This is a genomic window from Nocardia sp. NPDC019323 (genome assembly GCF_044389845.1).
Lineage (GTDB): Bacteria > Actinomycetota > Actinomycetes > Mycobacteriales > Mycobacteriaceae > Nocardia > Nocardia implantans.
The window spans coordinates 343123-399236 of sequence record NZ_JBIRYN010000004.1 but is presented as its reverse complement, the minus strand read 5'-3'; the positions used below and the strand labels follow the sequence as shown (position 1 = coordinate 399236).

Below are 56114 nucleotides of genomic sequence, written 5' to 3'. Positions count from 1 at the left end.
AATGAGTGCTGTCGGTCGAATGGAACGCGGAGAATCTTCGGTGCTCGTACCGTAGCGCCGTCCGGCGCGCGTCACCCCCACTCCGGGCGCGGACACGCCGCCACGTCCTGCCCGCGCCCAGCGCGGCGTTCGAGCGCGGATCGGCCCGTCGCGGCCGAGCGTCCGAAGGCCGCGGCAGCGAATCACCCGGTCGATCACAAGGGCTGATTCCTGCCAGCGAGGCAGGGCGGCGGTGGCGATGATCGTGCGCATGACAGCTGATGTGATGAGCACCCTGAGGGCCTTCTACGCGGCGGAGGCGGCGTATCTCAGCGACGAGTCCGGGGTCGTGGTCTACAGCAAGGGTCGTCTGCGTGCGCGCCGCACCGGTCGGATACTGGAAACCTCGCTCCTGCAATGGATCAGCTTCCGGGACGGCCTGATCACCGAGTTCCGGCCCTACTACCACGACACTGCGGCGGTGCTGGCCGTTCTGGCCGAAGGTCCGGCTCACCGACCGTGCCCACCCGGCGCGTCGAGCGATCGACGTCACCGCTTCGGCTCGGCCGCCGGCGGCGGCGCATCGAACCGGGACGGTAGCGCAGCGTCACTCGTGACTCTGCGACGATGGACCCGGAAATCCGTCGCTGCGACGGGAGCTGTCGCACAGAAACGTAGGTGACTGCCAATGCCGAAGATCGTGTTGTTCGGCGCCACCGGGTACACCGGCCGCCTGACCGCGGAAGCCCTCATCGCCCGTGGCGCGGCGCCCGTGCTGGCCGCCCGCGACGCGACCGCCGTCGAGAAGTTGGCCGCCGACCTCGGTGGCGCGCAGACCGCGGTGGCGGACGTGACCGACCCCGGATCGGTACGGGCACTGCTGGGGAGGGGCGACGTGCTGGTGACGACGGTCGGCCCGTTCCTGCGTTACGGCGGGCCCGCACTGGCGGCGGCCTTGGCGGCGGGCGCGCACTACTTCGATTCCACGGGCGAGGGCCCGTTCATTCGCGGTGTGTTCGACCGCGACGAGCAGGCGCGCGAAGCCGGAGTGGGCCTGCTGTCCGCGTTCGGGTTCGATTACGTGCCGGGCAATCTCGCCGCCGCGCTCGCCTTGCGTGAAGCGCCGGAGGCCGTTCGTGCGGACATCGGCTACTTCATGGCCAGCCCGGGCACCAGCGGCGGCACCCGCGCCTCCATGGCCGGAATGCTGTTCGAACCTGGTTTCGCCCTCCGCGGTGGCCGTGTCGTGCCCGAGCGGGCCGGCGCGCGGATTCGCACCTTCCGCGTCGCGGGCCGCCCGCGGACCGGAGTGTCGATTCCGGCCTCGGAACACCTAGCCCTCAACCGTTCCCACCCGCGGCTGCGGGAGGCCGACGTCTTCCTCGGCCTGCCCTCGGCGGCGGCTCGCGGCCTGCAGGCCGGTTCGGTGCTCACCGGCGCCGTAGCACGAGTCGAGCCGGTGAAACGGCTGGCCGAGGGCCTGCTCGAACGCGTCGTGCAGGGCTCGACCGGCGGCCCGACGCCGCGGTCGCGGGCGCGCACCCGCTCGTGGGCGGTCGCCGAGGCATTCGACGACACCGGGCGCGTCCTGGCGTCGGTGACGCTGACCGGAGGCGACCCCTACGACTTCACCGCCGCGATCCTCACCTGGGGCGCGCAGACCGCGCTGGACGGCGGCCTGCTGGCCACCGGTGCGCTCGGCCCGGTCGACGCGTTCGGCCTCGACGCGCTCACCGCGGGCGCGGCCGACGCGGGGTTCAGCCGGTAACCGGCCTCTCCCGCGACCGATCCACATTCCGGTGCGGCGGGACTCGGAAGCGACAGACGGGAGCTAGTCGACGACGGGTTGCCCGCGTTTCACCCGGCGATGGAGGGTCAGCAGGAGATGGTCGAAGCGGGTGCGTTGCTGAACGAGCGCGCCACCCATCGCGACGACATCGGCGACGAGCTGCTCGGACAGCGTGCGGATCTTGATGTTGGTTTCCTGCGAGCGCCAGCGCAGCACCCGGAACGCCTGATCGGCGTTGACGCCGTAGACGAACATCACCACGCCCTTGGCCTGTTCGATCACCGCGCGGGCGTCGATCACGTCCGGTAGCAGATCGTCCAGGGCTTCCTGCCGGTTGTCTTCGAGCGTCTCGGTGACATCGATGAGGTAACCGGCGGAACCCGCTACGGCGCCATCCTCGTCGAACAGCTGGTCGCCGATGACGATGACGTCGTGCGTCTCGTTCTCGGTGTCGATGATCCGGTGGCGGGTGCAGAACGGCGATGCGGTCTCGACGGCGTCGGCGAGCGCCTGGGCTACCCGCTCGCGGTCGTCGGGGTGCAGGTGGCGCTGCAGCAGTTCGGCGGACGGCTCGGCCTCTCCTGGTGCGTACCCGTAGATCGCGGCGGCGTCGTCGGACCATTCCCAGCGTTGGTCGGCGAACCAGAATCGGAAGCTGCCGATATCCGGGCAACCACCGAGCATCTTGCGCGCAGTGTCCTGCGCGCACTGTCCCATCTCTGTCACCGGTCCAGTATGGCGCGGAAACAAGCCCAGGTCAGGCGGGAGGATGGCGCTGAGCGCCCGACCGGCGACGCCACATCGCCCTGATCCGGGACAAAAGTGAAACGGGAATCGTCGCGAACTCCATGTCTTCGGTGGCGAGCGAGCCATGTAGGTGGTGCGGCAGCCGCGTCGGCCGAAGGCGAATTCATCGACGATCTGATGCCGGGAACCGGTCGTTCGCAGTGGAGCCCCGTGGTCGCGGAGGGCTAGCGTCGACAGTGTCGCAGCTGACGATCCGGGCGCTCGCGGTCGACTTCCTCCCGCGCCTCGGAGCAGGGCGACACGACTCGAAAGCCCGCACGTGGCCGTGCGGGTTCCCGACGACGGAGAACAGAACCATGTCGAAGATCCTTTTCGTGATGACCGGAGCCGACCACTGGACGCTGGCCGACGGAACCGAGCACCCGACCGGCTTCTGGGCCGAGGAATTCGTGGTGCCGTTCGAGAAACTGAAGGGGGCGGGACACCAGATCGTGGTGGCCACGCCCGGCGGCGTCGTGCCGAGCGTGGACAAGGGCAGCCTCGCGCCCGAGGTGAACGACGGCCAGGAGACCGCCGACCATCGAGCGCGGGTGATCGCCACGAGCACCGAATTGAACAACCCCGTCGAACTGGCGAAGGTGGATCTCGCCGACTACGCGGCGGTGTTCTACCCCGGCGGGCACGGACCGATGGAAGATCTCGCGGTCGACGCCGACTCCGGTCGGCTGCTCGCCGCCATCCTGGCATCCGGCAAGCCGCTGGCGGTGGTGTGCCACGGGCCCGCGGCGCTGCTCGCCGTCGAGGGGGAGGGCGGCGCGAACCCGTTCGGGAGCTATACCCTGACCGGCTTCACCAATGCCGAAGAGACCCAGGCGGGTCTCGCGGACAAGGCCCCGTGGTTGTTGCAGGATCGGCTGGTCGAGATCGGCGCCGACTTCCGGGAGGCCGATCCGTGGACCCCCAACGTAGTGGTGGACCGCACGCTGATCACCGGCCAGAACCCGGCCTCTTCCGCGGGTGTGGCCGACGAACTGCTGAAAACGCTGGGTTGACCACGGGCACCCGTCCGCCCGATCGCTGCCGGTGAAGCGCTGATCGCCTCGCCGCGTTCGTCGGCGGCTCGGGCGAGGGTGGAACAGATCCGCGCCGTCGTCCTCGGGTCGGCGGCACTCCACCGTGTTGACACGCGAAGCCACGCTTCCTAGTATCTTCCTCAACGAAGAAACATCTTCTAAGAAGAAACATCTTCGATGTAGATGATGCTGAGGGAGAGGCTTTCGTGATGACATCGGCCAGTACCGGGACCGAACCGACCGTGTCCCCCGGAACGCGGCGGCGCACCGTCGCCCGAGTCGTGGGGGTCGCCGCGCTGGCGGCCGCGGTCGGCGTCGGCGGTGGTTACTTGTGGCTGGATCGGACCTCGGATGTCCGCGATGCCGGAGTCGCGGCGTGCGTGGACGTCGTCGCCGACGGCGGCAGCGCCGATGACCTGCGGGCCGTCTGCGCGACCATCGCCACCATGACCGCGGCCTGGGACCGCAACGACGCCGACGCGTTCGGCGCGAGCTTCACCGAAAACGCCACCTACACCACGTTTCTCGGCACCCACTACGCGGGCCGCCGGGATCTGACCGAGGCGCACCGCGCCCTGTTCTCGGGATTCCTGAAGGGCACCGAACTCGCCGACTCCTTCCTCGGGGTGCGCTTCTTCGGCGCCGACGTCGCGATCGTCACCAGCCGGGGTGATCGCTACGAAGGCGATCGCCCGGCGAAGTTGGCCAAGACGCAGACCTACACGGTGGTGCGGGAGACCGACGGTCGCTGGCGGATCGCCAGTTTCCACAACACCAAGCGGCAGCCGGTCATGGAGCGCATCTCGTTCCTGTTCGACCCGGCCACCGAGCCGGAGGCCGAACGGTGAGAGCGCTGGTGACCGGCGCCGGCGCGGGGATCGGACGTGCCTTCGCGACATCTCTCGCGGCACAGGGCTATTCGGTGACGGCCGTAGCGCGTGGCGCCGACGGTCTGGACGCGCTGATCGCCGAACTCGGTGACGGACACGACCGCATCGCCGCCGATCTCGGCACCGAAGACGGCCTGTCGGCAGTCGCGGAACGGCTGCGCGGCGGCGGCTACACGCTGCTGGTCAACAATGCCGGGATCGCCGCGCACGGTGATTTCACCGCGGTCGGGCTCGAAGCGTCGATCGCCACCTTGGACGTGAATTGCCGGGCGGTGGTCGTGCTGGCCCACGCTTTCCTCGGCGCGGCCACCGCAGGCAGCGTCCTGGTGAACGTGTCCTCCACCCTCGGGCACACACCGAAACCCGGCCTTGCCGTCTACAGCGCTACCAAATCGTTCGTCACGTCCTTGTCCGAAACGCTGTGGCACGAGCAGCGGACGCGGGGCGTGCGGGTGCTTGCCCTGTGCCCCGGCGTCACCGCCACCGCCTCGCAGACCGCCACCGACGTGCCGCCCTGGCTGGTCCAAACCCCCGAGCAGGTGGTGGACCGTGCGCGCAAAGCGCTGTCGGGCAGAACTGGCGCCGTCGTGTTCACCAGCCCGCACAATCGGGCGCTCGTCGCCGCATCGCGGTTGCTTCCCCGCCGGGCCACCTTGGCCCTGCTGGCCGAATAGAAGGAGACCGAAATGACCACCACCACCGACATCGACGCCATCCGCGCCCTCATCGAGCGCAGCACGCAGGCATGGGACAGCGGCGACGGCGCCGCCTACGGCGCCTGCTTCACCGCCGACGCCACCGACATCACCTATGTCGGCACGGTCTACCACGGCGGCGAGGAGATCGGCCGCGCGCACCAGGCGCTGTTCGACAGCTTCCTGAAGGGCACGCGCCTGACCGTCGAGATCCTCGACATCCGCCGCTACGGCACGGATACCGCCGTCGTCGTGACGCGCGGCGAATCCTCGAAGCGGCAGCCGCGCAAGCTCGGAAAGCTCGCCACCTACACCGTCGTCCGCGCCACCGACGGACAGTGGCGCATCGCGGCCGTGCAGAAAACCCGGCGCAAGCCGCTGATGGAGGCGGTGTCCTTCCTGTCCCAGCCCGCCACCCGGCCGGCCGCGCACTGATGGCCGCCATCGCGGTCCTAGGCGCGACCGGACGCACCGGGCGCATGGTCGTCGACCGGGCGCTGGCCCGAGGACATCACGTCACCGCGATCGTCCGCCCGGCCACCACCGCGGCGCTCGCGCACGGCCCCACCGTGGTCACGGCCGATCCATGCGTACCAGGAGCGTTGACCGGACTGTTCGATGACCACGACGCGGTGATCTCCGCGCTCGGTGCGACCGGGCGCGGTCCCACCACGGTGTATTCCGCCGCCACCGCCCAGATCGTCGCCGCCATGCGTCCGGGCGGACGAGTTCTCGTGATCTCCTCCGCGGCGCTGGATGTCCCGGCCGACGCGGGAACGGGCGCCAGGATGCTCGCCGCCGTCCTGCGCGGGGCCATGCGGCACGTCTACTCGGACATGGCGCGCATGGAAGATCTGCTCGCACACAGTGGTCTGCGCTGGACCGCGGTCCGGCCCTCGGGACTGACCGATGCGCCTGCCTGCGGCAGTCCCCGTATCTCGCCGGGGGCGAACAGCAAGGTCGGCCCGCGCACGTCACGTGCCGACCTCGCCGACTATCTCCTCGACGCCGTCGACGACCCGCACACCTACCGGTCCGTCGTCGCCGTCTCGTCCTGATCGCCTCCTCGGGATCCCTTCCGCGTCGCAAGGGCGCACCGGGTGACCGCTCGGTCGGCACCGACGTGCTGGAGGTGTCCCGCCGTGGGTGGGTGCACGGCGCTCGCAGCGTCACCCGGCCATCGCGAGAGGGCGCCCCGCTATTCGATCGCCTTGGTGACGATGTCGTCGGCGAGGGGAGCGACCGCTGCGATGATCTCGGCCGTTACCGCGGGGTGGGCACCGGCGGCACGGAGAGCCTCGGTCAAGTGTTCGGCGACGCGATCGAAGTGGTGGCGGGTTATCCCACGACCTTGGTGGATCTGCTTCATTCCCGGCCCCCGGTACGGCGCGGGTCCGCCCAACGCGGCGGCGAAGAACTCGACTTGGCGACCCTGCACTCGCGGCAGGTTGACGCCGGTGAAGAACGGCGCCAGTTCATCGTCGGCCATGATGCGGGCATAGAGGTCCGCTACGACGACCTCGAGCGCGGCGTGGCCTCCGACTCGCTCGTACAGGGTGCCGTCGCAGGGCGTTACCGATGTTGTTTCCACGGGGGCTCCTCGAATCGCGGGCATTCGCCCCACTGAGGATACGAGATCTTTCAGCAACTTCAGTAACTATTTCACCACTTCATCGTATTGCAGGGCCTAAGAATATTCAGTCACATAGTTGCCCGAAGGCGGCACGCCGCCCGCGGCGTCGTGATCCGAAACCGAGCCCGAATCGGCGCGGACACGCCCGAACGGTTCGGTGTACCGGGCGGTTTCGTGGCTTCTGGTGGAGTGGCGGGTTGACCCGGCCCGCGCGGGCGGGCATGGTGGCCCGGTGGGTCAGGAAGAGGTTCGCCACGGGGTGGCGATGTCCAACCTCGAGCAGCCGCTGTTCGACGGGGCAGAGGCGACCAAGCGCGACCTGGTGGACTATCTCGAGGCGGTCGGGGAGCGGCTGGTGCCGGCAGTGCGGGGCCGGCCGATGTCGGTCGTGCGGATCCGGCCGGGGCAAGACGCCTTCATGCAGAAGAACTTGCCGAAATACACGCCGGAGTGGGTTCGGCGGGTGACGGTGTGGGCCGAGAGCTCGCGGCGGGAGATCTCCTACGCCTTGTGCGACGACGTGCGCACCCTTCTGTGGTTCGGTAATCAGCGTGCCGTGGAGTACCACCCCACGCTTCTGCTCGCCGACCACACGCTCGGTCCGACGCATCTGGTGCTCGACCTCGATCCGTCACCGGGGCAGACGTTCGGGCACGCCGCGCAGGCCGCGGAACTGATCCGCGCGGCACTGGCGAACGACGGATTGGCGGGCGCGGTGAAGACCAGTGGGGCCAAGGGCGTGCACGTTTTCGTGCCGGTGGAGCCGGGCACACCCGTGGACGACGCGGCCGCCGCCACCCGCGCGATCGCGGCCAGGGCCGAACGCCTCGATCCTGGCCTCGGGACCACGGCGTTCATCAAGGAAGACCGCGAGGGCAAAGTCTTCCTCGACTCGACGCGCGCGGGTGGCGCGACCGTGGTCGCGGCTTACAGTCCGCGGATCCGTCCCGGCACCCCGGTCTCCTTCCCCCTCGCGTGGTCGGAGCTCCACGACGTGACGCCGACCGATTTCACCCTGCGCACGGCGCTCGACCGGCTGGCGGACCGGGATCCTTGGCGGACCGAAATGCCCGCACCGCAACGGCTTCCGGACGACCTGATCGCCGAAGGGCACACCATCCCGGTAGCCCGGGTGCAAGCGATGCACGAGGGCAAGCGGCGCGCCCGCGCCCGCCGCGCGGCCGAGACGCCGCCGAACAGCTGACGCGCATCGATCACCTCACCTGCGTCCTCCGCAGCGCCCTCGCGTGCTCATCACACGGATCGGCAGCTGTCCTGTCGAGATATCGATCTCAGCGCGCTGAACCTGATCGGGATGTCGGGACCGCTCACCCCGGGGCAGTTGGCGGACCGGCTCGGGGTCGGTCGCGGCGGCGCTGTCACCACGGTGGTCGACCGACTGGAGCAGGCGGGGTACGTGCGGCGGCGTCGCGATGTGGAAGACCGGCGGCGGGTGCGGGTGGAACTCGTCGCGGTACGGGCGGAGGTGGCGGTGGCTCCGCTGTCCGGGGAACTCGCCGCGCTCGGCGCGGATCTGCCGCAGGACGACGCGGCACTGCTGACACTGCTGACTTTCGTGCGCGGCGTCAATGCCGCGCTGGTTCGCGCGACGAGCCGGGTCGCCGACGCGCACGCTGTCTGAACCGCCGTCGAATTGACACTTCCGGAAATGAGAATGATATTCTCATGTTGGTGCTGCCATGACAGGAGAAGAGGGCCGACATGCTGTTCGAGTTCGACGCCGACCAGCGACTATTGCGCGAGACGGCGCGTGAGGTCACCGCGAAGCAGTGCCCACCCGCTCTGATCCGTGACCTCGTGGACAAGGACCTCGAACCCGGCCCGCTGTGGCAGACGTACGTGGACATCGGCTGGACGGAACTGACGGACCCGGCCCTGAGCGTCGAATTGGCCATCGTGCTCGAAGAACTGGGACGCGCCGCCGACCCGACTCCTTTCCTGGCGTCGATGTCCCAATTCGCGCCCCTCGTTCCGGGGACGGCTCGGATCGAACAACCCTGTGCGGCAGTGTATTCCGGCGTCATGGCCAGACGTGACGGCACGGGTTGGCGGTTGGACGGCACCGCGCGCGACGTGCTCGACGGCGACCGTGCGGAGCGGCTGGCCGTGGTGACCGATGCCGGTGTGTTCGTCGTCGCGGCCGCGGCGGTGACCGCGCGCCGCACGCCGGTCTTCGATCCGGTGCTGCACGTCGCGGAGGTCGGCTTCGCCGATGTGCGAGTCACCGACGCCGACCGCAGCGAGATCGATCCGGCGCGCGCGCGTCAGCACGCGCTCACCGGGCTCGCGCTCACCACCGTCGGCGCCTGCCAGCGCATCCTCGATCTGGCCCTCGACCATGTGCGCGGCCGCCGCCAATTCGGCACGACCATCGGATCGTTCCAAGCGGTGCAGCACAAGGCGGCCGATATGCACATCGCGATCGAGCGCGCCCGCGCACTGGGATTCTTCGCCGCGCTGTGCCTGGCCGCCGACGACCCGCGGCGGCGGATGGCGGCGTCCATGGCCAAGGCCGCCGCGGGGGAGTGTCAGGCGCTGGTCTTCCGTCACGGTCTCCAACTGTTCGGCGCCATGGGCTTCACCTGGGAGAACGACCTACAGTTCGCGCTCAAGCGGGCCAAGGCGGGCGAGCTGATGCTCGGCGGCGCGGCCGAGCACCGGGCGCTGATCGCCGAGGAGTACCGTGCGGCTCACCTTTGATCCCGACGTCGAGGCGTTCCGCGCCGAGTTCGTCGCCTTTCTCACCGAACACCTCCCGAGCGAAGCCGAGGCCGCGGAGCGCTCCCGCTCCAGCGCGCACGTGCCGCACTGGGCGCGCCGCTGGCAACGTCTGCTGTTCGACAACGGCTGGCTGCTCCCGGCGAATCCGCCGGAGTTCGGTGGGCGCAATGCCACCGTGCTGCAGCAGTACGTGCATCTGGAGGAGTTGTCCAAGCGGCGGATCTACCACAGTTTCAATCCGCAGGGGGTCGGGATCGTCGCGGCCTCGCTGCTGTCGTTCGGCACCGAGGAACAGAAGCGCCGCTGGGCGGTGCCGATCCTGCGGGCCGAGATCACCGCCGCGCTCGGCATGAGCGAGCCGAACGCGGGATCCGACCTCGCCTCGCTGCGTACCAAGGCGGTACGCGAGGGGGACGAATTCGTCGTCGACGGCCAGAAGGTGTGGACCTCCGGCGCGCACGACGCCGACGTCCTGCTCACCTTCGTCCGCACCGATCCGGCGGCCCCTAAACATCGGGGAATCAGTGTGCTGCTGATCCCGACCGACGCACCGGGAGTGACGCGGCGACCGTTCCCGTCGGTGTGCTCGCCGGAGGATCTGGATTTCAACGAGGTCTACTTCGAAGGCGTCCGCGTGCCCGCGCGGAATCTGGTCGGCGCGCTGAACCAGGGCTGGTCGGTGGCCACCGGCTCGCTCGGCCACGAGCGCACGCTGTTGTGGCTGGGCTACGCCGATCGGCTGGAGGACCTGCTCGGCGACTTCCGCCCCAGGACGGTGCTCGACCGCGACGCCTACGCGAGACTCGTGATGGACACGCACGCGCTGCGATTGCTCGGATCGGCCGCCCTGGCGCGGGAGGCGCGCGGCGAGCAGGACGTGCCCGCCCTCTCGATTCTCAAGGTGCTCGGTTCGGAAGCGGTGCAATCGGCGTCGGAGCATGCGCTCGATGCCGCCGGAGTGGACGGGCTCGCCCACCCCGCGATGAGTTCGCGCCCGAATCCCTTGAATCTCGACCACTTCTCCTCGGGCTGGTTCGAGCGCTACATCCGCAGCTTCGCGGGCACCATCGCCGGTGGCACCTCGGAGATCCAGCGCACGATCATCGCCGAGCGGGTGCTCGGCCTGCCGCGCGGCTGAAGCGCGAAGACACCGCCGCCCCGAGGCTTCCGGCCGCGGAGGCGCCGGGGCGGCGGCGAGTCAGTGTTCGACCTGCACGCCGAAAGTGTTGAAGGCCATCGCCAGCGTCGTGTAACCGCCGACCGTGAACACCAGGTCCATGCGTTGCCGTTCGTCGAGACGTTCACCCAGGGCGGTCCAGGTCGCTTCGGACAGCGCCGACTTCTCCCCGAGTTCGTCCACGGCCCGTAGCAGCAGGCGGTCGAAATCGTCGTCGGCGCTCCGCTCGCCCCTCGCCGCGGCGATGTCGTCGTCGGTGAGCCCGGCCTCGGCGCCCATGCGGACATGGTGATGCCATTCGTACGCGCAGCCCCGCTGGTGGGCCACCCGGAGAATCGCGAGTTCGCGCAGTCGTGGCGCCAGCGTGGAGCCGAAGAGCAGATGGACGTTGAAGCCGAGGAAGGCCTTGGTCAGGGGCGGATGGCGCACCATCGTCGCGAGCGCGTTGCCGGCGGCCTGCGGATTTCGGCGGTGCGCGGGCAGCATCCGCGACAGCGCGGCGTCCACCGCGTCGTCCCACTGGTCCTCCGGAAGTGGGGTCACAGTCATCGGCCTTCTCCTGTTAGTTGAAAACGTCCTTCTCTATTTTGATCACTACATTTCCAAACCGGTCGGTGGTAGTCAATGCGCCAGGTAAGCGGTGGCGCCGCCCCGAAAGCGGCGGTAGCGGTCGGCGATGTTCACATCGGGCATCACCTCCCGTGGAGACAGGGTCCGATCTGTGGCAAGTATTGATTCTCACTGTTGGAGAAGATACGTTTCATTTTTGCGAGAGTGTGTTACCAAAGGGGTCGGTCACTCCCACGCGGTCATTGCCCCGCCGCTCGAGATCGGCCGACGGGCCCAGCGCAGGAGGGTGAGCATGCGATCCGGCGCACTCGGTCGCCGGGTGGCGCGCCCACGCGCGCAAGCATCTGCTGCGGTACCGGCTCGCGGTGGTCGCCGCCACCGCCGTCGACGTGGTGCGGTACGCGGGCGGCTGGCTGTGCGACCGGACGATGGCGGGCTGGGAGGTGACCGTGCTGCTCGCCGACTGCTCCGGCGCGCGGTCGCTGCAGATCCTGGGCGCCACCGTGCTCGATCTCGAGCGGTCGCTGGCCACGCCGGTGCACGACACCTGGCCGCATGCCGTCGCGGTGGCCCCGGAGTTGTTCGCGGCCGACGCCAGGGTCCGGCAGGGCGTGCTGGACTGCCTGGATCACGGCCTGATCGAAGTCGCGCTGTGGGGCGAAGAACTGCCGGAGGAGCTCGACCGCAGGCTCGATCCGGTACATCACCGGCTCAGTGTGGCCGCGCGGGCGTTCAAGGGCTGTGCGCTGACGGCGGCGGGTGCGCCGGCCTCGAACGTCGGCGCCGCGGAGGCGTTCCGCAGCGGTGAACTGCTGCTGACCGGATTGTGGGGCGGCACCGACCTCGTCGCGGTGGGCTGAACGCGAACACCGCGGGGCGGTCGAGAAGTCCGCTCATCGCGACCGATTCGGACGGGCTACGGGCCGCACCGGCGCGGAACCGGTCTCACCACCTGTGGTGACGCGGCCGCCGATCAACCCAAATTGGCCGTCAGCGGGGGCAGGTCGAGGGTGGTGCGGATGCCGGGCGGCGCGGCACACAGGTATGTGACCGCGTTGACGGCCCGGTTGGCCGCGTACCGCGGCGACGTGACGCTGAGCCCGCCCGGGTCGCCGGGATGACGCAGATCCATCTCGATCGGGGTCTCGCCGCCGATCGCCACATGCCATCCGGTCTCGCGGACCGGCCAGGCCGGCCGGAGTGCGGTCGTGCAGTACCAGGTGGACCGCAAGCGCAGCGGGACGCGGCCGCCGCCCCGTCCCGAGATGGTGATGCGTTGCGCGGCAACGGTTCCGGCCGCCAGCGTGGTGCACCCCAGCGGTACGTCGTGTTCCGCGACAGCCACCTCGCCCGCCACGTCGAACGCGTCCAAGGGCAACCGGACGGCATCGGCCACCAGTCGCAACGACGGACCGAAGGTCTGGGCGGCGTGGGCGAGCCGCTGCCGGTCGAACGGCGCCGCGGCTGCGCCGAAACCCATTGTCTCCAGGAGCAATCGCGACGTTCCCGGGTGGGTGAGGTCGACGCTCTCCTCGATCGACATGCGGTCGATCCTGCGCTGGATCGAGCTGAGCGCGACGGGAAGGGTCTCGGTGACGAAGCCGGGCGCGAAGCCGGTGCTCAGAATCGACGCCCCGCCGAACCAGCACGCGGCCTCGACGCGCGCGCACACCGCGGGGTCCACGGTGCCGGGGTGCCGCAGATCGCCGTGGGTGGTGACCACGTTGACGCCGGCCACCAGCAGGCGGCATACGTCCTCGACGTCGAACAGGCGGGGCAGGTACAGCACGCAGTCGGCGCCGAGCGCCAGGATCTCGTCGACCTCCGTGGTCGCGGCGACTCCGGTGACGCCGCCCCACCCGCACAACGCGCCCGCGTCGACGCCCGCCTTGGCCGGATCGTGCACCCGCACACCGGCGAGCACGAGGTCGGGATGATCGAGTACGGCCCGCAACGCGTGCACCCCGACGCCGCCCGTCCCCCACTGGACGACCCGGTAGCGGCCGTCTGTCCCGTTGTCACCGTGTGACTGTGGGTTCTGGTCCATCGCTGGCGTCCATTCCGTGGGTCGGGGAGGGGGCAGAAGGCTGGTCACGGCCGGAACCGGAGCAGACCGTCGTGGGCGAACGAGGCGACGAGCGCGCCGTCGGGCGTGTGAATGTCGCTCCTGCCGAAGGAGCGGCCGTGTGCGACGAGCGGGCTGTGGTGGCCCAACAGCAAGTGGGTCGAGCGCCGCCTAGACCGGGTCGAACGCTGAGATGCGCCACGTGCCGTCGGCTTTGCGCAGGGTCACCAGGACGCTGCTGGCGGCGAGGGCGGGGTCGGGTTTCTCCGCGCTCGTGGTGGTCTGGTTGATGAACACCAGGACCACGGCCTCGTCCGTCCGTAGGTCCGACACGGCCGCCCGGACGACGGTCGCGCTCGTGCGGACCGACTTCTGTTTCGCCGCAGGCACCACCACCTGCTGGGTGAACTGGCTGTAGTACGCCAGGAAGTCGCCGGTCAGAAAGGACTTCGCGGCATCGAGATCGTGGTCGATGGTCTCCGGTGCGTAGGACAACAGCGCCACCGTGCCGCGCGATGCGGCATCGAGCGCCGCCGCGGCGTCGCCATCGGTACGGTTGTCCGGCCGGTACTGCACGAAGAACAAGCAGGCGGCGGCGACAACCGACGCGACGACGAGGACGGCGAGCGCGGGCAAGGCGTATTCGGTCCGCAACACCCGGGAGAGGCGCCGCGCCTTCGGCTTCCGGCCGCCGGCTTCCGTCGTTTCGGAGGGCGGCGTATCCGGCGGCTCGGGAACGTCCTGCTTCGATTCGGCGACCGCCGCGCTGTCGGCGCTCACGGTACGAACTCGACTTTCGACATCTTGAGTTGATCTCCGTCCCGCGTCACGGTCACGCTCAGCCGCCAGGCGCGCGGCTCTTGCCGCGCCCCGGCCGAATTGGTGACCTGTGAAGTGGCGGCGACGAGAACGACCGCGGAGTTCTCGGTCATCGACTCGAGCGCGGTGGCGTTCACCTTGCCCTCGGTGGCGACCCGCGACTGCTGGATCACGGTCGTGAAATCCGCGGCACGAGTTTGGAAGTCGCCGCGAAAGGATCCGGTGGAGTTGTCCAGGACGCGCTGCACGTCCTCGTTCGCCCGGTTGAAGTCGAGCGTCGTCAAGGCGACCACCCCTTGTCGCGCGGCGGCGGTGAATTCGGCTGCGCGGCGGTCGTTCTGGGTGACGTCGCGATGGTGCTCGACCATGTATCCACTGCTCGCCAGCGCGACGGCGATCACGGCCATGGCGCCGACGGCCGGTGTGGTGCGCCCGCGAAGACGCCGGGTGAGTGTGACCTTCTGGGGCGGGAAACCGGTAACCGCGACCTTTTCGGCGGTTCCGGTCCCCGCCGAAGTGCGTGCTCGACGGCGCGACTCGGCCGCGCGCACGCGGGCGCGAGCCGCTTCGGCGCGTGCCTCGGCTGCCAGCGCCTCCGCCTCGGCTGCCTCGGCGGCCAGCGCGAGTTCCTCGGCTCGGCCGTGCGGGTCGCTTCCCTCGGCTTGGTCGTCGCCGTCCTGGACGGGTGGCGATTTCAGGGTGTGTCCGGCGCTCGGGCTCATCACCACCTCCGCGGTAGCGCAACGGAACGAGTCGGCAGAGCTGGGGCGTCGCCGGGTCTGTTGCGTCGACTGTGACGAGAATGACGTTATCACAGAAGGAAGGGTCCACTCGGAAAATGCATCTTCTTCACGGTCTGGAAACGCTATCTAACAGCATAAATATTGTTCTCCGCCTGGATGAAGGGTGTTGTAGGGGTGCGGCGGTTGCGGGGTTTCCGCAGTCGATCGGTGTCCGCCGACCGGACGCGGCGGCGCGGCACGAACCGAATCAGTCGCCCAGTGCTCGTCGCGCGGCGAGTATCGCGTGGACGGCGGAAGCGTCCGCGCCCAGCGTGGAGGCGCGGGGGCGTGGGCCGGGTGGTGGCGTCGGCGGGACAGCGGCGTGGCGGGCGTCCGCCGGGCCCGGTGGCGTCGCCGCGTACGTCGCGGCGACGGCGGCCAGCGACAACTCGATCAGCTCCCCACCGCCGCGTGCCATCGACTCGGCGACCATGCGCGCGGCTTCCAGTCCGGTGAGCGGATCGGCGAGCGCGTCGGCGCAGAAGACGGGTTCCGTTCCGCTGCCGCCGACCAGTCCGCCCGCCACCGCGGCGTCGTCGCCGAACCCGGGGCGATGGGCGTTCGCGGCGTCGGCGCCGTGCGCGGTCACCCGCAACCAGACGCGGCCGGGGCGGCTCGCGATCCGATCCGGGCCGAGCCCCCGGCGGGTCAGCGCGGCCGGGCGCGAACCTTCCAGCACCACGTCCGCGGCCGTCAGCAGCTCTCGCAATGCCGCGGCGTCGAAATCCGCGGCGTAAGAGAGCTTTCCCGCGTTCATCCAGTCGAAGAACGCGGGGGAGCCCGCTCGCGGGCCGTCGGGTCGCCGCGGGTGCTCGACCTTGACCACCGTGGCGCCGGCCGCGGCGAGCAACCGGCCGCACAGCGGACCCGCCCACATCGAGGTGAGGTCGGCCACGAGGCATCCGGCCATCGGGCGCGGACGTCCCCTGGGGCCGAGCGGGCGGACCCGCGGTGGCGCGGCATGGGCTTCGCCGAGTATGGCGGCCGGGATGTCCAGCAGCCTCGCGCGCTCGGTCACCGTGGTCGCGGGGTGACGTGCGGCCCATCGCGTCACCGCGTCCCATGGGTCCTCCGGTGGCGCCGCCGTCTCCAGCAGCGCCGGGACGGCTTCGAGATCGGCGGGGCGAGACAAAGTGAGCGCGCACCAGCCGTCCCGGGTGGCGAGCAGGCGGCTCGCCCCACCTACGGAAACGCGGCCGCGCCGGGTCGCGCCCGACAACGCGGCGCGCCCGCTCAGTTCGAGAGGAACGTCGATCCGGATCCCGGTGTGCGCGGTGAAGTCCGCGGCGACGGCCTGCGCCCTGGACAGGATTGCGGCGCGGGTGAAATCGGGCTCGCCGTCCGGCATTCCGGTCAGCCAGGCCAATCCGCCTGCGGCCCAGGCGGCCTCGGGGGACGTCCTCGTCGGCACGATCACCGAGTCCGCCCACGGGGTGCGATGGCATCGACGAGGCCCCAGACGAGCGCGGTCGACGCCGGGATGGTGCGGCCGCTGAGCACCAGATACCCCGTTCGCCAGCGGCCGATCCTGCGGGTGACGCTGACGGTGCCGCCTGCGCCGGGGATGAGCCCGAGGTCCAGTTCGGGCAGGCCGAATTCCGCACCGGGGTCGGCCACGACGGCGCCGCAGGCCGCGGCCATCTCCACTCCGCTGCCCAGTACTCGCCCGTGGACCACGGCGCGACAGGCGCGGCCGAGACGTGCGGTCACTTCGTGCAGCGCGAGCGCCGGGCTGTGGCGGGTGCGCGCCAGATGCGCGGCGGCCACGTCGGTGAAGGCGCCGAACTCGGCGAGATCGCCGCCGCTGCAGAACGAGGGGCCGTTGCCGCAGAGTTCCACGGCCAGCACCGACGGATCGAGCCGGGCGATCGCGAGTGCGTCGAGCAGGGCGGCGCGGGTGCGGTTGTCGAACGCGTTGTGCCGATGCGGCCGATCGAAGCGGATGGTCAGGGTGTGGCCGGTGCGCACGACTTCCAGCGGCTCGGCTTCCTCCGGCGGGATCGCCGCCGGTCCGCGCTCCCGCAGCCAGGCGCCGAACTCGGGCCCGCCTTGCAGCGTGGAGTACGCGAAAGACTCCGTGAGCAGACCGGTCCGCACGTCCGAGGCCTGCGCGGCGCGCAAGACGTCGTCGCAGATGGTGGCGGCCGTTGGGTGGCGCTCGAAGCGCTCGCGCAGCGCCGCGACGGACCCGTCGACGGCGGCGACGGTGACGACCCGCGGATCATCGCTGTGCGCTTCGGTCAGGGTGAAGCTGGCGTGTTCGAGCCAGTGTTCGGCCGCGGGGCCGATGGGACCGGTGGCGACCGCCACGACGACGCCGTGCGGCGCCGCGTCGGTTGCCGCATCCGGCGCCGCGGTCACCTCGATCACCCGGAACATCGGTTTCCGACCTTCCTGCGCATCGCTTTCCCTGCGGCTGAATATGTTATTCTCCGATCGAGAGAATGACAATATCGTGCGTTCGAGGACGATGGCGGAAAGGGTGCGGAATGAGCGTTTCGCTCTTGCTGGACATGGCCGCCGCGGTCAACCCGGACCGGCTCGCGGTGGTATGCGACGAGGTGCGCTGGACCGCGTCCGAACTGAGCGCGCGCGCCAGGGGCGGCGCCGCGGTGATCGCGAACTCCGGCGCTAGGAGCGTGGCTTACGTGGGCACCGGCGGCCATCTGCTTCCGCTGCTGATCTTCGCTTCGGCGGGCGCGGCGATCCCGTTCACGCCGTTGAACTATCGTCTGGCCGCCGATTCCCTGGGTGAACTGATCGCTCGGCTGGATGATCCGCTGGTGGTCTGCGACGACGAGTACCACGACATCGTGGCCGCGTTCGGCGGCAGGATCATGCGCGCGACGGCATTCGCGGAGGCGGCGGCCACCACCGATCCCCGCGCCGGCATCGAGTCGCCCGATCCGGACGAGGTGGCGGTGGTGCTGTTCACTTCCGGAACGACAGCCAAGCCGAAAGCGGTCGAGCTCTCGCACAACAATCTGGTCGGCTACATCACCGGGACCGTCGACTTCGATTCGGCCGAGCCCGCCGACGCCGCGCTGATCTGCGTGCCGCCCTACCACATCGCCGGGATCAGCGCGGCCCTGTCCAACCTGTACGCCGGGCGAACCATGGTGTATCTGCGCAACTTCGACGCCGCGCGGTGGGTGGAGCTGGCGGGCAGCGCGTCGGTCACCACCGCGACCGTGGTGCCGACCATGCTGGATCGCATCCTGACCGAACTGCAGCGCTGCGGGGCGAAACTGCCCGCTCTGCGCAATCTCGCCTACGGCGGAGCCAAGGTCGCGCTCCCGCTGGTCCGCAAGGCGCTCGACCTGCTGCCCGAGGTCGGTTTCGTGAACGCCTACGGCCTGACCGAGACCAGTTCCACCATCGCGGTTCTGGGACCGGCCGATCACCGGACGGCGCACCGGTCCGGCGACCCTGCGGTGGCGCGGCGGCTCGGTTCGGTCGGGCGTCCGGTGCCTGGCATCGAGGTGCAGATCCGCGACGACGACGGGCGGGTGCTGCCCGCCGGTGCGACGGGCGAGTTGTTCGTCCGCGGGCCGCAGGTCTCCGGGCGGTACACCGGGATCGGGTCGGTGCTGGACGAGGAAGGGTGGTTTCCCACCAAAGACGTGGCGATGCTCGACGCCGACGGCTACCTGTTCATCGGTGGCCGCGCCGACGACACGATCATTCGCGGCGGGGAGAACATCGCGCCGGCCGAGATCGAGGATGTGCTGGTCGAGCACCCCACGGTGCGCGAGGTGGCGGTCGTCGGCGTGGAGGACGCGCAGTGGGGCCAGATCATCGTGGCGGTGGTGGTGCCCGCGAACGGCGCGACACCGGACCCCGCCGCGCTGCGCGACTACGTCCGCGCCCGCCTGCGCGGCTCGCGGACGCCCGATCGGATCGTCTTCCGTGACTCGCTGCCGACGACCCCGACCGGCAAGGTGCTGCGCCGCGAACTCGCCGACGAGTACGGCCCGCAGCCGGTCGCCGAAACGTAGTCACCGTCAGGAAAGGACGACAATGGTCAAGAACGGCACTCGCCTGCGCAGCCAGGTATGCGACACCGAGGTGATCGTGGTGAAGGCCGCCGACAGTCTCGACGACCTGCGCGCAGGGGGTCTTCCGATGATCCCCATCGGAGCGGAGCGGACTCCGGGCGCCGAGCCGGTCGCGGACTACGCCGGCGGCAATCTGATGGGTAAGCGCTATGTGGACGACTCCGGCGCCGAAATCCTCGTCACCAAGGCCGGTGCCGGCACGCTCAGCGTCGGCAGCACACCGTTGGCGCTGAAGGAAGCCCAGCCGCTCCCGGCCAGCGACTGACCCTGATGCCGGACGAAATCAGAACTCGCACGAACACAAGCCCTGGCGCAGGGGCCGGGTATGGAGCGGAAGGACGCGAAACGTGACGGAATCGAAGATGCTGGTGTTCTCCAACGCCGTGGCGGGACAGGACGACGCCTTCAACGAGTGGTACGACACCCGGCATCTGGCCGAAGTGGTCCAGGTGCCCGGCGTGACGAGCGGGCAGCGGTTCGAGCTCGTTCCCGCCGCACTGCCCGGCGGCAATGCCGAAGCGCCCGCGCACCGGTATCTGGCGGTGTACGAACTGAGCGACGACCCGGACACGGTCGTGCGAGCGTTTCTGGAGCGGGCGGGCAACGGACAGATCCAACTCGACAAGGCGCTGGACGTCTCGACGCTCGCCGTGTCGGTGTGGCGCGCTCGCGGCAAAGGGCACGCTGCGGCAGAGTGTGCATGTGGGTCGCGCCGCGCCCGGTGATCGAGCAGGTCTACGAGCTTCTCCGGACACTCCGACGGACGGTGGCGTCGATACCCCGGCGGCGATCTCCCTCAGGTGGGGGCATGGCCGGCAGTGATCCCGTGGGCGCAGAAGCTCCAAACCTCTTCTGGCGTGAGCGGTTTCGCGCCGGGGTCCGCGTTGGCGGGCTGCGAGGTGAACATCACGGTGTGCATGATCATCGCGGCGAGGCGGCGGGGGTTGGCGGTGGCGGTCAGCCTGCCCGCCGTCTGCGCCTCCGTCATCAACTCGGTGAACAGCCCGAACAGCGACGCGTGCGCCATGCGGACCTGCGCGGGATGCGAACCGAGCAGCCGGCGGGAGAACTCGGTGAACAGCGGTCGGCGCGCGTCCGGATCCGGCCGGCACAGATGGAACAGCAGCTCGACCGCGGTCCGCAGCCGGTCCAGCGGTTCGCCGCTGTTGACCGTGGCCGCGCGGATCTGCTCGACGGTGCGGCCGAGCGCGTCCTCGTACAAGGCGAGCAGGAGTTCGTGTTTGCCGTCGAACTGCAGGTAGAAGCTGCGCAGCGATTGCCGTGACCGGTCGACGACCTCCTGCACCGTGAAGTCCGTACTGCCCTTCTCGGTGATGATCGCCTGCGCCGCGTCCAGGAACCGTTGCACGCGCTGGCCCGCGCGCAGCTTCGCTGTGCGTAGCGACCGCTCCACGGCGCGCTGCTTCCAGGCGGGCTCGCCCCGCCCATCGACATCGGTCATGGCCGCCGCGTCCCGCGTGCCGACGCGCACGCCCTCGGCCGCGCCCGGTCCGTCCATGCCCGGTACTCGCTCGGAACCATCGTTTTTCCTCTACCCGTGTGGCATCGTCGCGGTGAAACTAATATTATCGTTGAAGAAGAATCATATTCTCAAAGTGGTGAGATGGAAGTATTTCCGGCGGTAGTCGATGCGGGCGGCCGGATGTTGCTGGAGCATCGCGCGACGATCGCGAAGGAGTACCGTGCAACTGAGTTTCGACGACGACGTGGAAGCGTTCCGCGCCGAGTTCGCCGAGTTCCTCGACCGGCACCTGCCGCCGGAATCCGCTGCGGGCGAACGCCCTCGGTCGACCTCGCACATTCCCGAATGGGCGCGCCGGTGGCAGCGGCTGCTGTTCGACAACGGCTGGCTGGTGCCAGGCCATCCGCCGGAGTTCGGCGGCCGCAACGCCGGGATCCTGCAGCAGTATGTGCACCGCGAGGAACTGGCCGGGCGCGGAATCTACGAGAACTTCAATCCGCAGGGCGTCGGCATCGTCGCCGCGTCGCTGATCACGTTCGGGACGCCCGAGCAGCAGCGGCGCTGGGCGGTGCCCATCCTGCGTGGAGACCGCACCGCATCACTCGGGATGAGCGAGCCGGAAGCCGGTTCGGATCTGGCCGGTCTGCGCACCAGGGCGGTCCTGCGCGACGACCGTTTCGTGGTGGACGGGCACAAGATCTGGACCTCGGGCGCGCACGATGCCGACGTCCTGCTCGCGTTCGTGCGGACCGATCCGGACGCGCCGAAGCACCGCGGCATCTCGGCCCTGCTCATCCCGACCGATCTGCCCGGAGTGCGTCGCAGGCCGTTCGCCTCGGTCTGCGCTCCGGACGACCTCGACTTCAACGAAGTGTTCCTCACCGAGGTGGAAGTACCGGCCGAAAACCTGGTCGGCGAGCTGAACAAGGGCTGGCAGGTGGCCAACGGATCGCTCGGGCACGAGCGCACACTGCTGTGGCTCGGCTTCGCCGACCGGCTGGACGGCCTGCTGGCCGACTTCCGGCCGGAAACTGCTGTGGCCGCCGATCGCTACGCCAGTCTCGTCCTCGACGCGCACGCGCTGCGCCTGCTCGGATCGAGCGCGCTGGCCAAGGCCGCGCGCGGCGAGGACGCCGGTCCCGGACTCTCGGTGCTGAAACTGCTCGGCTCCGAAGCGGTGCAACGCGGAGCCGAACACGCGTTGGCGGCGGCGGGGTCGAGGGGACTGACGCACCCGGACGTCACCGCACGCCACAGCGCGTTCACCCTGGAGCAGACCGCGCCGGGCTGGTTCGAGCGCTTCGTGCGCAGTTTCGCGGGCACCATCGCGGGCGGCACGTCGGAGATCCAGCGCAACATCATCGCCGAGCGCAATTTGGGACTGCCCCGGCGGTGACGGCGCCGCCGATGTTCCGGGGATCGACCGGCGATCGCGTTGCGCGCCTGGTCTGTTCGTCCCGGCACGGCCGGTGGACGCAGGCCGCCCGCCCGGATCACTCGCTGAGCGAGATGGCCGCGCGCGGGCATTGCGCCACCGCGTCCCGCACGCGCGCTTCGACCTCCGGGGTCGCTTCCGGCCGCAGGACGTGCAGTTCGTCCTGGTCGTCGAGGTCGAACACCTCGGGAACGATGCCCGTGCAGATGCCGTTGCTCTCGCAGGCCTGATAGTCGATTTCGATTCTCATCGCGCCGCCTTCGTCTGTCGGTGTGCCCGGCCCGCCGTGGGAGCTACGGATGTGGTGGGCGACGTGGCGCCGCCGCGGATCGGCAGCGCGGTACACGTTCATCGAGGCGGCTCCTGCTGCGCCGAGGTGTCCGCCGAAGACGCCGACGCAGTGCCGGATTCGGGCTCCGGCATGGCGATGATGGCGTGCGCGGGGCAATCCAGCAGGGCGCGCGACACCGCGTCCTGATCGGCGGCCGCCACGACGCCGGTACCCTCCAGCGACGCGTAACCCCAGTCGTCGAGCGAGAAATGCGCGGGCGCGTGTGCGGCGCACAGGCCGAATCCGTCGCACAGCGTCCGGTCGAGCCGAATCCTCATGAGGCGGACGCCGCTTCCACGCCGAAGGGCCGCTCGGCCGGGTGGACGCCGCGGGCGCAGGTGGGGCACCGGCCTTCCAGATGCGCGGTCACCTCCGCGGTGAACCGCGCCAGCAGAGTGGCGGTGGCGTTGGCCGCGCCGTCCAGCGTTGCGCAGGCGCCGCGGCCGCGCAGCACCACCGACCATCGCCGCAACCGGTCGACGTCGGCGGCGGTGGCCGTCCCGTCGCGCAGCGCGGTGGCCGCGGCCGCCATCGCGGCGGTGCCGTTGAAGCAGGATCCGCACTGGCCGGCGTTCTCACGGTCGAAGTAGCTCAGTACCGCCGCGGCGACCGCGACGGGGCATTCGGCGGTGATCAGCGATATCGCGCCGCAGCCGAGCCCGCTGCCGAGCGCGCGCAGCGATTCGTGGTCCAGGGTGGCCGTCAGCACCGAGCGGTCCACCATGCCCGCGAAATAGCCGCCCGTCATGGCACCGCGCACCTGGTCCGGCGCGACGCCGTGCAGGGCGAGCAGGTCGGCGAATCTCGTGCCGTGCGGCAGCTCGTAGAGCGCGGGCGGCCGCCCGGCGCCGGTGACGGTGGCCAGGAAGGTCCCTGGGGAATGCGCCGTGCCCACACTGCGGAACGCCGCACCGCCGTGCCGTTGGACGAACGGCAGATGCGCCAAGGTCTCCACGTTGCCGACCATCGTCGGCAGCCCGTCCACACCCTGCTGGAACGGGCGCGGCGGCTTGTCGGACGGCTTCGCCGGGCCGCCGTTGATCGCCCGGATCGCCGCCGTCTCCTCTCCGGCGACATATGCCGGGTCCACGGTGACCAATTCGACGGCGATCTCTGCGATCCCGGCCCGGTCGAGTTCGGCCAGAGCGGCGTCGACGCGGCGCGCGGATGCCGGATCCGAGACGTAGACATAGGCGCGCCGCGCGCCGACGATCCCGGCCGCGAGGCGCAACCCGTCCAGCACCAGGTGTGGGCGGTGGCGCATCAGCCATTTGTCCTTGATCGAGGCGGGCTCGCCTTCCTCGCCGTTGGCCACGACGACGGTTTCGCGCCCGCGTAGACCGGCGTCGCGCACCCCGGCGAGCTTGACGGCGATGGGGAACGCCGCGCCGCCGCGGCCGAGCAGCCCGCTGCGGCGCACTTCCGCCAGCACCGCGTCCGCGGAATGCAGCCGCCGATAGCCCCCGGCTTCCCGATAGGCGGCCAGATCCTCGCCGCCGTCGCTCATCCGCAGCAGGCGCGGCACGCAGCCGGGCGCCGCGGCCACGGTGAGCCCCGGGACCGGCTCGACAATTTCTTGCATGGCAACCTCTTCCGGCTGAATCTCGAGCGAGGGACGCGACGTCGTCGCATGGCGGCGGTTAGGCTTTCCGCCATGAGGACCGCGGTGCTGCGTATCAATGTCGACCCGGACGGGCAGCTCACCGCGGCACAGCTGGCGGACGGGACGACCCGGTTGCGCGCACAGGCCGCCTCGATCGCGGCGCAGCTTCCGGACGACGATCTGGCGGCGAAACCCGCGCGACGGCGGGAAGTCCAGTTGCTGGTCGAGACCGACGATTCCGCCGCCGTGATGGACGCGGCGATCCGGGTGTGTGCCGCGGCGTTCGGCACCGCGCCTGCGCCCGGTGTGGTGACCTTCGTCAGCCGCGGGACCGATGACGACGCACGCGGCGTGCTCGCCGGTTTCGGCGTGACCGGCGAGATCACCCGCTCGCTGGACGCCGACGGTTTCGACGTGGTGTCGGTGACGCTGCGCGCGTCCGATCTGGAGCGGGTGCCAGAGAGCCGGATCCACACCGCGCTGGAGGCGTCGCTGAACTGCGAGGTCCGGATTCACACCCGCTGAGCGACGCGGGCGCAGCCCTGGCATCGATCGCGCGGGCATCAGCCGTCCAGGAACTTCAGGATCGCAGGGGCCGCAAGCACCCAGGTGTCGAACATGTTGTAGTGCGTCGCTCTTCCGCTCGCGCGGTCCTCCATCGCGCGTTCCCAGGCGTCCTCCGGCCAGGGCGGATCGATCAGCGTCGAGCCCTCGATCAGGCAGCTCACCTCGAGCGAGGTGCGCTTGGGATGGTCCAGATCGCCTGCGCCGCCACGGATGATCAACGTGGGGACCCGGATGCGATCGAACATCTCGTCGTCCACCCCGGGGATCGTCTGTCCCGGTTTCGGGACGTAGGCGCCGAGCCAGCGCAACGACAACTTGACGAACTCGTCGCGATCCAGGCCCAGCAGGCGCCGTTCGTTGGCGGGGTTCTTGGCGATGCGTTCGCGCCACTCCCGCAGCAGCGGCAGGCCCGCGACCCCGCTGCTGCGCACCACCTGCAAGCTGGGCAGCACGTAATAGGCTCCCAGATTGAACATTCCGTAGACGCCGCCCACGATGTTCCACAGCGCCAGTTTGGCGACCCGCTCGGGGTAGAGCATCGCGGTGAGCATCGAGTCGCGCGCGCCGCCGGAGCCACCCGCGAGCACGCAGGGACCCGCGCCCAGCGCGGCGAGCAAGCCGCCGAGCGTCGCCGCTCGCATGTGCGATTCCGTCTGCCCGTAGAACTGCACGTCGGAGGCGCCGCAGTTGGGGCGGTCCCACAGCAGCACCGACCGGCCGCCCGCGACGAGCGCTTCGGCCAGCGGACGCAAGCCGGGCACGTCCATGCCGAACCGGCCACCCGGGGTCAGGACGACGAGTTCGCCGCCGTCGCCGAGGATCTCGTACACCACCTTGCCGCCGTTGATCTCCACCGAGGACACCCGGCCCGCGCCGGTCCCGCTGCTCACGCGGCCCGCCTCAAGCCATGACCACGACGTCGTCGCCGACGACACGGACGGGGTAGGTACGGATGCTCCATTCGGGTTTCACCGCTGTGGTGCCGGTCGCGAGTTCGAAACCCCATTGGTGCCACGGGCAGTAGATGAATTCCTTGTCCCGCACCATCACCGCGTCCCCGGGGACGGACTCGTCGACGACGGTGCGCCCGCGGGCGCGGCCGGCGCAGAGCGGGCCGCCCTCGTGCGGGCAGTAGTTGGCGATGGCGTAGAAGGTTCCGCCGACGTTGTAGACGCCGACACCGTGCCGGCCGATCGGCACCACCTTGGACGATCCCGGCGGGATCTCGTCCACGGTGGCGACGACGTGCTCGCGCCCTTGGGCCAGCCGTGGCGGCTGGGATTCCTCCGGCATTCAGAACACCCGCCTCTGGCCGTCGATGGCGGGCACCGTCTCGGGGAGGTGATAGGTCTCGATGCCGTTGCGGTACATCACGCGGTCGCGTGCGTACCCGGGAAGATGCTTGACCAGCCAGCGGGGATCGTCGAAGGTCCAGTGCGGGTAGTCCGAAGAGTACAGCAGGATCCTGTCGGCCTCCATCCATTCGAACGCCCTGGTGAGTTCGGTCTTGTCCTCCGGATAGTCCAGCGGCTGGGTGGTGAACTTGATGTGCTCCTTGACGTAGTCCGACGGCTTGCGCCGGATCCCTGTCCACGACTTGCGCGCTGCGTAGATCGCGTCCATCCGCCACATCAAGGGCAGGATCCAGGTGAAGGCGTGCTCGACGAACACGATCCGCAATGCCGGGAAGCGGTCGAACACCCCGTCGAAGATCAGGCTCATGATCTGGTTGGCCGCCAACAGCGAGTACGTGACCATGAAATCGTGGTTGTAGCTGGGGAAACCGACCGGCGGCATGGGCATCGTCTCGTACGCGCCACGGCCGAGATGGCAACTGACCACCAGGTCGTGCTTTGTCGCGGCCGCCCAGATCGGGTCGTATTTCGGGTCGCCCCAGGCCGGTCGAGGTTCGGCCTTGATGAGGATCTGCGCCATATACGGGTGCCCGGCCCAGTGCTCGATCTCGCGGACCGCGCCCGGCGGGTCGTCGATCGCCGCGCAGATCGAACCGCGCCAGCGCTGGTGCCAGTTGTTCTTCGAGTCCAGCCAGTGCTCGGCCAGCCAGTGGTTGACGCCCGTGGCCAGCGCCTGCGTGGCCTCGGGCAGGCGCGCGGCCTTGACCGTCGGCTCCAGGATCGCGATGTCCGAACCGGCTTCGACGATCAACTGCCGGAAGGCCAGCTCCGGGTCGCTGCCGGCGAATTCGCCGTCGGCGGGGAAGGTGTCCACCCGCATCGCGTAGGAATGCGCGTAATCGGGGGCGTCGTAGACGATCGTCTCGCCGACCCGGTGACTGAGGAAATAGGAGCTGCGGTACGGCTCGGGGATGTGCTCGACGAGTTCGCCGCGGCGTGGCACGGGGTGCACGTCCGAGTCGACGACCCGGACGGCGACCTGCTCGGGCGCCGGGGCGCGGTGCTGCTGGTGGGCCAGCCTCATGGTCGTCTCCCTCGTTCGCGACTACTCGGTGACCAGCTCGGCGGGCATGTCGATGCCGTAGAGCTGGGATGCGTTGCGCCACAGCAGCTTCTCGCGCTGCTGGGCGGTGAGCGTGGACGGCAGCCCGTCGATGTCGCCGCAATGCCAGTGCGGATAACTGGAGCCGAACAGCACCATGTCCTCCTTGCCGGTGAAACCGAGCCACTCGGAGGCGAATGCGGTGTCGCCGGGCCCGTCGAGGCTGCCGTGGACGAAGAACACGTGACCGGGCAGGTACTCGCTCGGCATCCGTGGCGCCCACGGCGTCTGCTCCAGGTGCGGTCTGCCGAAGGTGTCCATCCGCCAGGAGAACGGGGTGAGCAGGTCGGCGGCGCCGTCGGCCCAGACGAACCGCAGGCGCGGCAGCCGCTCGAACACGCCCTCGGCGATCATGTTCATCAGGTGGTAGACGTAGTTCAGCGCCATGAACCCGAGGTACTGCTCATAGGTCCTGGTGTGCCCGGACGGCGTGGGCGGGAAGCCGATGCTCTCGCCGGTCTCGATGTGCGCGGCCACCGGCAGCCCGGCCTCGGCCGCCGCCTCCCACAGCGGCCAGAACTGCGGCTTGCCGTAGAGCTCTCGCGACTGCAACGGGACACCGACCTGGACGACCCGGGGATGTTGCGCCCACTTGCGGATCTCGCGCAGCGCGCCCTGGATGTCCTCCGGATTCACCCGAATGGTGCCGCGGTACCTGGACGCGTACGCGCCGGAATCCAGCCAGCGCGACACCATCATCTCGTTGTGCGCGGCCAGCACCGCCGTGGTCAGATGCCGGTCCGGCAGGATGCCCCTGGTCATGGGATGCAGAATCGCGACGTCGACGCCACGCATTCCGAACAGCTGCTCGCCGACGACATCCGGGTCCGACGCCGGATACCCGCGGTCGGGCCCGCGCGTCCCCTTGGCGTACTCCCCGCCGGGGGCGCCGTACCAATCCATCTCGGCGTCCGGAATGCCACGGCTCTTGAACGGCTCGCGCAGGAAGCCGCGCATGTCGTCGTTCGAGGCGAAGAAGATGTGCACGCCGGCGTCGATGACGGGTGTGCTCGTGCCGTCGGAAAGCGTTCTCATGCAATGTCTCCCGGAAAGGATCAATCGATCCGCGCGATGTCGGGGCGCTCGGTCACCGGCGCCGCCAATCGCTGTTCGTCGCAGATCCGCTGCAATTTCGCCAAGGTCTGCTCCAGCCCGGGGCCGCGGCGCGGTCCCGGAGTGAAGGTGGCGGGCAGCTGCCGCATGCCCTGGATGACGCCGATGGTCTCGTAGTGCACGGTCCCCTCGGGATCGCAGCGGTAGTCGGGCATCCGGTCGAGTACGGCCGTGAGCATGGACTTGAACACCGTGCGCGCGACGTTCGACCCGATGCAGCGATGCACGCCGAGCCCGAAGCTGAAGTGGCGATTGCCCCTGCGGTCCAGGACGACCTCGTTCGGATCGGGAAAGATCGCCGGATCCCGGTTGGCCATCGCCCAGGACAGCCACAGGCGCTCACCCTCGCGGAATCGGGTGTCCTCGACGACGAAATCGGCGGCGATGGTGCGCCCGTCGCCCGGGGCGGGCGTGAAGTAGCGCAGGAACTCCTCGGTGGCCGAGTCGAGCAGGGTGTCGCGCTCCCGGCTGAGCAGATCACGCTGGTCGGGGTGCTCCGAGAGCCACTCCAGGGCGTGCGCGGTGAGCGCGGTGGTGGTGTCGAATCCGCCGCCGATGATCAGGCCGAGCATGCCGAGCAGTTCGAGATCCGGCGCGGGTGCGCCGTCGATGCGCAACTCGGTCAGCGCGTGCACCAGTCCGGGCCGTGGGTTCTGCTTGATCTCGGCCAGGTTGGTCAGGAGATCGATGCCCATCGCCCGGTGCATCTCGGCCACGCGCGCCGCGTCGGGGGAGTCCTCCGGCGTGTACACCGAGGCGTGCACCGGCTCGCTGTAGACCGACCACTGCCGCAACGGGATGCCGAGCATGGCCAGGGTCAGCACGGCCGGGACGACGTTGGCGAGGTCGTCGACGAAATCTATGCGGCCGCTCTCGATCTTCTCGTCCAGCGCGGCGCGCACGATCTCGGCGATGACCGGCTCCCAGCGCCGGACCGCCGCGGGGGAGAGGTAGGGGTTGAGCACCTGACGGTAGAGGCGGTGCTCGGGATCGTCCATCTCGAGCATCCCCCCGCGCACCACCTGCGCGCGCCGGGCGGGCGGAATCGATATTCCCTGATAGCCCTTGCGTTCTCCGTGCAGATCGTGGTCGTTGGAGACGTGCGGGCAGCGGGCGAGTTCGAACACCGCGTTGCCGCCGCTGGCCACCCAGTGACCGTCGTAGGTGTCGCTCCAGGCGATCGGGCACTTCGCGTGCAGTTCGTCGGTGATCTCCTGGAACCGGTGGCGGTATTCCGGCGTGTGCCGGTCGAAGTGATACCGGTTCTTCTTGCGGTCCTCGTCGGCGACCACGTCGTCAATGCTCACAATGGTGTTCCTCTGCTGCTCACGGGATCCGGTGTGCCCGCACGGCGACTGGAGCACGCTTCGTTCCTTCGCGGCCGCCGCGGGTCCGGCGCGTCGATCGGATGCGGTGGTCGCGCCACCTCAGGTAGCCGGTGTGCAGCCGCAGGCCGGTGACGTATCGGGCCTGCGGCTGCGTCCCGGTCCGCGTGCGGCGATGAACGCGACCCCGTCCCCTCGGCACGTCCCACAGCTGAACCTTCCGTTCTCTTCGGCGGCCGCCCGGTGACGACGGATCGCGCGTCTGCCGGACCGCAGGTGGCGCGGTGCGCCGGAAACGGCATGCGGTCCGTCTGCCGGGAACTTGCCGAGGTCGGCGCGGCCGGGCTGATGCCGGGCGCACACTCGGCCAAGTGGGCTCGCCCGTCGTCTCACCTACAAGAATGATACTTACTTTTAATGAGAACGGTACTCTACGCAAAGTTGGACCGCAAGGTGGGCTCTGACCGGCGTGACTCGCTCCCTGTGGCCGCGGATAACGGCTGCTTCCCGGGCGGATCGGATCCCCTGTGGAAGCTTCCGGGCGATTGAAGCGGCACTACTCTCTTGGCGGAAGTGCAAAACATCTCGTGCGGGCGGGATTGCCACATCTTCGTTTTGAGAATAACATTCTTCTCATATGTAAATGGAAGTCTCCCTGCTTCCACGCGCCCGTCGCGTTCGGCTCGGCCGAGTGGAACCGGCACGGCGCAGGCCAACTTCCGTTCACGCGAGAGGAATCCGCGCAGTGGCTTCGCAGCAGCAACGATCCGAGCCTGCGCCGGACGCCGAGGTCGACGTCGTGGTCCTCGGCAGCGGCGCCGCCGGCCTGACCGCGGCGCTCACCGCGGCGGTGCACGGTGCGTCGGTGGCGGTCTTGGAGAAGGCGGCGACCGTCGGAGGGACCAGCGCGGTGTCGGGCGGCATCGCGTGGATTCCCGCCCACGACCGCTGCGCCGACGGGCCGCTGAGCGTGGCCGACGCGCTGAGCTACCTGCACGCCCAGTCGCTGGACTCGATGGACGACGAACTGGTCGAGGTCTTCGTGCGCACCGGCGCCGCGATGGTCGACTTCGTCGAGGCGCACAGCGGTGTGCGCTTCGAGATCGCCGAAGGATTTCCCGACTACAAGCCGGAACTGCCCGGCGGCAGGCCGGGCGGCGGCCGGTCGCTGAGCCCGGCCGCCTTCGATCCGGCCCGCCTCGGAGTGTGGCGCGACCGCATCACCTCCTTCCCCGCGGACTGGAGCAACGTCGGATTCGACGCCGAGACCAGGGCCAGGCTGCACGCGGCCGCCGGTGCCGAATCGGCCGATCTCTGCGTGGCCGGAACCGCCCTCGTCGCCGGCTTGCTCGCGGGCGTGCTCGACGCCGGAGTGGTGCCGCGCACCGGGACGAGGGCCACCGAGCTGATCGCCGCGAACGGCGCCGTCACCGGAGTCAGGATCGCCACGGCCGCCGGTGAATCCACAGTGCGGGCGCGCAACGGTGTCATCCTGGCGACCGGCGGGTTCGAGTGGGATCCGCAGCTGGTGCGGTCCTATCTGCGCGGCCCGATGCGCGGCGCGGTGTCCCCGCCGAACAACACCGGAGACGGGCTGCGCATGGCCATGGCGCACGGCGCGGAACTCGGCACGATGAGCGAGGCCTGGTGGGTGCCGATCGTGCGGATTCCGGGCGACACCATCGACGGCAAGCCGCGCAGCCGCAGCGTGCGCCTGGAGCGGACGCGCCCGCGCAGCATCATGGTCAACCGGGCCGGCAAGCGGTTCGTCAACGAGGCCTCGGAGTACAACTCCATGGCGGGCGCCTTCCACTATCTCGATCCAAGGGGCGGCTACGTCAACGATCCGGGCTGGATCGTCTTCGATGCCGTCCATTTGCGGCGGTACGGCTTCCTCGGTGTCGCACCCGGCGATCCGGTGCCCGAATGGTTCTGCGAATCACCGGATCTGGCCGCGCTCGGCGCGAAGACCGGCATCGATCCGGCCGGTCTCGCCGCGACCGTCGCCGCATGGAACCGCGCGGTCGCCGACGAGATCGATCCCGAGTTCGGGCGTGGCTCGAGCGCCTACGACGGGTGGTGGGGTGACGAGCGCGCCGCCACCGTCGCCGGTCGCACGCTCGGCCCGATCGACACCGCTCCGTACTACGCGGTGCCGGTCACCGTCGGGGCGATGGGCACGAAAGGCGGCCCGCGCACCGACCGGGACGGGCGCGTGCGGCACGTCGGCGGGGCGGTCGTTCCCGGGCTGTTCGCCGCGGGCAACGCGATGGCCGGCGTGACCGGCCGAGCCTACGGCGGCGCGGGCGGAACCATCGGCCCCGCGATGGTGTGGGGCTTCCGGGCCGGATACGCCGCTGCCACCGGCAAATCGGCCGAGATCTGAGCACGGAGGTAACGAGTTGCCGGAATTCGAGAGCATCTGGAGCGATCTGCAAGGCGTCCCCTTCACCCAGGGATACCTGGACGCCGGCGGCGTCCGAACCCGCTACCTGCACGCGGGGGATCCGGCCGACCCGGCTCTGGTTCTGCTGCACGGGTCCGGTGGGCATGCCGAAGCCTATGTGCGCAATCTGGAGTCGCACGCCGCGCACTTCTCCACCTGGGCGATCGACATGCTGGGACACGGCTACACCGACAAGCCGGGGCATCCGCTGGAGATCGCGCACTACGTCGAGCACGTCATCGGTTTCCTCGACGCCGTGGGCGTGCGCCGCGCCCGCCTCAGCGGGGAATCGCTGGGCGGCTGGGTGGCCGCCCGCCTCGCGATCGATCATCCGGATCGCGTCGACCGCTTGGTGCTCAACACCGCCGGCGGATCGCAGGCGGATCCGGAGGTGATGCGGCGCATCGTCACGCTGTCGATGGCGGCCGCCGCCGATCCCACCTGGGAGACGGTGCGGGCCAGGATCAAGTGGCTGATGGCCGACAAGTCGAAGGACTACGACGATGTGGTGGCCAGCAGGCAGCGCATCTACCGGCAACCCGGCTTCGTCGCCGCCATGCGCGACATCATGGCGTTGCAGGATCCGCAGATCCGGCGGCGAAACCTGTTGGGGCCGCAGGACTACGGCAGGATCACCGCGCCGACCCTCGTGCTGTGGACCAGTGACGACCCCACCGCCGACGTCGGCGAGGGCAGGCGGATCGCGTCGATGATCCCCGGCGCGCGCTTCGAGGTTCTGCCGGACTGCGGGCACTGGCCGCAGTACGAGGACGCCAAAGCCTTCGACGCCCTGCACCTCGACTTCCTGCTGGGCGGCTGACCGTGTCCGAACACCGTGACTCCGCCGCGCCGGGCGCCACCGACGTCGACGTGCTCGTCGTCGGCGCGGGCCCGGTGGGTCTCACGCTGGCGAACATGCTCGGCATGTACGGGGTGCGCACCCTGGTGGTCGAGGAACGTCCGACCCTCATCGACTACCCGCGCGGCGTGGGCCTGGACGACGAATCACTGCGGACGTTCCAGGCGATCGGGCTGGTCGATCGCATCCTGCCGCACACCACCCCGAACCAGATCATGCGTTTCGTCGACGCGCGGCGCAGGCTGCTGGCCGAGATCGCGCCCACCGACGAGCAATTCGGCTGGCCGAAACGCAATGGATTCGTCCAGCCGCTGGTCGACGCCGAACTGCTCGCGGGACTGGACCGGTATCCGCAGGTGGAGGTGGCCTGGGGGACAGCTATGACCTCCTGCGCCGACTCCGGCGATCGGGTGACGGCGGCACTCGACGGCGGCGCCGGGCCGTCCACCGTGACCGCCCGGTACCTGGTGGGTTGCGACGGCGGGCGCAGCGCGACGCGCCGGGAGATGGGCGTCTCCTTCGACGGCACCACCTCGCCGACCCGCTGGCTGGTGGTCGACCTCGCCTCGGATCCGCTGGGACACCCCAATATCGAGGTCGCCGCCGATCCGGCCCGGCCGAACGTGTCGGTATCGATCGCGCACGGAATCCGGCGCTTCGAGTTCATGATCCACGACGACGAGCCCGACGAACTGGCCGAGGACCCGGCCTTCGTGGCGAAGATGGTGGCGCCGTTCGTGCCGTATCCCGAGCGGCTGGAGGTCATCCGACGCCGGGTCTACACCCATCATTCCCGCATCGCGGGCGCTTTCCGGCGCGGGCGGCTGCTACTGGCTGGCGACGCCGCGCATTTGATGCCGGTGTGGCAGGGGCAGGGCTACAACAGCGGCATCAGGGACGCGGCGAACCTCGGCTGGAAACTCGCCGCGGTCGTCCGGGGGCAGGCGGGCGAAGCCCTGCTCGACAGCTACGACTCCGAACGGCGCAAGCACGCCAGGGCCATGATCGATCTGTCGACGCTGGTCGGCCGGGTGATCTCGCCGACCGATCGCAAGGTCGCGGCGGCGCGTGACGCGCTGGTGCGCGCGGCGGCCGCGATTGCGCCGGTTCGAAAGTACGTGCTGGGCATGCGGTTCAAGCCGATGCCGCGCTACGAGCGCGGGGCGGTGGTGCACGACTGGTCCCGGTCGCCGAAGTCGGCGGTCGGCACGCTGTTCGTGCAGCCGCGGGTGGATACCAGGGAACGCGCCGACGTCCTGCTCGACGAGGTGCTCGGGCCGTGGTTCGCCGTGCTGTGCTGGAACAACCGCCCTCGCGCCGTCCTCGGTGCGACGGCGTTCGATCGGTGGAAATCTCTGGGCGCCAAGTTCTTCGAACTCCGTCCCTCCGCACAGATGCACTGGACCGGCCACGACGACCCCGACGTCGTCGTGATCGGCGACCGCACCGGCGCGCTGAAACGCTGGTTCGACGCCCAGCGCGACTCGGTGCTGTTCCTGCGGCCCGATCGCTGCGTCGCGGGCGCGTCCATCGCGCAATCGGCGCCGGAACTGAGCGCGGACCTGCTCGACACCCTCTATTCGCCGCAGGGAGGAAACGATGCCGCTGGCCGTGTGCTGCGTCTCGCACAGCCCCCTTCTTGATCTTCCCGGACCCGATCCGGAGGTGCTCGCGGACATCGAGTCGGCGCTCGACGAGGCGGCGCGGTTCGTGCGGGCCTTCGATCCCGAAGTGGTCGTGGTGTTCGCGCCCGACCACTACAACGGGTTCTTCTACAAGCTCATGCCGCCGTTCTGCATCGCAGCGGCGGCTGCCGGGGTCGGTGACTACGGCACGCACGCCGGGCCGCTCGACGTGCCGGCCGGACTGGCGACCGAACTCGCCGAGGCGGTTCTCGCGGCCGGTGTCGATGTCGCCGTCTCGCTCGCGATGGACGTCGATCACGGGACGGTGCAGCCCTTGCAGCGGTTGCTCGGGTCAGCGACGGCGCGCCCGGTGGTTCCGATCTTCGTCAATTCGGTAGCCGTTCCGCTCGGCCCGCTGCGCCGCGCCAGGGCGCTGGGCGCGGCCGTCGGCGGTCACTTGTCGACCCTGGGCAAGCGGGTGCTGATGATCGGTTCCGGCGGGTTGTCCCACGACCCGCCGGTGCCGGCCTTGGCCACGGCCACCGGGCCCGTGCGGGAGCGGATCGTGCACGGCGGGCGCATGACCGCCGAGCAGCGAAACGCGCGGCAGCAGAGGGTGATCGAAGCGGCGCGCGAGTTCGCCGCCGGGCGCGGCGGGCTCCAGCCGCTCAATCCCGAATGGGATCGGCGGTTCCTGCGAATCCTCGACGACGGACGGCTCGAGGAGTTCGACGACTGGACCAACGCGCGGATCACCGCCGCGGCGGGCAACTCCGCGCACGAGGTGCGCACCTGGGTCGCCGCGTTCGCGGCGCTCGCGGGGCAGGGCCCGTACCGGACCACGGTGCGCTACTACCGGTCCGCGCCCGCTCTGATCGCCGGATTCGCCGTGCGCGCCGCCGTCGCGGACCAGGACAACGATTCGACCGCCAGGAGGCGAGCGTGACATCCGAACCGATCGGCGTGCCCTCCGGAGCAGGCGATGTCGACCATACCGTCGACGTTCTGGTCGTCGGCTCCGGCGGCGGCGGGCTGACCGCCGCCCTCGCCGCCGAGGCCGCAGGACTGTCGGTCCTCGTGGTCGAGAAAGCGGCCCACTACGGCGGCTCCACCGCGCTGTCGGGCGGCGGCATCTGGGTGCCCGGCGCTCCGGCGCAGAAGCGCGACGGCTACGCGCCGGATCCGGAGGGCGTGGTCGAGTACCTGCGCGCGATCACCGAGGGCTTGGTCGGCGACGCGCGCCTGCGGGCCTACGTCGCGACGGCGCCGCGGATGATGGAATTCCTCGAGCAACGCAGCGCCTGGCTGCGCTTCGTGTGGAAGCCGGGTTACGCCGACTACTACCCGGAACTGCCCGGTGGTTCGGCGCAGGGCAGCACCATCAACGTGCCGCCGATCGACCTGCGCAGACTCGGCGACGAAGAGCAGAACCTGCTGCGTCCGCTGGCCCTGGCCCCGAAGGGGATCTGGCTGGGACCCAAGGATTTACGGCTGTTCTACCAGGTACGTCAATCCTGGCGCGGCAAAGCCGTGCTGGTGAAGCTGGTGTGGCGGATGTTCCGCGCCAGGGTGTTCGGCGACCGGATCGCCGCCATCGGTCAGTCGCTGGTGGCCCGGCTGCGCCTCGCCCTGCGCGAGCGCGACATTCCGCTGTGGCTGAACGCGCCGATGACCTCCTTGCTCACCGGAGCCGACGGCGCCGTGGTCGGCGCGGTGGTGGAGCGCGACGGACAGCCGCTGCGCATCAGGGCCGAGCGCGGCGTGATCCTGGCGACCGGCGGCTTCGACCACGACATGGCCTGGCGCAAGGAACATCAGCCGGTCGTCGAGCAGGACTGGAGTTTCGGCAACCCGGCCTCCATGGGCGACGGCATCCGCGCCGGACAGCAGGTCGGCGCGGCCACCGACCTGCTGGACGAGGCGTGGTGGTTCCCCGCCATCCACTGGCCCGACGGACGCCTGCAATTCATGCTCAACGAGCGCATGATGCCGGCCCAGTTCATCGTCAACGGCGCGGGCGAGCGGTACATCAACGAGGCCGCGCCGTACATGGATTTCGGTCACGCGATGATCGAGGGACAGAAATCGGGGATCACGCACATCCCGAGCTGGCTGATCACCGACGAGCGCTCCTGGCGGCGGTACGTCGTCGCCGGACATCTACCGCTGCCGAAGATCCCGTTCGCCCCGGTGCCGACCGGGCGGAAGATCCCGCGGGCCTGGCTGGACTCGGGTGTCGTCGTGGCCGCGAACTCGTGGACGGAACTGGCCGCGAAGATCGGCGTGCCCGAGGACCGGCTGCGCGCCACCGCGAAGCGCTTCGACGAACTCGCGCGCACCGGCCACGACGACGACTTCCAGCGCGGCGACAGCGTGTACGACAACTACTACGGCGATCCCACGCTGCCCAACCCCAACCTGCGTCCGCTGGGCAAGCCGCCGTACTACGCGTTCCGGATCATCCTCGGCGATCTGGGCACCTCCGGCGGCCTGCGCACCGACGAGCACGCCAGGGTGCTCCGGTCCGACGGCACCGTCATCGGTGGTCTGTACGCCGTGGGCAACACCTCCGCGGCGCTCATGGGCCGCAGCTACGCCGGAGCGGGCGCGACGATCGGGCCCGCGATGACGTTCGGCTACATCGCGGTCGAGCACCTGGCCGCGAGTGCCGCGGCGGCGCAGCACACCGAATCGGCCCGCAACGGCTCGACGTTCGATTCCATCGGAGGAAGTAAATGAAGATATCCCTGTTCTACGAATTCGCGCTGCCGCGGCCGTGGGTCCCCGACGACGAGCGACTGCTGTTCCAGGAGGGTCTGGCGGAGGTGGAGGCCGCCGACAAGGCCGGGTTCTCCACCGTCTGGCTGACCGAGCACCATTTCCTCGAGGAGTACTGCCATTCGACGGCGCCGGAGATCTTCCTCGCCGCCGCCAGCCAGCGGACCGAGAACATCCGGCTCGGTTTCGGCGTCATGCACCTGCCTCCGGCGATCAATCATCCCGCGCGCGTCGCCGAACGTGTCGCCACCCTCGACCTCATCTCCGACGGGCGCGTGGAATTCGGCACCGGTGAGTCGTCGTCGGTGGGCGAACTCGGCGGGTTCGGCATCGATCCGGCCGACAAGCGCGCGCAGTGGGAAGAGGCGCTGGAGGTGTCCATCCGCTGCATGATCGAGGAGCCGTTCACCGGTTTCCAAGGCCAACACATCCAGATGCCCGCGCGCAACGTGATACCCAAGCCGCACCAGCGCGCGCATCCCCCGGTGTGGGTGGCGTGTACCCGGCCTTCGTCGGTTCAGATGGCGGCGCGGCTGGGCGCGGGCGCGTTGAGCTTCGCCTACACGGGCCCGGGTCCGCTGGCGGATCGGGTGCGCGGGTACTACCAGGAATTCGCGGACAAGGCCGAGCCCTGGCTGCCGGTGCTCAATCCGAACATCCTGGCCATCGGCGGCGACCTGTCGATGATGGTCGCGCCCACCGACGAACAGGCTTTGCAGCGCCTCGGGCTCGGCGGCGGATTCTTCTCCTTCGGGATCATGCACTACTACATGACCGGCCAGCACACCCCGGGCCGCACCGGCGTGTGGGAGCGCTACCTCGAGGCCGTCAAGGAGGACGAGACGCTGGCCTACGGTCCGGGTCGCGGCGCCATCGGATCGCCGGGCACCGTGCGCGAATTCCTGCGCGGCTACGAGGAAAGCGGCGTCGACGAGATCATTCTGCTGCTGAATCCGCGCAGCCACGAGGCGACCATGGAGTCGATCGAACTGATGGGCGAGCAGGTGCTGCCGGAGTTCATCGAGCGCGACGAGAAGGCGGTCGCCGCGAAGGCTCGGCGGCTCGAGCCGGTCATCGAGAAGGTCCAGGCACGGCGCAAGCCGTTGCCCTCGCTCGCGTTCGACGAGAACTACGCGTTCGGCGGCCTGCCAACGGGCCGGGGCGGCAGCTTCACCGCGAGCGAGATTCCCGAAGCGATGGCCGAGATCAACGAGGGCCGGGTGCAGGCCGCGCAGCGCGCCAAGGAAGAAGCGCAGTGATCCCCGGCCCGTGCGGTCGCGCCGCGCGCCGCGACCGCACGGGCGGAGTCGGACGAGATGGGAGACGGACCAGATGCCCGAAGTCGGACGAGCCGATGAGCTGTGGCGTTACGACGGCAAACGGGTCGTGGTGACCGGTTGCTCCTCCGGGATCGGCGCCTGCGTGGCCCGCCAGGTCACCGAACTCGGCGGGCGGGTGGCCGGGCTCGATCTGGTGGAGCCCGCCGCCGATGTCGCGGAGTTCCACCGGGTGGACATGGCCGACGCCGCGTCGATCGACCGGGCCGTCGCCGCCCTCGGCGGACCCGTCGACGCGCTGTTCAACGTCGCGGGCGTCTCCTCGGGCATCGGCGACCCGATCCGCGTGGTCACGATCAATTTCCTCGGCCTGCGGCAGTTCACCGCGGCGCTCGCGCGCACGATGCGGCCCGGCGCCACGATCGCCAGCGTGTCCTCGCTGGCGGCGGCCGGATATCTCGAGCACCGCGAACAAGTCGGCGGCCTGCTGGACACCGCGGACATGGCGGCCGGAATCGCCTGGTGCGAGGCGCATCCCGACGCTCTGGCCGACGGCGGATACCGGCTGTCGAAGGAAGCGATCATCTACTACACGATGCGCAACGCCGTCGCACTCGGTGCGCGCGGCATCCGGATCAACTGCACCGGTCCCGGCGTCACGCGGACACCCATCCTGGAGCAACTGCGCTCGGCGTACGGCCCGGACTATCTCGACACCATCCCCAAGCCGCTGGGCCGGGTCGCCGAACCGGCCGAACAGGCGGCCGCCTTGCTGTTCCTCAACAGTCGGGCGGCGAGTTACGTGACCGGCCAGGTGCTGTGGGTCGACGGCGGGAACGTGGGCGCCCGCATCGCCGGCGTGGCCCGGTCATGACCGGTGGAAGACCGGCGATCAGCGTGAAAGGACAGGCATCGTGGCCACTCTGACGGAATTCCGGCGCGTCGCCGACGGTGTGCGGAATTGGGGCCGCTGGGGCGCGGCCGACGAACTCGGCACGCTCAACTTCATCACCCCGGACAAGGTCGCCCACGCGGCGAGTCTCGTGCGGCACGGACGGGTGTTCCCGCTCGGCGTCGACTTCGGCTCGTCCGGACCGCAAGGGGCGTTCAAGTTCCGGCACAACCCGGTCCACGTGATGACCGTGGACGGCGGTGACGCGCGCACTTTGACCGAGTACGGCCCGAAGTGGCTGCGCAACAGTGTCGGACGCGAACTCAGCGCGTTCTTCGAGGACAACCCGTTCCGCTTCAACGACGACCTGATCATCATGCCGTTGCAGGCGGCGACCCAGTGGGACGCGCTGTCGCACGTCTACTACGACGACCACCTGTACAACGGCTTTCCGGCGAGTTCGGTCACCAGCCTCGGCGCGTACCACTGCGGGATCGACAAGGTCGACGGCAAAGGCATCACGACCCGCGCCGTGCTGCTGGATCTGGTGCGTCACCGACGCGCCGACACCTTCCTCGCGGCGGGTGACCCGATCACTCCCGGCGAGCTGGACGAGGTCGCCGCGGCGCAGGGAGTCGACGTCGGCCGCGGCGACATCGTGCTGATCCGCACCGGGTGGTGGGCCCGCTTCCTGGAGGCGGGCGACGGCACGGAACCGTACTCGGGCCTGGACTGGCGCTGCGCCACCTGGCTGCACGAACGTGAGGTCGCCGCCGTCGCGGCGGACAACCTCATGGTCGAGGACCCGGTGTCCGGGGTGGACGGCACCTTCCTGCCGCTGCACATGCTGTGCCTGCGGGACATGGGCCTGATGCTCGGCGAGTACTGGGATCTCACCGCGCTCGCGGCCGACTGCGCCGCGGACGGCGTCTACGAATTCCAGTTGGTCGCACCGCCTTTGCGCGTGGTCGGCGCCGTCGGATCGCCCGTCAACCCGATCGCCATCAAGTAGGGACACACAGGAAAGCACGAGGTTCCGGTCATGACCGCAGGCACGAGAAGTGCGACCGCCACCGAGGTGGCCGGCGACGGGCGGCCGTTCGTCGTCGGCATCGGCGGCACGTTGCGGGCGGGCTCGTCGACGGAGCAAGCGCTGCGGCACTGCCTTGCGGCGGTGCGGCGTCACGGCGGACGCACCGCGCTGTTCTGCGGCGAGGAGATCAACCTGCCGATGTACAACCCGCACGACCCGGCCCGCACCGAGAAGGCGGTCGCGCTGGTCGAGGCGCTGCGCCGCGCGGACGCGGTGATCATCGGCTCGCCCGGATACCACGGCGGCGTCTCCGGCCTGGTGAAGAACGCCCTCGACTACATCGAGGACCTGCGCGGGGACGCGACGGTGTACCTGGACAACAAACCGTGGGGCTGCATCACCTGCGCCTACGGCTGGCAGGCTGCCGTGGGAACGCTCGGCCAGCTGCGGGTGATCGGCCACGCGTTGCGCGCGTGGCCCACCCCGCTCGGCGTCGCGATCAATTCCGCCGAGCCGATCTGGGATGCCGACGGCACGCTGACCGACGAGGCCGTCAGCGCCCAGCTCGAGCTGCTCGCCACGCAGGTGCTCACCTTCGCTCCGGCCGGCGGGGCGCGCGCATGACCGCCGCGCCCAGGACGACCGGCCGGACGAGGGTGGCCGAGGCGACGGCCGCCCTGCGGGCCGGGCGGATGATCCTGGTGCTCGGGGAGACGAGCGACGGGTGCCGGGGCGATCTGGTGATGGCCGCGCAGCGCGTGACGGCCGAAGCGGTCAATGCCATGGCGAGCCTCGGATGCGGGCTCATCCACGTCTCGATGCGCGCGGCGGCCCTCGATGCCCTCGGGATACCCCCGGCCGACCCCGCCGCCACCGGCCCGGATCGCGATCTGTTCCGCGTGTCGGTGCGACTGGCGGGCGCCGAGGCCGACGGTGTGCGGGCCTCCCGCCGCGCGCAGACGGTTCGCGCACTGGCCGACCCGGCCAGCACACCGAGCACGTTCGCCCGGCCCGGACACGTCTTCCCGCTCGGCTGCGCCGCCGGTGGCGTGCTGTCGGTACCCGCCTGCCCGGAGGCCGCGGTGGACTTGGCCGAGCTGGCCGGAATGGCGCCTGTCGGGGTGCTGTGCGAAGTCTGCGGGGCCGACGGCGAACAGGCCGGGCGCTCGCAGCTGCTCGCGCTCGGTCGCGACCACGGGCTGCCCGTGGTGTCCATCGACGATCTGGTCGCCTATCGCAAGCGTGAGCTGTGCCGGGTGCGTCGGCGAGGCGTCGCGCGCATTCCGCTGCCGATGGGGGAGTTCCGTGCGGTCGGCTTCACCGACGGGCTGGACCGCGCGCACGTCGCGTTCGTCCACGGTGATCCGGCCGCGGACGTCGCGCCGCTGGTGCGCCTGCATTTCGAATGCCTGGCCGGTGACGTCTTCGGTTCCCGGCGCTGCCGGTGCCGGGGCGCGCTGGATCGTGCGCTGGATCGGATCGCGCGCGACGGCAGCGGCGTGCTGGTCTACATCCGCGCGCGCACCACCGCCGTACGCGACACACTGCGCGCCTGCCGGGCCGACGGGGAAAGCGGTAGCGCCGAAGCGCAGCGTCACAGCGACCTGCAATCGGCATTCGACATCCTCGACGCGCTCGCCGTGCGTGAGATCCGATTGCTGTGCGACGCGGGGGAGGCCGCTGTCGAGCCGGAGCGCGCGCATCGTCGCGCGAATCCCGTTGACCCACAGCGCTCGTCACCCAGACGCGGAAACGCTCGTGACGCCGCGCGCGGGTGACCGGATCGGGAGCCTCCCGTGATCGCGCAGCGCAGAACCGTCGTGGTGGACGGCTCCAGCACCGCGTATCTCGAGGCGGGAACCGGCGAACCGGTCGTGCTGCTGCACGGCGGCGAATTCGGCGCCAGCGCGGAACTGGGCTGGGAGTACACCATCGACGCGCTCGCCCGCCGCTATCGGGTGCTGGCGCCGGACATGCTCGGCTTCGGCGAGTCGGCGAAGGTGATCGACTTCAACGACGGACGCGGCCTGCGTATCCGGCACATCGCACGCTTCCTCGCGACGCTCGGCATCGAGTCGGCGCATTTCGTCGGCAATTCCATGGGGGCGATCAACCTGCTCGTCGACGCGACGTCCACCGCGCCGAAGCTGCCGATGCGCAGCCTGGTCGCGATCTGCGGCGGCGGTGCGATCCAGCGCAACGAGCACATGCGAGCGCTCTACGACTACGACGCCACGTTCTCCGGAATGCGCGCCGTCGTCCGGGCGCTCTTCCACGCGGAGTCCTACCCCGCCGACGACGGCTACGTGCGGCGGCGCTACGAATCGAGCATCGCCCCCGGAGCGTGGGAGGCATTGGCGGCGGCGCGTTTTCGCCGTCCCGGCGCCGAGGCGCCGCCCGCCCCGTCGAACGAGCGGGCTTACGAGCGCATTCGCGTGCCCTGCCTCGTCGTCGAAGGCGCACGCGACAAGCTGCTGCCCGCGGGGTGGGCCGCGGCGATCGCGGCTCGCGTCCCGCACGGACGATCCGCCGTCGTACCGGACGCCGGGCACTGTCCACAGATCGAGCAACCGGACGTCGTCAACGACCTGCTGCTGGCGTTCCTCGGCGGGCAGGCGGGCCGGGCCCGCGAGTCCGAAGACGCACCGGACCTGCCGGACTCGGCCGGACCGAAACGAAAGGAAATGAAGGCATGACCGACGAATTGGCGGGCAAGGTCGCCATCGTCACCGGCGGAGCGTCGGGGATCGGCAGCGCGACGGTGGCGCGGTTCGTCGCCGAAGGCGCCCGCGTGGTGGTCGCCGACGTGGATCGTGAGCGCGGTGCGGCCTCGGTGGCCTGCTACGGCGCGGCGGCGGTGTTCGAACAGGTCGACGTCGCCGACCCGGCCCAGGTCGAGCGGCTCGTGGACCGGGCGGTGCGGACCTTCGGCGGGTTGGACGTGATGTGCAACAACGCCGGTATCTCCGGCACCATGCACAAGAGCCTGCTGCACGACGACCTCGCCGACTTCCACCGGGTGCTCGGGGTGAACCTGCTGGGGGTCATGGCGGGCACCCGCTTCGCGGCCAGGCATATGGCCGAGCACGGCGGCGGCTCGATCGTCAACGTGTCCTCGGTCGGCGGCATCCAAGCGGGTGGGGGAGTGCAGAGCTACCGGGCGTCCAAGGCGGCGGTGGCGCACTTCACCAAGTCGGCGGCGATCGAACTGGCGCAGTTCGGCATCCGGGTCAACTGCATCGCGCCGGGCAACATCCCGACACCGCTGCTCGCCTCGTCGGCGAGGAAGATGTCCGCCGAGCTCAGCGAGCGGTTCACCAAGGCGGTGCGCGAGTCGATGGAGGCCGATCGCCCGTTGCCGCTCGACGGCACACCCGAGGACGTGGCGGAGGTCGCGGTGTACTTCGGCGGCGACCGGTCGCGGTACGTCACCGGAACCGTGCTGCCGGTGGACGGCGGCACGGTCGCGGGCAAACCGCTGCGACCGCGCAGGAAGCCGGCCGAGCCGTCCGTCGCGGCGGGCCCACGATGATCCGCCGCACCGGAGTTCTCGTCGTCGGCGCCTCGGCAGCGGGCCTGGCCACCGTGGAAGCGCTGCGCCGGGGCGGGTACCGGGACCCGATCGCACTGCTCGGCGCCGAGCCGCATCTGCCCTACGATCGTCCCCCGCTGTCCAAGCAGATCCTCTCCGGCGCTTGGCGGCCCGAGCGCACCTTGCTGCGCGAGCCGCGCCGACTGGCCGAACTCGATGCCGGCATCGTCCTCGGCACCCGCGCCGTCGCCCTCGACGTCGCCGCCCGCACCGTGCACACCGCGACCGGTTCCGTGGCTGCCGAGCACATCGTGATCGCCACCGGGGCAGTGCCGCGAATGCTGCCCGCGCCGCCCGGATTACGCGGCGTCCATGTGCTGCGCACGCTCGACGACGCGCTCGCGCTGCGCGCGGATCTGGCTGTCCGTTCGCGCGTCGTCGTGGTGGGCGACGGCGTCCTGGGCGCGGAAATCGCGGCCACCGCAGGGCAATCCGGCCACGAGGTCACGATGACCGGCCCCCAGCGCGCCCCGATGGCGGCTCAGCTCGGCGATCTCGCCGCGGGCCTGCTCGCCGGCCTGCACACCGGCAACGGCGTCCGCCTGCGGCTCGGCGTCGGCGTCTCCCGCCTCACCGACCGCGGCGGCGAGGTCACCGGCGTCGTCCTGGCGAACGCCGAGACGCTGCCCGCGGATCTGGTCGTGGTCGCGATCGGCGCGGTGCCCGCCACCGACTGGCTCGCAGGCAGCGGGCTCTCGCTCGCCGACGGCGTGGTCTGCGACGCGCGATGCCGTGCCGCCGAGGGCGTCTACGCGGTCGGTGACGTCGCCCGGTGGGAACATCCGGTCCTCGGAAGGACCCTGCGCCTGGAGAACCGTACGAACGCGACCGAGCAAGCAGCGGCGGTGGCTGCCGACATTCTCGGCGCGCGGCGGGCGTATCAGCCGATCCCGTACTTCTGGACCGATCAATTCACCACGAAGATCCAGGTGCACGGCGTCATCACGGCCGGGGCTGTGGCCACGGTCGTCGACGGCGACCCGGACGAAGGACGGTTCGTCGCGCGCTTCGAGCAGGGCGGGGACGTCACCGCGGTGCTGGGCTGGAACATGCCCAAGCAGGCCAGGATGCGGCGGCAGGAGTTGGCGCGAGCGCACGCCCTGCTCGCTTCGCCACCCACCCCCGCTCACTCCCCGTAGAAAGAAGGTCCCCGATGAAAGTGACTGTCGACCAAGTCAAGTGCGTCGCGGCCGGGCACTGCGTCATGCACGCGGCCGACGTGTTCGACCAGCGCGACGAGGACGGCATCGTCGTCCTGCTCGACGCCGACCCGCCGGACGAACTCGCCGATGACGTGCGCCAGGCCGCGGCGGTCTGCCCGGCCATGGCCATCCACATCGAGGAATGAACCGGCGGTTCGCGGTTCTTCCGTCCCGATCACCCCAGGAGTGAACAGTGTCCGAAGCATCGACCGATACGACAGCCTCCGCCACGGAGGTTCCCGACTATCCCATGCCCAGGTCGACCGGATGCCCGTTCGCGCCGCCGCCCGAGGCGTTGCGGCTCGGGCGCGCCAAACCGCTCAACCGGGTCCGGATCTGGGACGGCAGCACGCCCTGGCTGGTCACCGGCTACGCCGAGTTCAAGGCACTGATGTCGGACCCGAGGGTCAGCGTGGACGACCATCGTCCCGGCTTCCCGCACTGGAACGAGGGCATGGCCGCGATCGTGGACAGCAGGCCGAAGTCGCTGTTCACCACCGATGGCGAGGAACACAGCCGGTTCCGGCGGATGCTGACCAAGCCGTTCACCTTCAAGCGGGTGGAAGCGCTGCGGCCGGTCATCCAGCGGATCACCGAGGAGCACATCGACCGGATGCTGGCCGGACCGCGACCGGCCGACCTGGTCGAGGCGCTGGCGCTGCCGGTGCCGACGTTGATGATCAGCGCGATGCTCGGCGTGCCGTACGAGGACCACGAGTTCTTCCAGCGGCACGCGACCGTCAACGTCGACCGGTACGCGACCAAGGAGCAGGCCGCCGAGGGCCGCGCGGGCCTGGCGCGGTATCTGGTCGACTTGGTGAAGAAGAAGCTGGACGATCCCGCCGAGGACGTGGTCTCCGACATCGCCGAGCGGGTCCGCGCCGGTGAGATCGATATGAAGGAGGCCGCCCAGCTGGGCACCGGCCTGCTGATCGCGGGGCACGAGACGAGCGCGAACATGATCTCGCTCGGGGCCCTCGCCCTCATGCGCAACCCCGATCAGTTCGCGTTGCTGCGCGATACCGACGATCCGAAGATCGTCGTCAACGCGGTCGAGGAATTGCTGCGGTACCTCAGCATCATTCAGAACGGCCAGCGCCGTGTCGCGGTCGGGGACATCGAGATCGCGGGGGAGACCATCCGGGCCGGGGACGGCCTGATCTTCGACCTCGCGCCGGCGAATTGGGACGAGAAGGTCTGGCAGCAGCCGGACCGGCTGGACCTGCGCAGACCCGCCGCCGCGCACCTCGGGTTCGGTTTCGGTCCGCACCAGTGCGTCGGGCAGCAATTGGCCAGGGCCGAACTGCAGATCGTCTTCCGCACGCTGGTGCGGCGAGTTCCGACGCTGCGCTTGGCGATTCCGTTCGATGAGGTCCAGTTCAAGCACGACCGGCTCGCTTACGGGGTGTACGAGCTGCCGGTGAGCTGGTAGCGCGCATACCGAATCTCTCTGCCGGAACGCTTGTCTGCGAGTTCATCTCCCGGACCGGTGATGCCCGGCTGCGCGCTGGTCTGCTGCGGCGGATCTGGTACCAGCTGGATTCATACCTTCAGTAATCGTGTTACTCTACGGTAGGTCCGCGGCTGTGACATGTCTCATGCCGAACGGCTATTGCGGCCTGGAACACTCCGGCGACGGTGCCGGGTGGAACCTATGGAGAGTTATCGATGCAACGACAGCAGGGGCAGTCTCGATCGAGGTGGGGGCGGTGGGCCGTCCCGGTGGCGGCGGCGCTGGCCGTAGCTTGCGTCACGACGGTGGCGATGGTGGACACGCAGGAGGCGGCCGCCTCTCCGGTCGGTGACTTCTACCTTGCGCCCGCTCAGGTTCCCGCCGAGCGTGGGGCGATCATCAAGACCGGGCCGATGGCTTTGTTCGCGGCTCCGCCCACGGCCGAAGGGTGGCCGGGTAAGGCGCAGCACGTCATGTACACCTCGCGGTTGCAGGACGGGTCGCCGGTCGCGGTGTCGGGGACGTTCATCGATGCCACCGGGCCGTGGCAGGGGCCCGGCCCGCGTCCGACCGTTGTCATCGGTCCGGGAACCTCGGGGCAGGGCGACCGCTGTGCGATGTCGGTGGCCTTCTCGACCGGATTGGCGCTGTTCGACGACCCGTCGCCGGGGTTGTCGGCGAACCAGGAACTGCCTGCCTCGGCGCTGTGGAGCGGGCTGGGCGCGCGGGTGTTGGTGACCGACTACATCGGACTGGGCACGCCGGGTATCCACACCTACGCCAACCGGATCGAGCAAGCCCATGCCGTGCTCGACGGTGTGCGCGCGGCCCACAATCTGGCGGGCGTCGGGCCGGAGACCCCGGTGGTGTTGTGGGGCTACTCGCAAGGCGGCGGTGCGACCGCGGCCGCGGCGGAGATGCAACCGGACTACGCGCCGGAATTGAATCTCAAGGGCACCTGGGCGGGCGGGCCGGTCGCGGACCTGGCCGCGATCCTGGAACGGATCGACGGCTCGCTCATCAGCGGCGCCATCGGATTCGCCATCAACGGTCTGCTCGCGCGGTACCCCGAACTGCAGAAGGCCGTCGACCGGGTGACCAGTCCCGCCGGGCGCGCGATGCTCGCGGCGCTGAGCGATGAGTGCATCGGTGACATCATCACTCGCCACGCGTTTTTGCGGACCGGTTCGATGACCAACGACGGCCGCTCGCTGACCGAGCACTTGGCCGAGATCCCCGAGGCCGCCCCCGTGCTGGCCGAAATGCGCGTCGGCAATCTGACCCCGAAAACGCCGGTGCTGATCACCAGCGGCTTGAACGACGACACCGTCCCCTACGGCCAGGCTCGCCGGCTCGCCGAAGATTGGTGCGCGAAAGGCGCAACGGTCACCTTCCGTACAAACGACCTGCCGCCGATCCTGCCCGGCGCGACCATCCCGAACCACTTCGGGCCCGAGATGATCGACGGATTCGGCCCCGACAACGCGGTCACCTACCTGCTCGACCGCCTGGCCGACAAACCCGTTTCCGGCTGCGCCATCGACTGAACCTGTCTCCATCGGGAACCGCGCGGGCCCCGCATCCGACCGCCATCGGATACGGGGCCCGTTTTCGTGATCTATATGAGAATGTCAATCTTGCAATCGGAGAAGATGAGTTGCATCAGCAGATTGGCAGATTTACACTGGCAGAACTCCCACAACTCGGTCTTCGGCTGATCTCGTACGCACCACCGAGGACGATGAAGTTCCCGCGAGAGGCGAAACCCTGTGACGACCAGCGCGGCCAGCGACGTCTATTACGACCCGTACGACGTCGAACTCAACGCCGATCCCTATCCGATGTTCAAGCGGCTCCGCGAAGAGATGCCGCTGTACTACAACGAGAAGCACGACTTCTACGCGATCAGCCGCCACGCGGATGTCAACGCGGCGTTGCTGGACCCGGGTACCTACAGTTCGGCGCGCGGCGCGATCATCGAGTTGATCAAGGCGGGCATCGAGATCCCGCCGGGCGTATTGATCTTCGAGGATCCGCCGATCCACGAGATCCATCGCGGACTGCTGTCGCGCATGTTCACCCCGCGCAAGATCCGCGCGCTGGAGGACAAGATCCGCGAGTTCTGCGCGCGCAGCCTCGATCCGCATGTCGGCACCGGGCGGCTGGACTTCATCGCCGACATCGGCGCGCAGATGCCGATGCGCACCATCGGCATGCTGCTGGGCATTCCGGAAGAGGACCAGGAGACCATCCGCGACTTCGCGAACGCGCAGATGCGCACCGAGGAGGGCAAGCCGATGAAGGCGGCCTCCGAAGGCATGGTCGGAGGCGACATCTTCGCCGCCTACATCGACTGGCGGGCCGAGCATCCCTCCGACGACATCATGACCGAGCTGCTCATCGTGGAGTTCGAGGACGAGACCGGCACGGTGCGCCGACTGCGCCGGGAGGAATTGCTCACCTACGTGAACGTGGTGTCCGGCGCGGGCAACGAGACCACGACCCGCCTGATCGGCTGGGCGGGCAAGGTTCTGGCCGAGCATCCCGACCAGCGGCGCGAGCTGGTGGAGAATCCGCGGTTGATTCCCAACGCGGTGGAGGAACTGCTGCGATTCGAACCGCCCGCCCCGCACGTGGCGCGGTACGTGACCCGCGATGTCGAGGTGCACGGCCGGACCGTGCCGGAGGGCAGTGCGATGATGATGCTCATCGGGGCGGCCAACCGGGACCATCGCCAGTTCCCGCCGGACGGCGACGTCTTCGACATCCACCGCGACACCCGCCAGCACCTGTCGTTCAGCGTGGGCACGCACTACTGCCTCGGATCGGCGCTGGCTCGCCTCGAGGGGCGGATCGCGCTGGAGGAGATTCTCGCCCGATTCCCCGAATGGGAGGTGGATTCGGCCGCGGCGAGACTCTCGCCCACCTCCACCGTGCGCGGCTGGGAAACGATGCCCGCGTTCACCTCGTAGACAGGATGCCTCGCCGCCAGGCCGCCGGCGTCCCGGCCGCGCCGCACACCGCCGAGGCCAACCGACGGATGTCGAGCGACCGCTCCCGTACCGGCCCGACCGCCGCCACCTGTGATCATCACTCGGCAGAAGTGGCGGCAGGCAACGGTTCTCACGAATCGGCGCTGCGTGCGGCGCTCCACCGTTTCCGCACGACGGCGGTGATCCGGCGTTGTCCGGAGCCGGATGTGGCTGCGCCGTAGGTGCCGAGCAGTATCAGGGCGCAGCCGAACAACTGCAGCGCCGTGGGCCGCTCGTCGAGCACGACAGCGGCCAGGACGAGCGCGCCGATCGGCGTCAGCATGAGCATGGCCGCGCTCACCGTGCTGCTCAGCTGGGCGGTGGCCAGCGCGATCAGCAGCCAGCCGCCGATCTGACCGCACACCGCGGTCAGGGTCAGCCAGCCCAGCGCCGCCCAACCGGGCGTGAACGTGACGCCCGGCCACAGCGCACCCACGGCGGCCGCCGACAGCAGCGCCAGCCGGTAGGACTGGACCACTTGCCCGCTGTGCCCGCCGTGGCGCAGGAGGTAGAGGAACCCCGAGTAGCACAACGCGGCGAGGACGGCGTGGATCGTTCCCTGTACCGGCGCGCTGCCGGAGGCCCCGGTCTCGAAGACGCCACCAGTGAGCAGGATGCCCGCCACCAGGATCGGCGACACGACGAGGAACGCGCCGCGAATCGGCTCGCGATCGATGAGCAGCGCCAGCAGCGGAACGATGACGACCTGCGCGTTCACCAGCACCGCCGTCAACCCGGCGCCGACCTCGTAGATCGCTTGCGTCCACAACAGCGCGTCCGCGGCGAACAGCGCACCGGCCGTCACCGCGACCGCGGCCTGCCGCCGCGACAGCGCACCCTCTCGTCGGCGTTCACCACGGGCCGACGGCCACAGCAACGGCAAGGCGAGCGCACAACGGAAGAACGTGGCGGTAGCCGGTGCGGCGCCCGACAGCCCGATGAAGATCCCCGAGGTGGCGACGCCGAGCGCGCCCACGGCCATCGCCGACCGTGGCCGCGCCCGGGCCGCGTGGGACACCGCTCCCAGGATGCGCTGCGGCAGCGAAGTATCGGGCATCGGCCGACGCTACAACCGGCGAATCCGGGAAGCACGCGAATATCTCCGCCGGGCCAGGACCGAGTCACCGCTTCGGATACGGCACGGTGTCGTGCTGAGATTCGGTGTGAATCCTTTGTCGACGGCCGGTCCTCTCATAGCTGTGCCGACAACCGGGTCGGCACGCAATCGAGGAGGTCGTTGTGATCATTGCCGCCATCGCTGTCGCCGCCGTACTGGTCGGCTGGTGCAGCGTGACCCTGCTGCGCCGCCGGAGCCGCTCCCGTGACTGACCTGACCTGGCCCGACGAGCAATTGGTGAGCGCGGCGCGGGAAGGCGACGCCGCGGCGATCACCACACTGGTATCGGGCTCCTACCCGCATGTGCGCCGCTTCGCCCATACCCTGTGCGCCTCCGCCGAGGACGCGGAGGACGCCGCGCAGGAGGCGCTGATCATCCTCTACCGCAAGATCGGGACCTTGCGGGCCTCCGGCGCGCTGGCGTCCTGGATGTTCCGCATCGTCCGCAACGAGTGCCTGCGGCAGTGGCGCATGATGACCCGGCAGCACGAACCGATACCGGAGGGCGCCGTGGCTTCCGCGGAGGAAGAGGCGGTGCGGCGGCTGGAAGCAGGCCGGGTGGCTGCGGTGATCGCCGCGTTGCCCGCCGACCAGCGGCGGGTGCTGATCATGCGCGACGTGCAGGGCTACAGCGGCCGCATGGTCGCGGGCATGCTCGGGCTCAGCGTCGCGGCGATGAAGTCACGGCTGCACCGCGCCCGGGCGACGGTCCAGCAGGAGCTGCGGGCCACACCGTGGTCGGCTCAGGAGAGGAGCGAACGAAATGCCTGACGAGCGGAGTTTCGCCAGCGCCTCCGTGCCCCGGCATCTGGCGCGCGGTGTCGCGGGCTTCGGCGCACTCATCGGCGCGGTCGCCTTGTTGCCGGTATTCGGGGCGTTCAGCTTGCTGCTCGCACCGGTCGGTCTGCTCGCCTTGCGCGGATGCCCGACCTGCTGGGTGATCGGCTTGATCCAGACCGTGTCGCGGGGACGGTTGCGGCGTACGTGCGCCGACGGGCAGTGCCGATTGACCAGTGCCGGGCACGATCCGGCCGAGCACGTGACCAGCCTTCGCGCACCCGGCTCGGCGTTGCCGCTCTCGACTCATGGCGCCGGTGGCCGGTCGCCGCGCGATGTGTCGCCGCCGGACGGAGGCAGCCGTCGAGCGTCGTGACAGGGCCACGCGGTCATCGAGCTGCGGGTCGGTCCTCGCGCTGGCTTGCGGCATGGCGTGGCGGCGGTGACGGCAGTCGGGTGCGGGCACGTCGGCTGAACCTCGATCACCCGATGGCTATGCGGATTTCGCCGACGACCGCACCACCGCGGGCAGCCCACCGATGACACCGTCGGCCTCCAGGGCGCGAATCTCCGTCTCGCTGAGGCCGACAGCGGTGAGCAGCTCCGTATTGTGCTGGCCGAGCAGGGGAGCGGGCCCGCGGTGGAAACGCCGCGGACCGGCGGAGAACCGCACCGGCACGGTGCTGTGCCTGGCCGTCTCGGCGACCGGGTGGGCGACCGGCTCGAAGAACTCCCGGAACTGTAGCTGTGGCAGCTCGAACTGCCGGTGCGGTTGCATGACCTTCGCGACCGGTACACCGGCGTCCCAGAGAATGCGGACGATCTCGTCGCTGTCGCGCTGCGCACACCATTCCGCGAGCCGCTCGTCGATCAGGTCATGCCTGCGGCGGCGCCCCGGCGCGGACGAGAGTTCGGGATCCAAGGCCCAGAACGGGGTCCCGAGCGCTTCGCGCAGCCGCCGCCACTGCGCGTCGGTGGCGACCGCGATCGCCACCCAGCAGTCCTCCCTGCCGAATTCGTCCACACCCGAGGCGCGATAGAGATTCTGCGGCGCGGCGCAGGGACCGCGGTTGCCGTCGCGTTGGAGCAGCGCACCGTAGGCCGAGTACTCGATCACCTGCTCGGCGGCCACATTGAGCGCGGCCTCGACCATCGCGGCCTCCACCAGCACGCCGTGTCCGGTGCGGCGCCGGTGTTCCAAGGCCAAGAGCAGGGCGTTGAGGGCGTGCACGCCCGCGTTGGGATCACCGATCGAATAGGGCTCGACCGGATTGCCGTCCGGGTGGCCGGTCAGCCAGGTCAGCCCCGAGGTGTCCTCGATGACGTAGGCGAAGGCCGGATTGTCGCGCCAGGGACCGTCGAGGCCGAAACCGGGCATCCGGACCATGATCGCGTCCGGGCGCAGTCGCCGCACGGCCGGATAGTCCAGGCCGATCTGCTCGAGCACGCGGGGTGTGTAGTTCTCCACGATCACCTCGCAGGTGGCGGCCAGCCGCCGCAACAGGTCTCGCCCGCGATCGGAGCGGAAGTCCAGCGTGAGGCCCTTCTTGTTGGTGTTCAGCCCGGAGAAGACGGGGGACTTCTCCCACCATTGCTCTTCGCTCGGCGGCACGCCCGCGATGAGGCGGGTGCCGTCGGGGTGTCCGGCCGATTCCACGTGGATGACTTCGGCGCCGAGCATGCCGAGGTAGTGCGTGCACGACGGCCCGGCCCAGAACGTCGTGAGGTCGAGGACGCGAAGATTTTCGAACGGCAGGGGTTCCGGTGCGGTGCGTCCTGCCGTGCGCGGGCGTTTCCGGCGACGGGCACGATATTCCTCGGTGTGCTCGCCGAGCCGGGGAGCGGGTCGCGGATCGCACAGCAGCGTGGGCGTCGTGCGATACGGGGGGCCGGGCTGGACGAAGCCGTCGCGGGGGTTCACCGTGAAGAATCTTCGCGCCACGTGATGATCAGTGGTCGTGGCGTTTGCTCCGTTCACCACCGGGCCGTTGGGAATGCGGAAGGCGGTCGCCAGATCGCGGATCACCTCGGCGGGCTGCTCGGCAAACCAGGCGAAGATCTCCGGCGCCTTCTCGTTGGCCCGCTGGGTGATCGCCGGGGCGGGGTCCTCCTCGATCCACTCCGGATGCCCCACCATCGCGCACAGGTCGAACCACTGCTGCGCGGTGCCGCAGCCCACCGCCACCAAGCCGTCGGCGGCGGTGGCGACCCCGGGCACGCTGAGCCGTCGTTCCGTGCGGAACGGGCGGCCGAGCGCGTCGAAGAATGAGACGGGGAAATAGGTGAGCCCGAGGATCTGGGTCTCCAGCACGGACAGATCGACCAGCTCGCCCGCGCCGGATCCGAGCGTGCGCAGCCGCGAGGTCATGGTGGCCGCGCTCGCGTAGGCGCCGGCGAACCATTCCCCGATCCGGCCGCCCACGTGCACCGGCGCTCGGTCCGGCGCGCCTCGGCCGAGGCCGACGATGCCGCCGGACCACGCTTGCAAGGTGAACTCGGTGGCCGGGCGGTCGTGCCACGGCCCGTCGAGACCGAACGGGGTGATCGCGGTGACCACCAGATGACGGTGCGCGCGGCGCAACGCGGCCGGGGCGAGCCGGGGGTGCTCGGCGAGCCGCGACCCCGGCGACCACACCACCACGTCGGCCGCCGCGAGTAGGTCGTCGACGAGTTCCAGGTCCGCGGCCACCCCCGGCGCGGCGACGACACTCTTCTTCGAACCGGCCAGGAAGGAGAACAGCGCACCGTCGGACCCCGGGGCGATGCGGGCCAACGATGCCGACCACCGGCGAAGCGAATCCCCCTCCGGCGCTTCGACGTTGATGATCTCCGCGCCGCCGTCGGCCAGCAGTTTGGTGCAATAGGCGCCTGCGATCCCCGAGGAGACGTCGACCACGACGCAACCGCGCAACGGCGGTTCGACGGGACGCTCGGAGCTGTTCGCGGATTCTTTCGATCCCATGACCTCTCACCGTTCCGATTCCCGCGACCGAGTGCTCCGGCCTCGGCCGGGCCGGGCTAGACCTTCTTCTTGCGACCGGACTTGCTCAGCCGGAATTCCGGCGGAAACCGCGCGTCGTTGTCCTTGACCGAGTTGTTCAGCCCGCTTTCGAACGCGTTGTCCAGCATGAGTTCGTCGTCGTCGGCGTGGATGTGGCCGCCCATCGATTCGAAGAACCCGCTCAGCAGACTGCCCATGTACTCGCCCTGGTGCTGCTTCATCACTTCGAAGAACACCTTCTGCATGAACACGGTGTCGGTGGGCCGGTTGCGGGCACAGGCGCGGGCGTACTTCTCGGTCTCGGCTTCGAGGTCGGCTCGCGCGACGACCTTGTTCAGGAAGTTGCACTCGTACATCTCCCGCGCGGTGAACGCCCGGCCGGTGAAGACCATCTCCTGGAACCGGCGCAACCCCATGGTCTGGGCCCACGTCCACATCCGCGGCCCCCAGCCGTAGTACCGGAAGGACGGATGACCGAAAAGGGCGTCGTCGGAGGAGATCACCAGGTCGGCGTCGGCCGCCTGATAGAAATGCCAGCCATAGCAGTAGCCTTTCACCTCCAGGATGCTGATCTTCTTGAACTCCTGCAGGCTGCGGCAACCGGCTTGGGCGTTGGCGTACCACTGGCTGATCGTGGCGCCGTGCCGGAAGGACGCGCGGGGCGGATACCGCACCTCGTCCTCGCCGATCTTGTACTCGCTCAACCGCGGACCCTGCGTGGGCGCGCTCTGCACCGCCATGAACTCGGGCAGGTCGGCTCCGGTGCCGAGGTCGTCGCCCGCCCCGCGGACGACGAGCACTTTCACCTCGTCGTCGACGTTCGCGCGGTGCAGCAGGTCGGCGTAGCGCAGTCGGGCCGCGATGGTGGGCGCGTTGAGATGATCGGGACGGTCGAAGGTGATGGTCGCGATCCGGGTCTTGGGGTCCTTGTCGTAGCGGATGATCTCCTCCGCCGACGGCTGCTCGGGACCGGACATGGACGGGCTCCTTCCTAGTGCTCCCAGTGCGGAGCGGTGGTGAGCACCTCGGCGCCGTCCTCGGTGATCAGGACCGCGTCGCGCCCGAACACCGCCCCGACACCGGATTCCCACGTGTACGCGGTGACGGCGAGGACCATGCCCGGCTCGAGGCGTTCGGCCGCGGCGCTCGCACGCAGGTGATCGGTCAGTACCGGCGGATCGAACCCCATGCCGAGCCCCCGCGCGACAGGCATCGGCGGCAGCGGTTCCCCCGCGATCTCGTAGGCGGCGAGCAGGTCCGTGCCCGCCGCTCCCGGGCGGCACGCCTCCAGCAGCCTGCCCCACAGGCCGTCCCACCGCCGGTACAGCTTGCGGACCCGGTCGTCGCCTTCGCCGCCGACCGGCCAGGTGCGGCCCACCTCGCCGATATAGCCCTCGCCCAGCACACCCGAGGAGAAGGCCACCAGGTCGCCCGCCCGCGCGCGGCGGTCCGCGCCCGCCCGCCGCCAGGGGTGTTCCCGTGAGGTCACCCATGCCGAGTCCTGCGAGGCCGGGGTGCTGACGCCGCCGGCGGCCATCGCCTCGAGCAGCACGCCGATCAACGCCTGCTCGGTGACGCCCGGCGCGAGCAGGCGCACGGCCGCGGCCAAGCCTTCCTCCGCGATGGCGAGGGTCGCG

Annotated in this window: 57 protein-coding genes (1 of these 57 running past the window's edge); 36 read left to right on the top strand and 21 right to left on the bottom strand. The window is 69.9% G+C overall.

Annotation, left to right across the window (positions count from 1 at the left end):
* The first annotated feature begins 232 nt into the window (after positions 1–232).
* Positions 233–661, top strand: coding sequence for a hypothetical protein (locus ACH49X_RS18500; protein WP_357205829.1), 429 nt, complete (start codon positions 233–235; stop codon positions 659–661).
* A 6-nt stretch (positions 662–667) separates the two neighbouring features.
* Positions 668–1747, top strand: coding sequence for a trans-acting enoyl reductase family protein (locus tag ACH49X_RS18495; protein ID WP_195079117.1), 1080 nt, complete (start codon positions 668–670; stop codon positions 1745–1747).
* A gap of 63 nt (positions 1748–1810) precedes the next feature.
* Here the strand turns inward: ACH49X_RS18495 and ACH49X_RS18490 are convergent, their stop codons facing one another.
* Positions 1811–2485: a PAS and ANTAR domain-containing protein gene (locus ACH49X_RS18490; protein ID WP_195079429.1), complete on the bottom strand. Its 675-nt coding sequence runs from the start codon at positions 2483–2485 to the stop codon at positions 1811–1813.
* 386 nt (positions 2486–2871) lie between these two features.
* Between ACH49X_RS18490 and ACH49X_RS18485 the strand changes: the two genes are divergently transcribed.
* The 5 genes from ACH49X_RS18485 to ACH49X_RS18465 all read left to right on the top strand — a co-directional run bounded on the left by ACH49X_RS18485 (position 2872) and on the right by ACH49X_RS18465 (position 6231).
* Entirely contained in the window at positions 2872–3567 is a 696-nt protein-coding gene (locus ACH49X_RS18485) for a type 1 glutamine amidotransferase domain-containing protein (protein WP_195079118.1), read from the top strand.
* 230 nt (positions 3568–3797) lie between these two features.
* Positions 3798–4436 (top strand): SgcJ/EcaC family oxidoreductase, encoded by a 639-nt coding sequence (locus tag ACH49X_RS18480; RefSeq protein WP_195079119.1) that lies wholly within the window; start codon positions 3798–3800, stop codon positions 4434–4436.
* The gene (locus tag ACH49X_RS18475) at positions 4433–5152 is read left to right on the top strand and encodes an SDR family oxidoreductase (RefSeq protein ID WP_195079120.1); all 720 of its coding nucleotides are present in this window, start codon (positions 4433–4435) and stop codon (positions 5150–5152) included. Before ACH49X_RS18480 ends, ACH49X_RS18475 begins: the two co-directional genes overlap by 4 nt.
* A gap of 12 nt (positions 5153–5164) precedes the next feature.
* The gene (locus tag ACH49X_RS18470; RefSeq protein ID WP_357205826.1) at positions 5165–5608 is read left to right on the top strand and encodes an SgcJ/EcaC family oxidoreductase; all 444 of its coding nucleotides are present in this window, start codon (positions 5165–5167) and stop codon (positions 5606–5608) included.
* Positions 5608–6231 carry an NAD(P)H-binding protein gene (locus ACH49X_RS18465; protein ID WP_357103275.1) on the top strand — a complete coding sequence of 208 codons (624 nt, stop codon included), beginning with the start codon at positions 5608–5610 and terminating at the stop codon, positions 6229–6231. The genes ACH49X_RS18470 and ACH49X_RS18465 overlap by 1 nt, the downstream gene beginning before the upstream one ends.
* Positions 6232–6371: 140 nt before the next feature.
* On the opposite strand, the gene ACH49X_RS18460 is transcribed toward ACH49X_RS18465, so the two are convergent.
* Positions 6372–6764, bottom strand: coding sequence for a group 1 truncated hemoglobin (locus tag ACH49X_RS18460; protein ID WP_323124082.1), 393 nt, complete (start codon positions 6762–6764; stop codon positions 6372–6374).
* A gap of 274 nt (positions 6765–7038) precedes the next feature.
* Here ACH49X_RS18460 and ACH49X_RS18455 point away from each other — a divergent pair, with 274 nt between their 5' ends.
* The 4 genes from ACH49X_RS18455 to ACH49X_RS18440 all read left to right on the top strand — a co-directional run bounded on the left by ACH49X_RS18455 (position 7039) and on the right by ACH49X_RS18440 (position 10686).
* On the top strand, positions 7039–8010 hold the full coding sequence (locus tag ACH49X_RS18455; protein WP_195079124.1) for a DNA polymerase domain-containing protein: 972 nt from the start codon (positions 7039–7041) through the stop codon (positions 8008–8010).
* Positions 8011–8019: 9 nt separating this feature from the next.
* Positions 8020–8448 carry a MarR family transcriptional regulator gene (locus ACH49X_RS18450; RefSeq protein WP_357205908.1) on the top strand — a complete coding sequence of 143 codons (429 nt, stop codon included), beginning with the start codon at positions 8020–8022 and terminating at the stop codon, positions 8446–8448.
* Between the two features lie 80 nt (positions 8449–8528).
* Positions 8529–9527, top strand: a complete 999-nt coding sequence (locus ACH49X_RS18445; RefSeq protein ID WP_357205823.1) for an acyl-CoA dehydrogenase family protein — start codon at positions 8529–8531, stop codon at positions 9525–9527.
* Complete coding sequence (locus ACH49X_RS18440) at positions 9511–10686, top strand: acyl-CoA dehydrogenase family protein (RefSeq protein WP_357205820.1); 1176 nt, start codon at positions 9511–9513, stop codon at positions 10684–10686. The genes ACH49X_RS18445 and ACH49X_RS18440 overlap by 17 nt, the downstream gene beginning before the upstream one ends.
* 60 nt (positions 10687–10746) lie before the next feature.
* On the opposite strand, the gene ACH49X_RS18435 is transcribed toward ACH49X_RS18440, so the two are convergent.
* On the bottom strand, positions 10747–11274 hold the full coding sequence (locus tag ACH49X_RS18435) for a carboxymuconolactone decarboxylase family protein (protein WP_195079128.1): 528 nt from the start codon (positions 11272–11274) through the stop codon (positions 10747–10749).
* A gap of 368 nt (positions 11275–11642) precedes the next feature.
* Here ACH49X_RS18435 and ACH49X_RS18430 point away from each other — a divergent pair, with 368 nt between their 5' ends.
* Positions 11643–12155: a hypothetical protein gene (locus ACH49X_RS18430; RefSeq protein WP_357103566.1), complete on the top strand. Its 513-nt coding sequence runs from the start codon at positions 11643–11645 to the stop codon at positions 12153–12155.
* 113 nt (positions 12156–12268) lie between these two features.
* On the opposite strand, the gene ACH49X_RS18425 is transcribed toward ACH49X_RS18430, so the two are convergent.
* The 5 genes from ACH49X_RS18425 to ACH49X_RS18405 all read right to left on the bottom strand — a co-directional run bounded on the left by ACH49X_RS18425 (position 12269) and on the right by ACH49X_RS18405 (position 17340).
* Positions 12269–13342 (bottom strand): dihydrodipicolinate reductase, encoded by a 1074-nt coding sequence (locus tag ACH49X_RS18425; protein ID WP_357205817.1) that lies wholly within the window; start codon positions 13340–13342, stop codon positions 12269–12271.
* A 189-nt stretch (positions 13343–13531) separates the two neighbouring features.
* The gene (locus ACH49X_RS18420; protein WP_357205814.1) at positions 13532–14140 is read right to left on the bottom strand and encodes a twin-arginine translocation pathway signal; all 609 of its coding nucleotides are present in this window, start codon (positions 14138–14140) and stop codon (positions 13532–13534) included.
* Entirely contained in the window at positions 14137–14901 is a 765-nt protein-coding gene (locus ACH49X_RS18415) for a hypothetical protein (protein ID WP_357205812.1), read from the bottom strand. The genes ACH49X_RS18420 and ACH49X_RS18415 overlap by 4 nt, the downstream gene beginning before the upstream one ends.
* A gap of 268 nt (positions 14902–15169) precedes the next feature.
* Positions 15170–16309: a CoA transferase gene (locus tag ACH49X_RS18410; RefSeq protein WP_357205905.1), complete on the bottom strand. Its 1140-nt coding sequence runs from the start codon at positions 16307–16309 to the stop codon at positions 15170–15172.
* Positions 16310–16374: 65 nt separating this feature from the next.
* Complete coding sequence (locus ACH49X_RS18405; protein ID WP_195079131.1) at positions 16375–17340, bottom strand: enoyl-CoA hydratase/isomerase family protein; 966 nt, start codon at positions 17338–17340, stop codon at positions 16375–16377.
* Positions 17341–17450: 110 nt separating this feature from the next.
* On the opposite strand from ACH49X_RS18405, the gene ACH49X_RS18400 reads away from it, so the two are divergent.
* The 3 genes from ACH49X_RS18400 (at position 17451) to ACH49X_RS18390 (ending at position 19744) form a co-directional block, all read left to right on the top strand.
* Positions 17451–18959: a fatty acid--CoA ligase family protein gene (locus ACH49X_RS18400; RefSeq protein ID WP_357205809.1), complete on the top strand. Its 1509-nt coding sequence runs from the start codon at positions 17451–17453 to the stop codon at positions 18957–18959.
* 22 nt (positions 18960–18981) lie between these two features.
* Positions 18982–19284 carry a hypothetical protein gene (locus tag ACH49X_RS18395; protein WP_195079133.1) on the top strand — a complete coding sequence of 101 codons (303 nt, stop codon included), beginning with the start codon at positions 18982–18984 and terminating at the stop codon, positions 19282–19284.
* Positions 19285–19366: 82 nt separating this feature from the next.
* A complete protein-coding gene (locus tag ACH49X_RS18390; protein ID WP_357103242.1) occupies positions 19367–19744 on the top strand; it encodes a hypothetical protein in 378 nt (125 codons plus the stop codon).
* A 71-nt stretch (positions 19745–19815) separates the two neighbouring features.
* Here the strand turns inward: ACH49X_RS18390 and ACH49X_RS18385 are convergent, their stop codons facing one another.
* Positions 19816–20481, bottom strand: a complete 666-nt coding sequence (locus ACH49X_RS18385; protein WP_357205902.1) for a TetR/AcrR family transcriptional regulator — start codon at positions 20479–20481, stop codon at positions 19816–19818.
* 241 nt (positions 20482–20722) lie between these two features.
* On the opposite strand from ACH49X_RS18385, the gene ACH49X_RS18380 reads away from it, so the two are divergent.
* Positions 20723–21898: an acyl-CoA dehydrogenase family protein gene (locus ACH49X_RS18380; RefSeq protein WP_357205806.1), complete on the top strand. Its 1176-nt coding sequence runs from the start codon at positions 20723–20725 to the stop codon at positions 21896–21898.
* 97 nt (positions 21899–21995) lie between these two features.
* Here ACH49X_RS18380 and ACH49X_RS18375 read toward each other — a convergent pair whose 3' ends face one another.
* From ACH49X_RS18375 to ACH49X_RS18365, 3 genes are all read right to left on the bottom strand, one after another.
* Positions 21996–22187 carry a ferredoxin gene (locus ACH49X_RS18375; RefSeq protein WP_357103236.1) on the bottom strand — a complete coding sequence of 64 codons (192 nt, stop codon included), beginning with the start codon at positions 22185–22187 and terminating at the stop codon, positions 21996–21998.
* 98 nt (positions 22188–22285) lie between these two features.
* Positions 22286–22546, bottom strand: a complete 261-nt coding sequence (locus ACH49X_RS18370) for a ferredoxin (protein WP_357205803.1) — start codon at positions 22544–22546, stop codon at positions 22286–22288.
* Complete coding sequence (locus tag ACH49X_RS18365) at positions 22543–23850, bottom strand: NADH-ubiquinone oxidoreductase-F iron-sulfur binding region domain-containing protein (RefSeq protein WP_357205800.1); 1308 nt, start codon at positions 23848–23850, stop codon at positions 22543–22545. The genes ACH49X_RS18370 and ACH49X_RS18365 overlap by 4 nt, the downstream gene beginning before the upstream one ends.
* Before the next feature lie 72 nt (positions 23851–23922).
* Here ACH49X_RS18365 and ACH49X_RS18360 point away from each other — a divergent pair, with 72 nt between their 5' ends.
* Positions 23923–24396: a hypothetical protein gene (locus tag ACH49X_RS18360; RefSeq protein ID WP_195079138.1), complete on the top strand. Its 474-nt coding sequence runs from the start codon at positions 23923–23925 to the stop codon at positions 24394–24396.
* Between the two features lie 38 nt (positions 24397–24434).
* On the opposite strand, the gene ACH49X_RS18355 is transcribed toward ACH49X_RS18360, so the two are convergent.
* Genes ACH49X_RS18355 through ACH49X_RS18335 form a run of 5 tightly spaced genes read right to left on the bottom strand, consistent with a single transcriptional unit; the run spans position 24435 to position 29375 of the window.
* Complete coding sequence (locus ACH49X_RS18355) at positions 24435–25301, bottom strand: alpha/beta hydrolase (protein WP_357205900.1); 867 nt, start codon at positions 25299–25301, stop codon at positions 24435–24437.
* A gap of 37 nt (positions 25302–25338) precedes the next feature.
* Positions 25339–25731, bottom strand: coding sequence for a Rieske (2Fe-2S) protein (locus ACH49X_RS18350; protein WP_195079139.1), 393 nt, complete (start codon positions 25729–25731; stop codon positions 25339–25341).
* Positions 25732–26877, bottom strand: coding sequence for an amidohydrolase family protein (locus ACH49X_RS18345; RefSeq protein ID WP_357205797.1), 1146 nt, complete (start codon positions 26875–26877; stop codon positions 25732–25734). It lies immediately after the preceding gene.
* 21 nt (positions 26878–26898) lie between these two features.
* A complete protein-coding gene (locus ACH49X_RS18340) occupies positions 26899–27990 on the bottom strand; it encodes an amidohydrolase family protein (RefSeq protein ID WP_357205794.1) in 1092 nt (363 codons plus the stop codon).
* A gap of 20 nt (positions 27991–28010) precedes the next feature.
* Positions 28011–29375, bottom strand: coding sequence for a cytochrome P450 (locus ACH49X_RS18335; RefSeq protein WP_357103226.1), 1365 nt, complete (start codon positions 29373–29375; stop codon positions 28011–28013).
* A gap of 763 nt (positions 29376–30138) precedes the next feature.
* On the opposite strand from ACH49X_RS18335, the gene ACH49X_RS18330 reads away from it, so the two are divergent.
* From ACH49X_RS18330 to ACH49X_RS18250, 17 genes are all read left to right on the top strand, one after another.
* Complete coding sequence (locus ACH49X_RS18330) at positions 30139–31779, top strand: FAD-dependent oxidoreductase (RefSeq protein ID WP_357205791.1); 1641 nt, start codon at positions 30139–30141, stop codon at positions 31777–31779.
* 16 nt (positions 31780–31795) lie between these two features.
* Entirely contained in the window at positions 31796–32659 is an 864-nt protein-coding gene (locus tag ACH49X_RS18325; RefSeq protein WP_195079144.1) for an alpha/beta fold hydrolase, read from the top strand.
* The gene (locus ACH49X_RS18320) at positions 32656–34341 is read left to right on the top strand and encodes a bifunctional 3-(3-hydroxy-phenyl)propionate/3-hydroxycinnamic acid hydroxylase (RefSeq protein WP_397070408.1); all 1686 of its coding nucleotides are present in this window, start codon (positions 32656–32658) and stop codon (positions 34339–34341) included. The genes ACH49X_RS18325 and ACH49X_RS18320 overlap by 4 nt, the downstream gene beginning before the upstream one ends.
* Positions 34298–35269: a 3-carboxyethylcatechol 2,3-dioxygenase gene (locus ACH49X_RS18315; protein ID WP_357205785.1), complete on the top strand. Its 972-nt coding sequence runs from the start codon at positions 34298–34300 to the stop codon at positions 35267–35269. The genes ACH49X_RS18320 and ACH49X_RS18315 overlap by 44 nt, the downstream gene beginning before the upstream one ends.
* Entirely contained in the window at positions 35266–37062 is a 1797-nt protein-coding gene (locus tag ACH49X_RS18310; protein ID WP_357205782.1) for an FAD-binding protein, read from the top strand. Before ACH49X_RS18315 ends, ACH49X_RS18310 begins: the two co-directional genes overlap by 4 nt.
* On the top strand, positions 37059–38360 hold the full coding sequence (locus ACH49X_RS18305; protein WP_195079147.1) for an LLM class flavin-dependent oxidoreductase: 1302 nt from the start codon (positions 37059–37061) through the stop codon (positions 38358–38360). Before ACH49X_RS18310 ends, ACH49X_RS18305 begins: the two co-directional genes overlap by 4 nt.
* 73 nt (positions 38361–38433) lie before the next feature.
* Positions 38434–39252: a coniferyl-alcohol dehydrogenase gene (locus tag ACH49X_RS18300; protein ID WP_357103206.1), complete on the top strand. Its 819-nt coding sequence runs from the start codon at positions 38434–38436 to the stop codon at positions 39250–39252.
* A 40-nt stretch (positions 39253–39292) separates the two neighbouring features.
* Positions 39293–40282: a cyclase family protein gene (locus ACH49X_RS18295; RefSeq protein ID WP_195079149.1), complete on the top strand. Its 990-nt coding sequence runs from the start codon at positions 39293–39295 to the stop codon at positions 40280–40282.
* A 30-nt stretch (positions 40283–40312) separates the two neighbouring features.
* On the top strand, positions 40313–40927 hold the full coding sequence (locus ACH49X_RS18290; protein ID WP_195079150.1) for an NADPH-dependent FMN reductase: 615 nt from the start codon (positions 40313–40315) through the stop codon (positions 40925–40927).
* Positions 40924–42081 (top strand): 3,4-dihydroxy-2-butanone-4-phosphate synthase, encoded by a 1158-nt coding sequence (locus tag ACH49X_RS18285; RefSeq protein WP_357205779.1) that lies wholly within the window; start codon positions 40924–40926, stop codon positions 42079–42081. The genes ACH49X_RS18290 and ACH49X_RS18285 overlap by 4 nt, the downstream gene beginning before the upstream one ends.
* Before the next feature lie 18 nt (positions 42082–42099).
* Positions 42100–42999 (top strand): alpha/beta fold hydrolase, encoded by a 900-nt coding sequence (locus tag ACH49X_RS18280; protein WP_397070296.1) that lies wholly within the window; start codon positions 42100–42102, stop codon positions 42997–42999.
* Positions 42996–43835 carry an SDR family NAD(P)-dependent oxidoreductase gene (locus tag ACH49X_RS18275; protein WP_195079152.1) on the top strand — a complete coding sequence of 280 codons (840 nt, stop codon included), beginning with the start codon at positions 42996–42998 and terminating at the stop codon, positions 43833–43835. Before ACH49X_RS18280 ends, ACH49X_RS18275 begins: the two co-directional genes overlap by 4 nt.
* Positions 43832–45034, top strand: a complete 1203-nt coding sequence (locus ACH49X_RS18270) for an NAD(P)/FAD-dependent oxidoreductase (protein WP_195079153.1) — start codon at positions 43832–43834, stop codon at positions 45032–45034. Before ACH49X_RS18275 ends, ACH49X_RS18270 begins: the two co-directional genes overlap by 4 nt.
* 14 nt (positions 45035–45048) lie before the next feature.
* Complete coding sequence (locus ACH49X_RS18265) at positions 45049–45243, top strand: ferredoxin (RefSeq protein ID WP_195079154.1); 195 nt, start codon at positions 45049–45051, stop codon at positions 45241–45243.
* A gap of 104 nt (positions 45244–45347) precedes the next feature.
* Positions 45348–46529, top strand: a complete 1182-nt coding sequence (locus tag ACH49X_RS18260) for a cytochrome P450 (protein WP_357205897.1) — start codon at positions 45348–45350, stop codon at positions 46527–46529.
* A gap of 236 nt (positions 46530–46765) precedes the next feature.
* Positions 46766–48097: a lipase family protein gene (locus tag ACH49X_RS18255; protein WP_357103198.1), complete on the top strand. Its 1332-nt coding sequence runs from the start codon at positions 46766–46768 to the stop codon at positions 48095–48097.
* Between the two features lie 222 nt (positions 48098–48319).
* Positions 48320–49522, top strand: coding sequence for a cytochrome P450 (locus tag ACH49X_RS18250; RefSeq protein WP_357205776.1), 1203 nt, complete (start codon positions 48320–48322; stop codon positions 49520–49522).
* Between the two features lie 151 nt (positions 49523–49673).
* Here the strand turns inward: ACH49X_RS18250 and ACH49X_RS18245 are convergent, their stop codons facing one another.
* Entirely contained in the window at positions 49674–50639 is a 966-nt protein-coding gene (locus ACH49X_RS18245; RefSeq protein ID WP_357205773.1) for a DMT family transporter, read from the bottom strand.
* A gap of 264 nt (positions 50640–50903) precedes the next feature.
* On the opposite strand from ACH49X_RS18245, the gene ACH49X_RS18240 reads away from it, so the two are divergent.
* Positions 50904–51470, top strand: a complete 567-nt coding sequence (locus tag ACH49X_RS18240) for an RNA polymerase sigma factor (RefSeq protein WP_195079157.1) — start codon at positions 50904–50906, stop codon at positions 51468–51470.
* Positions 51463–51852 carry a hypothetical protein gene (locus ACH49X_RS18235; RefSeq protein WP_357205771.1) on the top strand — a complete coding sequence of 130 codons (390 nt, stop codon included), beginning with the start codon at positions 51463–51465 and terminating at the stop codon, positions 51850–51852. The genes ACH49X_RS18240 and ACH49X_RS18235 overlap by 8 nt, the downstream gene beginning before the upstream one ends.
* A 117-nt stretch (positions 51853–51969) precedes the next feature.
* On the opposite strand, the gene ACH49X_RS18230 is transcribed toward ACH49X_RS18235, so the two are convergent.
* The 3 genes in view from ACH49X_RS18230 to ACH49X_RS18220 are tightly spaced (at most 56 nt apart) and all read right to left on the bottom strand, a layout consistent with a single transcriptional unit that may run on beyond the window.
* Positions 51970–54438 (bottom strand): CoA transferase, encoded by a 2469-nt coding sequence (locus ACH49X_RS18230; RefSeq protein ID WP_357205768.1) that lies wholly within the window; start codon positions 54436–54438, stop codon positions 51970–51972.
* A gap of 56 nt (positions 54439–54494) precedes the next feature.
* The gene (locus ACH49X_RS18225) at positions 54495–55454 is read right to left on the bottom strand and encodes an enoyl-CoA hydratase/isomerase family protein (RefSeq protein ID WP_195079160.1); all 960 of its coding nucleotides are present in this window, start codon (positions 55452–55454) and stop codon (positions 54495–54497) included.
* A 14-nt stretch (positions 55455–55468) separates the two neighbouring features.
* Positions 55469–56114, bottom strand: partial view of a M24 family metallopeptidase gene (locus ACH49X_RS18220; RefSeq protein ID WP_357103185.1) — the 3' portion only. It continues 479 nt past the right edge of the window; 646 of the gene's 1125 nt are visible here — the last part of the coding sequence; the start codon falls outside the window, past its right edge; it ends in the stop codon at positions 55469–55471.

Bases quoted from the DNA above. Each gene is read 5' to 3' on its own strand.
- ACH49X_RS18275 (WP_195079152.1), top strand. From the start codon at position 42,996: ATGACCGACGAATTGGCGGGCAAGGTCGCCATCGTCACCGGCGGAGCG.
- ACH49X_RS18370 (WP_357205803.1), bottom strand. From the start codon at position 22,546: ATGAGGATTCGGCTCGACCGGACGCTGTGCGACGGATTCGGCCTGTGC.
- ACH49X_RS18350 (WP_195079139.1), bottom strand. From the start codon at position 25,731: ATGCCGGAGGAATCCCAGCCGCCACGGCTGGCCCAAGGGCGCGAGCAC.
- ACH49X_RS18315 (WP_357205785.1), top strand. From the start codon at position 34,298: ATGCCGCTGGCCGTGTGCTGCGTCTCGCACAGCCCCCTTCTTGATCTT.
- ACH49X_RS18285 (WP_357205779.1), top strand. From the start codon at position 40,924: ATGACCGCCGCGCCCAGGACGACCGGCCGGACGAGGGTGGCCGAGGCG.
- ACH49X_RS18245 (WP_357205773.1), bottom strand. From the start codon at position 50,639: ATGCCCGATACTTCGCTGCCGCAGCGCATCCTGGGAGCGGTGTCCCAC.
- ACH49X_RS18445 (WP_357205823.1), top strand. From the start codon at position 8,529: ATGCTGTTCGAGTTCGACGCCGACCAGCGACTATTGCGCGAGACGGCG.
- ACH49X_RS18415 (WP_357205812.1), bottom strand. From the start codon at position 14,901: ATGAGCCCGAGCGCCGGACACACCCTGAAATCGCCACCCGTCCAGGAC.
- ACH49X_RS18425 (WP_357205817.1), bottom strand. From the start codon at position 13,342: ATGGACCAGAACCCACAGTCACACGGTGACAACGGGACAGACGGCCGC.
- ACH49X_RS18345 (WP_357205797.1), bottom strand. From the start codon at position 26,877: ATGAGGCTGGCCCACCAGCAGCACCGCGCCCCGGCGCCCGAGCAGGTC.
- ACH49X_RS18300 (WP_357103206.1), top strand. From the start codon at position 38,434: ATGCCCGAAGTCGGACGAGCCGATGAGCTGTGGCGTTACGACGGCAAA.
- ACH49X_RS18495 (WP_195079117.1), top strand. From the start codon at position 668: ATGCCGAAGATCGTGTTGTTCGGCGCCACCGGGTACACCGGCCGCCTG.
- ACH49X_RS18290 (WP_195079150.1), top strand. From the start codon at position 40,313: ATGACCGCAGGCACGAGAAGTGCGACCGCCACCGAGGTGGCCGGCGAC.
- ACH49X_RS18375 (WP_357103236.1), bottom strand. From the start codon at position 22,187: ATGAGAATCGAAATCGACTATCAGGCCTGCGAGAGCAACGGCATCTGC.
- ACH49X_RS18395 (WP_195079133.1), top strand. From the start codon at position 18,982: ATGGTCAAGAACGGCACTCGCCTGCGCAGCCAGGTATGCGACACCGAG.
- ACH49X_RS18410 (WP_357205905.1), bottom strand. From the start codon at position 16,309: ATGCCGGACGGCGAGCCCGATTTCACCCGCGCCGCAATCCTGTCCAGG.
- ACH49X_RS18360 (WP_195079138.1), top strand. From the start codon at position 23,923: ATGAGGACCGCGGTGCTGCGTATCAATGTCGACCCGGACGGGCAGCTC.
- ACH49X_RS18260 (WP_357205897.1), top strand. From the start codon at position 45,348: ATGCCCAGGTCGACCGGATGCCCGTTCGCGCCGCCGCCCGAGGCGTTG.
- ACH49X_RS18470 (WP_357205826.1), top strand. From the start codon at position 5,165: ATGACCACCACCACCGACATCGACGCCATCCGCGCCCTCATCGAGCGC.
- ACH49X_RS18305 (WP_195079147.1), top strand. From the start codon at position 37,059: ATGAAGATATCCCTGTTCTACGAATTCGCGCTGCCGCGGCCGTGGGTC.
- ACH49X_RS18255 (WP_357103198.1), top strand. From the start codon at position 46,766: ATGCAACGACAGCAGGGGCAGTCTCGATCGAGGTGGGGGCGGTGGGCC.
- ACH49X_RS18480 (WP_195079119.1), top strand. From the start codon at position 3,798: ATGACATCGGCCAGTACCGGGACCGAACCGACCGTGTCCCCCGGAACG.
- ACH49X_RS18485 (WP_195079118.1), top strand. From the start codon at position 2,872: ATGTCGAAGATCCTTTTCGTGATGACCGGAGCCGACCACTGGACGCTG.
- ACH49X_RS18235 (WP_357205771.1), top strand. From the start codon at position 51,463: ATGCCTGACGAGCGGAGTTTCGCCAGCGCCTCCGTGCCCCGGCATCTG.
- ACH49X_RS18435 (WP_195079128.1), bottom strand. From the start codon at position 11,274: ATGACTGTGACCCCACTTCCGGAGGACCAGTGGGACGACGCGGTGGAC.
- ACH49X_RS18270 (WP_195079153.1), top strand. From the start codon at position 43,832: ATGATCCGCCGCACCGGAGTTCTCGTCGTCGGCGCCTCGGCAGCGGGC.
- ACH49X_RS18225 (WP_195079160.1), bottom strand. From the start codon at position 55,454: ATGTCCGGTCCCGAGCAGCCGTCGGCGGAGGAGATCATCCGCTACGAC.
- ACH49X_RS18365 (WP_357205800.1), bottom strand. From the start codon at position 23,850: ATGCAAGAAATTGTCGAGCCGGTCCCGGGGCTCACCGTGGCCGCGGCG.
- ACH49X_RS18405 (WP_195079131.1), bottom strand. From the start codon at position 17,340: ATGTTCCGGGTGATCGAGGTGACCGCGGCGCCGGATGCGGCAACCGAC.
- ACH49X_RS18265 (WP_195079154.1), top strand. From the start codon at position 45,049: ATGAAAGTGACTGTCGACCAAGTCAAGTGCGTCGCGGCCGGGCACTGC.
- ACH49X_RS18230 (WP_357205768.1), bottom strand. From the start codon at position 54,438: ATGGGATCGAAAGAATCCGCGAACAGCTCCGAGCGTCCCGTCGAACCG.
- ACH49X_RS18490 (WP_195079429.1), bottom strand. From the start codon at position 2,485: ATGGGACAGTGCGCGCAGGACACTGCGCGCAAGATGCTCGGTGGTTGC.
- ACH49X_RS18400 (WP_357205809.1), top strand. From the start codon at position 17,451: ATGAGCGTTTCGCTCTTGCTGGACATGGCCGCCGCGGTCAACCCGGAC.
- ACH49X_RS18465 (WP_357103275.1), top strand. From the start codon at position 5,608: ATGGCCGCCATCGCGGTCCTAGGCGCGACCGGACGCACCGGGCGCATG.
- ACH49X_RS18385 (WP_357205902.1), bottom strand. From the start codon at position 20,481: ATGACCGATGTCGATGGGCGGGGCGAGCCCGCCTGGAAGCAGCGCGCC.
- ACH49X_RS18340 (WP_357205794.1), bottom strand. From the start codon at position 27,990: ATGAGAACGCTTTCCGACGGCACGAGCACACCCGTCATCGACGCCGGC.